The following is a 45926-nucleotide window of genomic DNA, read 5'->3' as shown; positions in this document are numbered from 1 at the left end:
CCACTAGTTCGCGGAACCTGGCTTCCGTAACCACATTTGGTGCTTCGATGTCCCAGTTCATGGCCCGGCTCACGCTTTCTCCAATGGCGCGACCCTAGGCATTCCCACTTGAAGCCCAGAGTTACGATAGTATACTATCAACCGCAAGATGTAATATCGTGCTTTAGCTGTAGTTTGGTTACGCAAACACTAGTCACGGCTAGTGTCCGCGATCAAGGAGATAGCAGGTTTGAGAAACCCAAGGTTGAAAGACCTGCCCCCATTGCAAGCTATAGTCCTTCTAATCTGCGTTCCCGAGCCGGTTTTGGCGGCATCCTGCTTAGCGCCATCACGTCCTTTCTTACCAAACGATTCGCAGGCCGCGCGGCACTATGCGGATATCATCCGCGGCGACTTCGAGGATTACATTCAGGATATCCAGAGCTACTTCCGGTGCCTCGACAGTGAACGCGCCCGCGCGTTTGAGGAAGCGCGGGAGGTCAGCGAGGACTATGGCCGATTTCTGCAATTGGTAAGGGATTGATGAGCAGCTTCGGCAGAATCAGAATTGCAGCCCATGGAAACCAGACGCCGATAACACCCTCATATATCTACTTTTTAGATAACAGATTACATCCGCTAGCGACGTCACAAAAGGTATGTGACGCGTGGCAAAAACAATCAGAAGCAAGGGGCAGGTGGCACTTTGCCAGGCATTGGTCGACGCCCGCATCAAGGCGGGCCTCGGTCAAGAGGACTTGGCGGTCAAGCTCAAGTGCCATCAATCACTTGTGGCGCGCATTGAAAGCGGCCAGCGCCGGGTCGACGTCGTCGAGCTGGTCGTCCTTGCGCGCGCCATCGGCTTTGACCCCTTCGAGGTTTTGGCGATCGTCGAAGCCGCCACGGAGCCCGACCACAGAATTTGAAGTAAGTGAATTTACGGTGACGTTCAATTTCGGACGTATCCAGATGAAGTGTACTCTCTCAAAGAATAACAGCTAACCCATTTTGATGAAGTGTGGCGTGCGATCATTACGAACGCTTGGAGAGGCAAAGCAGAACGCGCATCGCCATAGTGCAGGAAGTTATAAAACCGTGAACGAAGAAAAAGGCGAAGGCGTCGCGATCGCAAATCTGATCGGGACGGATGGATGCAGCATTGTTGGTTGGGTGTATCGCTGGAAGACAGGCGCGCACGCGGTGATGTGGGACGTTAAAGGTCCACAGCGGGTGTCAAAGTGTCAACCTGACCTAAGTGATGCGCAGAAGCGAGAAGTTGACTTCGAGCGTTGGTCGAAACTCTGACCTTGTAGAAGCGGTTAAGGATCGCAATCCCGCGATGCTTGTCACTGTGTAGTCCGCATAGTCGGTATTGACCGCCGAGGAGTGTGCTCCCGATCTTGAGACAGGTTTGCGCTGTACAATGCTCAATTGCTGAGGCTCAGTAGTTCACCTGCTCGAACCCGTAATTGCCTTCGTAGTCGCGCCAATCGACGAATACGGACCGGTGGTTGATGCTCGGGCAATGTTGCCCCCAGCGTTCAAGGCCTACATGGGCCGACGGAAGGGCGGCTGTGGAAGATCTTTGCCAGGAGAAGTCACCTTGGCTGCCGTAAGTTCCGAGGACGACTACTGCACTTCGGTTGCAGTCGTCATCTCTTCCGGACTCGTGTTGCCGCGCATAGCGAACGTCAAAGACGCGGATGGATCGCACGAAATTGAACTCCGGGCCGCTGATATCGATGTCTGCGCGATCCTCAACGAGCCGGAAGGCGGGGTTGGCGGGAACGAGGTGCACACTAACATCTGGGGAGCGCCAAGTAGTCTCGATTGGCTCAGTAATGTCTGCGGCGCCGATCGCTGGAAAGGATTGTCGCGGTCTCGCGCGGTTGGTTTGCAAGAACGCTTCGAAGACTCTGGCTGCACTGTTTGATGGTGGATGGGTCTCATAGGATGCGCCCATGGGACAGCGCCAGATTTGTAGCGGCGGTTCGACCGGCCAAGGTGTAATTCGTCGTATGAATTCGGCGCGGGCCCGGGCGCAAGGGACGGAAGCAGGCCAGCCGCCAGACAGGCACAAGAGGATCGCGCAATCGATCTGGTATGTCTGTGCGCGGGCAGGCATCGGCAGCGAAAAACCTGTCACGGTCAAAGCGATTGCGACTGAGGGGAGTAGCTTTTTGAGTAAATGGAGCATGCTGCGGAACCTTCGTGACAGGAGTCCAGCATACATACGATAATATAATATCGCAACACTAAGTGTAAGATCGCATAACGAAGATTATGTTAAATATTTGTCTGCCGTTTGAACTGCCATCAGAATTTTCCCCTGATCCGCTGACCGAGGTAATCCACGCCTGAGCCAAGGAGCTGCTGCGCACGGCGGTTAAAGCCGAGGTTTCTGCGTTCATCGCTGAGCACGCGGATCTTCTGGACGAAGAAGGTCGCCAGCGTCTAGTGCGCCACGGTTTTCTTCCAGAGCGCGAGATGATGACTGGTATTGGAACGGTCCCCGTTCAAGTGCTGCGCGTTCGTGATCGTGTGGCCATTTCAGATGGCAGCAAGATCAGGTTCCGCTCATCGCTGGTCCCGCCCATCTGGGCAAGGCCAAGTCGGTCGAAGAACTTCTGCCGTGGTTGTACCTAAAGTGCATCTCGACGGGTAACTTCAGCGAGGCGTTGGCGGCACTTCTGAGGCCGGATGCTGAGGGGCTTTCATCCTCGATTATCATTCGCCTGAAGGCAATGTGGTGGGAGGAGTATGAGGCTTGGCGCAAGCTTGACTTGAAGGGCAAGCGCTATGTCTATATCCGGGCTGACAGGGTCTACTTCACGCCCCGCCTAGATGGTGATCGCCAATGTATGTTGGTCATTATCGGCACTGACGAATACGGTGAGAAGGATGTTCTGGCGATCCCGGACGAGTTCCGCAAAACGCAGACAGCGAGACTGTGCGTAATTTTGTGCGTGACGCGTTTTCTTACGTCATTGGAAAGCGTTCTTCGAACATGATGGCGAGCTGGCTTCTGACAGTGTGCCATTCGCGCACCGAACGCTTCCACTCGGTCGATGTAGCATTGAGTGCCAGATAGATCAATTTCGCCGCTGCGTCGTCGCTGGGGAAGTGGCCCAGGGTGCGGACGGCGCGCCGGATCTTCGAGTTCAAGGCCTCGATGGCATTCGTGGTGTAGATCAGCCTGCGTACCTCGGGTGGGTAGTCGAGGAACGGGATGATCTCGTTCCAGGCCCGGCGCCAGCTGGGCGCGATCGCCGGATACCGCCTAGCCAGGTCGCTATCCTCGAACTCTGCCAGGGCCAGTTCTGCCGCCTCGGCATCAACGGCCGTGTAGATCGCCTTGAGGGCGGCCGCGACAGCTTTGCGGTCTTTGTAGCTGGCGAAGTTCATGGAATGGCGCAGCAGGTGGACGATGCAGGTTTGGATCCGGGTCTGCGGAAAGGCGGCCTCGATGGCCTGCGGAAAGCCCTTCAGCCCGTCCACGACGGCGATGAGGATGTCCTGGACGCCCCGGTTACGCAGATCGCTGAGAACCTTGGCCCAGAACTTGGCGCCCTCATTGGCCTGAAATCACAGGCCCAGAACGTCCCGCGTGCCATCCGGCAGCACCGCGAGGACCACGAAGACCGCCTTGTTCGAGACCGCCCCATCGCTGCGGATATTGACCCGGATCGCGTCCATGAAGACAATCAACAAGCAGGGTTCCAGAGGGCGGTTCTGCCAGGCGGTGACCTCCTCCATGACCGCGTCGGTGATTGCAGAAATCAGGCTGGGCGAGGCTTCGACCCCATAGATTTCCTCGATATGACCCTGGATCTCGCGGGTCGTCATGCCCCGGGCATACATGCTGATGATCTTGCGATCGAACTCAGGAAAGCGCCGCTGATACTTGGCGATCAGCATCGGGTCGAACGTGCCGTTCCGGTCACGGGGGATGTCCAGAACCACCTTGCCGCTGTCTGTGGTCACCGTCTTCTGGCTGCTGCCATTGCGCCGATTGAGGGGCTGGTTGCGGCCCTCAGGTGCCTCCTCGGCGCGCTCTTCATAGAGATGGACGTCCATCTCTGTGCTCAGCGCACGTTCCGCCAGTGCCTTGGTCAGTTCTGCCAAGATGCCGGTCTTGCCAAATAAATCACCAGGCGAACGGCCTTCCATCAGGCGGTCCAAAATATCTTTATCGATGCTCATACGTGGGTCTCCTCTGTGAGCAGTTACCACGTCAGCGCACAAAAATCAGGATAGTCCCCAGACAGCTGGCGCGATCTACTGAAGCGGCTGCAGAAGCATGGCCTGTTCGTGCCCCCGGAACTGGCCATGCTGTCAGCTGCTTGGCATAAGGGTCAAGCTTGCTGGAACGATCTGGTGTCTGGAACGCAGGCTCAACGATCCCCTGACGTAGATACTGCTTGATCGTGTTGCGCGATATGCCAGTGCGCCGCGCGATCTCACGAATGGGCATCTTATCTCGCAGCGCCCACTTCCTGATAACCTTAAAAATGCCATGTCTATCATTCCAGATGCTCCCAACTGCTTCAAGTCGGGGAAAGGTTGCACACGGGGAAAGGTTGCACATGGGTCATTTCTCCGTGACAATTTTAGCGGTTGCCGGGTCAATTCTCAGTGACAATTAACACTGGAGGTTTTGAATCTCTGCATTGTTGCAATGGAGGCATGCGGTGGCGTGTATCACTGTGGGCGGAGAGACGGGTTTACGACCTGTTCCCAAGCATGAAATCTGCTTGTTTTCTGATAAACTAATATCTTTCGAACATCACATATATCGTTTGAAGTCCCGTTTTCTCCTACGACAATTTGCAGGGTGTGCGCTCCTACAATTAAATTGGTTCAGCAGTCGTACTGTCAGGGCTGATAATAAGTTTCTCGGAAACAAAACGTTGGTGTAGCGATCAAAAAAGATATTTATCGCATCCTTGAGAACGCCAATGATATACTAGGGTGATATTAATGATTATTGGGTTCATCGCGTTCGCAACCGCCGTTGGTATGGTGTGTGTGACCGTCAGTGTTTTTATGGGCTTTAGTCTAGCGTTTACTTTTCTAAGTTACGTACTTGGCGGAAGCATAGGGTTTTGCTTGAGTGTAGTGTATTTCTACATTTGCTCGTCTATGAAACAGGCATTAGTTGACAAAATGACACGACTGAAAGAGTCGAGCTCGCGACCCTAATCAGCTATGCCCAAAAAGTGTTTTGGCTGTCTGCTTCACATTCGGACGGCCTCATCGCTTCAGACCTGTTCCGAATAATCATTTTCGCCCGCCAGCTTCGAGATTTTGGCGTGGCTTCTTTGACTTCGACCTCGTTATGCTCAGCCTTCCTGGCATTGTTAGAAAAGACGCAAGTCAAGCCGTCAATCGCCTACGGTTTCCATGTCGTTAGCTGCGTTGGATGGATTTCGTGCTTCGCACAATCTCTTGCGCCGTCTTGTCGCCACGCAACGCCGTAAGCGCTACCGTGGTCCTCGACTTATCCGAAAAAATGCGTCTCATCGTCATTTCTGTATCCTTTCGTCATTATTGGCTGCATCTTAGCACGCTGTTCAGTTTTGCCGGACCACTTCACTGTTCGTCGTCTGGTTCATTATGCTTCATTCAGCTTATAAGTTGGAGATTCCGGCAAAATCGGTGTGGTTTATTTCAGCAATATGATCGTCAACTTATTAAATGGCACCCTGCAAAATAGGATTCAAAAATATACGAACGATATAAATTAATATCCTTTGAATAAGGTGGCAATCCTGCCCACCACTGGCGTCTCGGGGTCACGACGCATAAGTCTAACGTTGAAGCTAAAAAAACCGGTTCACCTTAGTCGGACTTTTGCTTGACGTAGTATGGCAGCTTTTTGCGAGGTAGGGATTGGTTATGAGTGAAACTTAAATATCCATCATAAGGATTGGTGGTGATACTTTGAATCTGATCAGTATGGTGTAAGTCACAAAAGACTAAATGAAAGATTAGATAGTAAATTTCTCAGCAGAAAACCTTGGCAAAAAACCTTACGCTGAGTTTTAAGTTGAGACAGCTAGTGAACCGGCCAGAGGCGATCTGTGATAGGCGTAATGTTTTGTTTGCCAGCCAGAGATGCGTTTGCGCCATTTGTGCAGCACTCAAGCTAAAAACGCTCTGAAATCTTTTGCGCAATCAGCGCAGAAGAGCAGCTGGAATAGATCTTAAGAAATGTTAAAAAGAGGCCCTGTATGACCCAGCAGAAATCAGTGACTGACGAACGAAGTGAATTGCGTAGCTACTGCAAGCCTGTTGATAATCGGGTAAACCGCTTGGTCACCTCTCCCCGATATAATGCGCTTGGTGTTGCTTGCCTAACACTCATTTTAGCTGCCTGTGGTGACAAACCATCCCAAATGGTATTGATGTCGGAGACGATCGCGACAACGCTTGCAGACTCATCAGCAGAGCTCGAGCAGTCAGACATGCGTCAGGCGATTGATACTGCCTCTGATTTTGCCGGAGCCCTACGGCAAGCGGTCCAAGCGAATGAGGGGTACCGCTCATCACTCTCCATCGAGCAGATGATGATCGCTCGAATTGGTATCGCTGAAAGTGCAAGGTTTCCTCAAGTCACAGGCAACTCAACTGTGGGTGGAATTCGAGAACGAAGTGACACGCAGTCAGATGAAACAACAACTGGTGTTGCAGTTGGGATCAACATTTCGCAACTAGTATATGACGGTGGAGAGAGCGTGGCCAATGTCAACCGCGCTACGGCAGAGGCTCTAGGTGCGCGGGCAGAACGAGTTTTGCAGGGTAATGGTCTGGCGCTGGAGGCTGCTCGGGCATGGATCGATGTATGGCAGTATGAGGCACGGCTAAGACTTTTCCATAAGCGGACTTCTGACATGGATATGGTAGTGTCACAGGTTGAGCGGATGGCCGTGAATGGAATGAGTGATCGGTTGGCGCTCGAAAGTGTGCTGAGACAGATTGTCGATATTGACCTTGAGGAGACCCGCCTGCAGGCGAACCTTGAGCAAGCAAGAGTCCGGTTTGCACGGTTCTTCAATCAGGAGCCAAAAAATGTGCCGCGTCCTGCGGAGCTTGTTAGCTTAGCTGAGGCAAGACAGCTGGCTGCTGAATGGCGGCAAGCACCAGCTTTGCAACGTGCCGCAGCGGAGTTGGTCTTGGCGCGGAGTGCAGTTGTCAGCGCACAGGCCGCCTTTAAGCCCAGAGTCCTAGTCCAGGCGGGTGTGACCTCACCAATGCAGGAGGGAGAAAGCACCGATACGAGTTTGGGCTTTGTTCTTGAATATAAATTTGCGGATGGAGGGCGGCGTCAGTCACAGCTCGAGTCAGCTGAGGCGCGTGCGCAGGCTATTGAAGTGGGGCTTTCAGAAGCGCAGCGCACATTTAAGATGGAAATGGAAGCGTCGATACAGCAGCTTGCAACACTCGAGCGCTCTATGCCGTTGGTCCAGCAACAAATCGATCTCAGCAATGCCGAAGCGACTACCTTGCAGTCCCAGCTTGCTACAGGTCAATCAGACCTGCGCCAACTCATTGGAACGAAAATTGAAAACTATCGGGCTGAAGACCGTCAAATCAGTATGCGTGCTGAACAGCTTGCACTGCAGTTTGCAATATCCTCTCAGACTGGTGCACTTGGGCAGTTGATTGGATTGAAACACAATTTAGGCGACTGACTGCTATCAAGTGTACTAATAAAAGGGACCTTCCCGCATGGAAGAAAAAGAAAGAGAACAAGGGGTTAGCCTATCAAAGGTAGCCGATGACGATAAGCACAAGATTACCCGTGGGACTGAGGCGACGGGGCCAGTATTTCAAGATTCTACTGATGCTTATGCATCAGGGAAAATCGTTGATCTTGGTTTACAAAATGACCCACGCGCTCCAAAGGATGGGCAAGGTGGAGTCGATCACGCTGTCGATGTTGAGATGCCACTGATCTTAGCTGTTCAGCACATTCTATCATTGTCAGGAATGGCTTTTTCCCCCGGTGCGGTACGTGACCTACCAGAACTTACAAGCACAGTTTTTGATCCAAAGGCTGCCGTGTCTGCATTACGTCATGTTGGTTTTGAGGCCACATATGGCGAAATGAAACTCAAAAAGCTACGCGCGTCACATTGTCCTACCATCGGCTTTCTCAAAGGTGGTGAGGCTGTTGTGATTAACGCGATTACCGAGGGCAATATTGTTCATTTGCGCCGCTTTGACGGGGAAGCGTCATTTGTTGAAGAGCAATTTTCACTAAGTGTGTTGGGCGTTCATTTAGAGCCATATATCATCCTTGCGCGACGTGTACATGCCGCCGCGAAGGCCAAACGGAAGAACGATTGGTTTTGGGGCTCTTTGCTTGAAGGTAAGTGGCTTTATGGGCAAGTGCTAATTGCCGCGGCTATCACGAACTTTCTGGGGCTTTCAACATCGCTTTTTATCATGGTGGTCTATGACCGCGTTGTTCCTAATGGGGCGATTGAGTCCTTGATCGCCCTGACGATTGGTGTGTTAATCGCACTAGGGTTTGATTTTACAATCAAGACCCTTCGTGCTCAGTTCGTGGATAAGGCGGGCAAGCGGGCCGATGCGCGTATGTCTCGGCTGATTTTCGACAAGATATTAACTATCAAACTTGACAACAGGCGTCAAAAGTCTGGCGCGATGGCTAGTATCGTTCGTGAGTTTGACACACTGCGCGAGTTTTTCACCTCAGCGACGCTTGTCGCTGTTGTTGACCTGCCTTTCATTTTTCTCTTCATTTGGGTTATCTCGCTGATTTCAGGGCCGCTAGCGCTCGTACCACTGATCGCAGTGCCGTTGGTCATTCTATCTGGTCTTGTTATCCAGCCGTTTTTGGCGCGGATTGCTGAGAGCTCGATGGAGACCAATATGTCGAAGCAAAGCATCTTGGTAGAAACACTCAACGGGTTGGAGACGGTACAAGCCACCGGCTCTGGACGATTAATGAGGCGGCGGTTCGAGGAAGCCTCTGATGCGCAATCTGATCTTGGGTTGAAGAACAGGATGTTGTCGAACTTTGCTATCAACTCTGCTGCGTCTGTTCAGCAATTGGCGCAAATTGCGACAATTTTTTATGGTGTATTCCTGATTCAGGATGGCATGATTACCATGGGAGCAATGATTGCTGCTGTCATTTTAGGTGGTCGAACGCTAGCTCCGCTTTCGCAATTGGCGTCGGCTATGTCACGTGCAAACGGGGCACGACAGGCCTATCGTTCACTGTCGGTAGTAATGAATGATGAAGCCGCGCAACAGGACAGAACACGGTCTCGGCTAAGCCGCCCACATCTGGCCGGTACTATCGAATTCAAAAACGTGAGCTATACTTTTCCCGGTGCCAGCAGTGCGATTATTCGCGACTTGTCACTCAAGATTCCAGCAGGTCAGAAAGTTGCGATCGTGGGCCGCATGGGATCTGGAAAGTCTACCATGTCACGTCTGATTTCGGGACTAATAGAGCCAAGTGAAGGGGCCGTTCTAATTGATGGTGTCGATATGCGCCAAATAGATAAATCAGACTTACGTCGTAATGTCGGTGTGATGCTGCAAGATACTTGGCTTTTCTCAGGAACGGTGAAGGAAAATCTGCAGATGGGATTTTATGAATACGACGACGCACATGTTTTGAACATTGCAAAGATTTCAGGCGTTGATGCTTTTGTCGCGAGTCACCCGCAAGGCTATGACATGGAATTACGAGAACGCGGTGAGGGGCTGTCGGGTGGCCAGCGTCAGTCCATCAACCTTGCGCGAGCGCTACTGCATGATCCGAATCTACTCGTTTTAGACGAGCCAACCAGTTCGATGGACACGGCTACCGAAAAATCCGTGATTGGACGTTTGAAAGCGTGGGTAGGTGGGCGAACGCTAGTGATGGTTACCCATCGTAATACGCTCCTGGAGCTCGCGGATCGGGTTCTTGTCATGGATCAGGGAGCTGTTGTTACTGACACAACGCCTGAGACACTCAAAGCGCAAGCAAGATAGGGCGACATTATGTCAGATATCGATTTTAAGTCTATGTCGCGCGAAATGGCAGGCCGTGAGGGTCTTGGTGGTTCAACAATTATGTTCACTATAATTGCGCTGGTTGGACTCGTTCTCGTTTGGGCCAACTGGGCCCAATTGGATAGTGTTACACGCGGCGAGGGCCGCATTGTATCTTCAGTGCAAAACCAGATGGTGCAAGCGTCTGAGGGCGGTGTGATACTACGCCGTTATGTGTCTGAGAACACAACCGTCGAGGAAGGTGAGGTGCTGTTCGAGATCGATCCTGTGGATGCAAGCAGCGAGTTTAACCGTCTTGCACAACGCTTGGCGGGTCTAGATATCAAAGAACTCCGCCTGCGCGCAGAAATTAACGACTCTGAATTTTCGGTGCCACCAGACCTTAATGCAAGGTCGCCCATGGTTGCATTAACTGAGCAAAGCTTGTTCGCTGCGCGTCGCGCTGAACTGGCTGGACAGCTCGCGGTACTGGAGCAACGTCTTCACCAACGTCAGCAAGATTTACGTGCAGCTGAAAACAGTGTTGGAACTGCTGAGCGTACGGCTGAATTTTTGGAAGAAGAAATTGCTGTCATTAGGCCATTGGTACGCGATAATATTGCGCCAGCAACGCGTCTTTTGGAATTGCTGCGTCAATTGGAGCAAACACGCGGTGAGCGCGATCGTGCTGGTGTTGGAATTGAACAGGCCCGCTCGAGTATGGTGGAGCTTGAGACTGAAATTGACAATGCAAGGGCGAACTACACTCTTCGCGCTATGGATGAACTCAATTCAGTCGTCGCAGAACAAAGTGAACTTGCGGAATCTATACCGCGCTTAGAAGAGCGGATCAGCCGAACAGTAATTCGTGCTCCTATGGAAGGGATCGTAAGCCGGCTGAATTTCCGGACACCAGGCGGCTTTGTAAATACTGGCGATGTTATGTTGGAATTGGTTCCAACTGGAGAGGCGCTGATTGTCGAGGCGAAAGTCATGCCGCAGGATATCTCGCGCATCCGCGTCGAGGACGATGCCCGTATCAGACTATCGGCTTATGATTCAGCCAAATACGGTTCAGTCGATGGTCGCGTGATCCGTATCAGTCCAGACGCTGTTGTAGATGAACGGAATCAAGGCGCAAGTTATTATCTGGTAGATGTTGCAATTGAAGGCGAACTTCTGCTCGAGGAAACCGGCGAAGCCGTTACGTTTATTCCAGGCATGACCGCCACGGTCGATGTGCTTTCGGGCAAACGCACAGTCTTGGAATATATTTGGCAGCCAATGTCCAAGGTTCAAGAACTAGCATTGCGGGATTGACTTGAGAGGACTTGAAGAAGGTAGCGGATCCGTTGTGCAAAGTGGACCGATGGAGTCTGTAGGAGTTCACACTTCCGATGGAAAGTGTTTTCTTGGCGCGCGAATAGGACGCAATGGATCATTGGAAATCGTTTATGATAAGGTCAATGTACGTCGATGCGTTTGGAAGGTGATTACCGGAAGTGTCGGATTGGTAGGGTTGCAAGAAGCTTGTGAGCGAGCCGTTAACGCTGACGATTGTATGGCCGCAATCTATCAGGCCTTGGCCAATGGTGGCATCAGAATTGAGTGTATTGAGGAACGCTTTGCTAGCGATGTAAAATAGGCGTAAGCGCTACACTGGTCCCCTCCTGCCATTTCCGACCTGAAGCAAGCATTCTCCTCGCACTCACGCAGCGGAAGATCAACCTGAATGCGTGAACCATCGGTGGGTGGGCCATCCCCCCCACCGGAATTTCCTCAGTGATCGAACATGCTGCCGTGCACCCCTAGATCTACATGCCTATCCAAGATGGGGATTGGAATTATGCACGGTACATCGCGACTAAGAGGTGATCCTGGATATTCGACCACTTTGCAGCCTAGCTAAGGTGGATCAGGGTTTCATGTCAGGCTGCTAATCTCATGGGTTCTGTTTTTCTGGCGTAGGCCTCATCGGGGGTCAAGATGCCGTGTGTCGAGTGTGGTCGCTCGGCGTTGTAGTATTCCAGCCATTTGCGGATACTAGCCTTTGCCTCTGAACCTCTTTCAAAAGCGTGAAGGTAGACGCATAGTAAGACCGCATGTCTTTTTTAGCGGCACGCGTCTGAGTGATCAGCCTGTATTCTGATCGCATTACGGCGAATGCCGTTTATCAGCGATGGAGGAAGGCATGACGACAGAACAACCAACGATTTATGTCGGGATCGATGTATCGAAAGACAAGCTGGCAGTTGCGCTTGCTGGTGGTGGGCTACGTGACGAAGTTGTCAGCTTGGGCACCTTTGCAACCGCCCCTGCCAGGGTCGACCGCTTACTCAAGAAGCTTTCTGCGCGAGGGGCATCCGTCTCGGTATGCTATGAGGCAGGCCCCACAGGATATGGCCTTTATCGGCAGGTGCGAGCGTTCGGTTTCGAATGCTGTGTGGTCGCGCCTTCGTTAATTCCGGTGCGTGCTGGAGAGCGGGTGAAGACAGACCGGCTGGATGCCATTCGACTGGCCCGCCTTTTTCGCGCCGGGGAACTGACGCCCATTTGGGTTCCGGATGAAACGCATGAGGCAATGCGCGACTTAGTTCGCGCTCGGGAAAGCGCGGCAGAGGATCAACGGCACAAACGGCAGCTCGTGTCGGCCTTTATGTTGCGTCACGGGCGGGTCTATCACCGGACCAAGCCATGGACGATGCGATATCGTCCATGGCTGCAAAGCCAAAGCTTCGCTCATCCGGCGCATCAGCTCGCTCTTCAGGAGATGCTGCAAGCTGAGCGGAATGCCACTGAACGTCATGACCGGCTCACTGGACATATTGAAGCTCTGTTGCCGTAATGGGATCTTGCTCCGGCTGTGAATGCGCTTCAAGCCTTACGAGGTGTGGCAATGATAAGTGCTGTGACATTCATGGCTGAGATTGGGGACGTGCGCCGTTTTGAGACGCCGGTGAAATTGATGGCTTATCTGGGGCTTGTGCCAAGCGAGTACTCAACAGGAAAAACGACCAAGCGCGGTGGGATTACTCGCGCAGGTAACTCCCGCGTTCGTCACAAGCTGATTGAAGGTGCTTGGACCTATCGATTGCCAGCACGGCCGGGAGCGAGGAAGCTCTACATCCTTCAGGACCAACCTGCCGAGGTTCAGGACATTGCCTGGAAAACACAATCTCGGCTGACTGCGCGGTATCGCAAACTCAGCCAACGTGGCAAGAAGTCGACTGTTGTCACCACTGCCATTGCTAGGGAAATGGCTGCCTTCATGTGGTGAGAACGGCAGTGCAAAAGTTGGCCACGGAAGTGGCGTGATAATCTCGCTGCGGGCAGCGTAAAATATTGCCACTTTGGCCCTTTCTGTTTGCAGGGAGGGCGGGAGATTTTAGTCGTGGATTTATATTTGAAGGTCCGCCTTGCGCGTCGGGGCGGTATGAGCGAACGGGAGGCCGCCGTCCATTTCGGGATTTCGCGTGCGAGCGTGAAGAAGATGATGATGTTTTCGGTCCCGCCCGGTTATCAGCGAACGGCGCAGATCAAGCGGCCCAAGCTGGACGGGTTCACCGGCTTCATCGACGAATGGATGCAAGACGATCTGAACCGTCCCCGCAAACAGCGCCACACCGCCAAGCGCATTTTTGAACGGCTTTGCGACGAGCACCAGTTTCAAGGCGGCTATACGACGGTCAAGAACTATGTCCGGGAACAAGGGCGGCGCAGCCGAGAGATGTTTGTCCCGCTGGCACATGCCCCCGGCCATGCCCAAGCGGATTTTGGCGAAGCGATGGTCGTGATTGGCGGGGTCGAGCAGAAGGCATACGTCTTTGCACTGGATCTGCCCTACAGCGATGCCTGCTTTGTGCGTGCTTATCCTGCGGCGGTCTCCGAGGCTTGGGTTGATGGCCATGTTCATGCTTTTGCATTCTTCGGTCGGGTTCCGCAGTCGGTTCTTTATGACAACGATCGATGCCTGGTCGCGAAGATCCTGCCGGACGGCTCGCGCAAGCGGACCAAGCTGTTCAGTGGGTTCCTGTCGCATTACTTCATCCACGATCGTTATGGCCGACCGGGTAAGGGCAACGATAAAGGCGCTGTTGAGGGTCTGGTCGGATATGCCCGGCGCAACTTCATGGTGCCCATCCCACATTTTGCGACATGGGAGGCGTTCAATACCTGGCTGGAAGAACAATGCCGCAAGCGCCAGAGCGATGTCTTGCGCGGGCATGGCGACAGCATCGGGCAACGACTGGTCCGCGATCTTGATGCGATGATGGATTTGCCGGCGTCACCGTTTGATGCCTGTGACCAGGCCAATGGTCAGGTGAACTCGCAATCCTTGGTGCGCTACAAAACCAATGATTATTTGGTGCCGGTTGCCTATGGCCACCGTAACGTTTGGATCCGGGGCTATGACGATCAGGTTGTCATTGGCTGTGGTGGAGATGTGATTGCCCGCCACAGCCGGTGCTGGGACCGGGAGGATATGGTCTTTGATCCCGTTCACTATCTGCCGCTGCTGGAGCAAAAGACCGGCGCGCTGGATCAGGCGGCCCCATTGGTGGAATGGGAGCTGCCAGAGGAATTTATGACCCTGCGCCGCTTGATGGAAGCCCGCATGATCAAGGCGGGGCGGCGTGAGTATGTGCAGGTCTTGCGGCTCTTGGAGACATTCGAGATGGCAGACCTGCAGGTTGCCGTCAAAAACGCACTTCGCATGGGGGCCATTGGGTTTGACGCCGTCAAACACCTCGTGCTGTGCCAGGTCGAGAAGCGGCCGCCCAAGCTGGATCTGGATGTCTATCCGTATCTGCCAAAGGCCAATGTCGGCACGACGTCAGCGGCCAGTTATATGTCCCTGATGAAGCGGGGGCAGGCAGCATGAGCGACGCTCCCCAAATTCTTCTGGACCACCGCCTCAAATCGCTGCGGCTGCCGACCGTTCTGCGGGAATATGGCAAACTAGCCCGCCAATGCGCCACAGAGGGACATGACCATGTCCAGTTCCTGGCCCGCTTGGTCGAATTGGAAATGATCGACCGTGAGCGACGGATGATCGAACGACGGATCAAGGCTGCCAGATTCCCAGCCGTCAAAAGCCTCGACAGTTTTGACTTCAAGGCGATCCCCGCCCTGAACAAGATGCAGGTCTTGGAGTTGGCGCGTTGCGAATGGATTGAACGGCGCGAGAATGTCATCGCACTCGGCCCATCAGGCACCGGCAAAACCCACATTGCTCTCGGCCTCGGGTTGTCGGCATGCCAGAAAGGCCTGTCTGTCGGTTTTGTCACCGCCGCAGCGCTTGTTCATGAACTGATGGAGGCCAGAGACGAACGCAGGCTCCTGCGGCTTCAAAAACAGATGGTTGGTTACAAGCTGCTGATCATTGACGAGCTGGGCTTTGTTCCGCTGAGCAAAACAGGGGCCGAGCTTCTGTTTGAGTTGATCTCCCAACGCTACGAGCGCGGCTCCACGCTGATCACAAGCAACCTGCCATTCGACGAATGGACCGAAACCTTTGGGTCAGAACGCCTGACAGGTGCACTCCTCGACCGCCTAACCCACCACGTCAACATCCTGGAGATGAATGGCGAAAGCTACCGCCTTGGCCAGAGCAAGGCGCGTCAGGCAACACCCAAAACCTGAACCACAATCAGCACAGATTGGCCCTGACGGGCCAAAGCATCCGGGCAACCGCCAGCTATATAACAAGCGCGGCTGCCCGGATGCTGGCGCTCGTCTTCACGCTGATTATCCCAAACCCAAAGTGGCAACATTTTGCGCTGCCCTTTGGCTCACTTTTACTCTGCCGTTGACACGCCCACCAGCCCCGGAAATCATCATCCCGATGGAATTCAGGCCAATCATGCACTAAAGCGCCCCGCCCGAAACCTGAATCGCGGGGGATTCCCACACGCATGATTTTGTGGTTCATCCTGTTTGGGAGGATGGATCATGTCAGCACCTTTACCAGACGCGCTTCGGGCGCGGTTTCAGCGATATATTGAGGAAGGGTCAAGCGGTCGTGCGGCGGCATTTCTCCTGAAGCTTTCGCCCGCGACGGGAGCGCGATGGGCTCTTGCGATACGGCGGACGGGCCGGGCGGAAGCCGCGCCGCAGGGCCGACCAAAAGGCCGGGGCAAACTGGACCCGCATCGAGACTTCTTTGCTGAAATCATCGCGCAGGATGGCGACATCACAATGCCCGAGCTGAGTGCAGCCCTGTTTGCCGCGACGCAGGTTCGGGCGCACCCCAACGCCATTGGCAAGTTCCTTCGCAAACTGGGCTACACATATAAAAAAGTCACTGGTCGCCACCGAACGCCGCCGTGCCAAGGTAAGGCGACAGCGCGAAGACTGGTTCAAGTACCGCATTCCAGCCGTGTCGAAGCACCCAGACCGCGTTGTCTTTATTGATGAAACATCAGTGAAGACCAATCTGACGAGGCAGAGGGGATGGGCCCCTTGCGGAAACCGCCTGATCATGGACGCGCCCTTCGGATCATGGGGCACCCAGACCTTTATAGCCGGGCTGAGTGCCGATGCGATGATCGCCCCCTGGGTGATCAAAGGGGCCATGGATGGCGCGGCTTTCGCCGCTTACGTCAAAAAGGTGTTGGTGCCAGAACTCTCACCCGGAACCGTCGCCATTCTGGACAACCTCGCCACCCACAAGAATGCCGAGGCAGAAAAAGCATTGCGCAGAGCCGGATGCTGGTTCTTGTTCTTGCCGCCATATAGTCCCGATCTCAACCCGATCGAAATGGCGTTCTCCAAGCTCAAAGCGCACCTGCGCCGGATAGGAGCACGCACATTCACCGACATGTTCAACGCAATCGCCGAGATCTGCGACCTCTATTCACCAGAAGAGTGCTAGAACTACTTTACGGCTGCCGGACATGTCGCAGGTTAAGGGCGGGATGCTTTAACATTCAAACTGGACCACCTAGATGGGGCTGATCACCCAAACAATAATAGCACTGTGACGCCGAAATGCTTCATCATCCACGCTTTTCTGGCATCTGTGCTGAATTGAGGCGCGCTTATTCACAAATATGTTTCATGCCATCGCTGAAATCTGAGCTACGGTCCACAGAAGAATTCTGGAAAAGTTCTTGGCTTCTAGATATGAAGCAGATTAATGAAGGCATCTTCCCGACAAAACACCAGACCTTTTCTGATCAACCGGTCCATCTCTTAGTGCCGGTTACTATACTTTCTAAGCTGAAGTAATGATGCTTGGCAAATTTTGCGTTTTATTTTGTCTTGCTGCTAATAAAGCACTTTTAACTCGGCGTTTTGAAATAGGACTACGTAGTGTTGCATCACAGATAAGCTGTCTATAGGTCCCAAAATCGTCGCTGAGGACAAACGACGAAATCATGATTACGACGGTGTTTGGCCATTTTTTTCGAAAAGAAATTAGTTCGTCCACAGCATCCTCAAGCTCACCGATTACATCAACATTTACGAGCAGATATGTCGTTCCAATCTCTGCTGGTGTGACCTCCGATAAGCATAGCGCACTAGAACAAAAATGGGCTGGCGTGATACTATTTGGCTTCAAGGCCTGTAATGCTGTGCTGGTGTCATCGGCTCCCAAGCCAAGTAAGAACACTGTCTCTTGCGCTGGCGCGCGATCAACTACACCTGATAAAAAACGATCGCCAAAAAACCACCCATTCTTTTCGGGATCTATTACGGAAGTTTCTCGTCTTAAACCCAGCCTCACCAAATGATCAAGCGCACGAAGAGCTGGGCCACCGTTTATTTTCTGCTCATACATTGTACTATAACCCTAGCCAGCGATAAAATTAGCTGTTCATGGCGATGATGATATACGACGACATTGTTCATATGTTTGTATCTTGGGTAGTATTTCATTATCTATAGTTGCTGGCACGCAGCGATCAGCCAGATTGGGTAACGGGGGTTGTCGCAGGAGTTATGACTGAAGTAGGTCTTTGGGTGGCTTGAAGGTAAACCAATTAAACTTGGTGCCGCACTCCTGTTCGAATACCTGGCGCCACTTCAGTAGAGGCTTTGGTTCTTCGGTAAAATGGCGGATTGCGCAGGATATGTAGGGGGATTTAGCCTTTGGCAAAAACGGTGGGGTACACTTGCAAAGCAAAGTTTGTTGTTTCACAGCTGAAGCTATGCGAGATACTGCCGTTCAACTAGATCCGGTGTTCACTTTTGATTAGAATCGCGTCTTTTGCGCCTTAATTGCAGCGAAAGACCATATGCTTGCGGGGGTCTAAAAGAGTTAACCTCTTATAGCGTATAGCGCTTAGGCTGCGTTCAACTAGAGGTCGCGCAGATGACTAAACACGATAGCATAGATTTTAACGTTGATGCAGAGGGCATCTCAGAACATTTGGTTCAGGCATTGAGGCTATGTAAATGCAGCGTCCAACTCAAATTACCTGTACAAGACATTTCTGATGCTCAGATTGATGTGAGTTGTGATGTTATTGTACTCTTAAGCCGCTCAGCTTACGAGTTGGAGAGTCATGTTGTGTCGATGGCTTCTCGCCAAACTGAGATTCCTGTGATACTCTACCTTTCTGACTACGATGAAGTTGCTGAACTGATCGGACTGCGGACGGGCGCACATGATGTCCTTAGTGTGATAATGTCTCCGAATGTAATTGCAGAACGCATTATGGCCGTACACAAACGGTATATTTTAGAATCTAAAAAGTGGGTAGATGATAAAAGTAATCCTAAGGTTGCTGCCACTGGGTGCTGCGTTGATTTACATAAAAATGTTCTGTGGTGTGAAAATGAGAGTGTTGAATTCACAAAGACAGAAATAAAGCTTCTTGAAGTGTTGCTAGCGAATTGCGCTAATATTGTAACGCGAAACGAACTCGCTGCAGTTGTGGGATCGAATGCAAATGCCCGTACCGTCGACAGTCATATCAAGCGAATCCGGCAAAAGATCAGTAAATCTGGTAAGAAAGTTGGCATGATCAAGTCAGTCTACGGCGTAGGTTACAGATTTATACCACCTGACCAGCACGCGGAAGAATTCTAGGTCTTCAGCTCTAACGGTCTGATGTTTGTTACTTTGAAGGTGACCTACCTCGGTATTCTTCGTTATCTCGATCTCCTAATCGATAAGATGAACCAGAAATCGTCCCTTGTTCAAATCCTCAGATATGTCCCACAGGTGCTGACGTCAGACAGTTGCAGCGGGTGCTGTTCCAGCGGGTCGGGCGTCCATCCCGTGATCTGACAGAACCTGACTGGCCTAAGATGCTGGCCGAGATGAAGCACAAGGATGTGACGTTGCTGCTGCTCTGGGAGGAGTACCGGGCAGCGCACCCTGACGGCTATGGCTACACTTGGTTCTGCACGCGTTATCAGGAGTTTGAGACCTGGATCAGCCCTCGGTATCGCAATCGTCATGATGCGGGTGCGGTGATGCATACTGATTATGCCGGTCATACCATCCCGGTGATTGACCCAGCGACAGGCGATGCGCATCGCGCCCAGATCTTCGTCGCGGTTCTGGGCGCATCCAATTACACTTTTGCGTGGGCCAGCCTGAGCCAGAAGCTGCCCGACTGGATCGATGCGCAGGTTCGTGCACTTCAGTTCTTCGGCGGTGTGCCTAAAGCGATCGTCTGCGATAACCTGAAGGCCGCCGTTGCCAAGCCACTCTGGTTTGAGCCGTCGGTGACCAAGACCTTCTCCGACATGGCCACGCATTACGACACGACCGTGTTGCCCACACGGCCGCGCAAGCCACGCGACAAGGGCAAAGTTGAAGGGGCCGTATTGATCTTGGAACGCTGGATCCTGGCCCGGCTGCGCAACCGGCAGTTCTTTTCCATCGCGGCGCCGAACGTAGCCATTGCCGAGTTGCTCGCGGATCTCAACGCGCGAACCATGCGGCGGGTGGGCCGCTCCCGGCAGGAACTCTTTGCAGAGATCGAGCATGCTGCCCTGCGCCCCTTGCCCGATACGCCTTTTGAGTATGCGGAATGGAAGCAGGCCAAGGTGCATCCCGACTATCATATCGAGGTGCTGCACAGCTTCTATTTCGTGCCACATCGTCTGATCGGTCAACAGGTCGATGTCCGGCTAACCCACCGTATGATTGAGATATTCCACAATCATGAACGCGTGGCGGTTCACCACCGCCGTGGGACGCGCGGTGGCCATACGACCATCAAGGAACACATGCCCAAGGCGCACCAGCGCTATGGTGGCATGACGCCGGAAAGCCTCATCACCCGCGCAGCCCGGACAGGCTATCACACGGCCGCGCTTATCGAGCGCCTGATGCGCGACAGGCCGCATCCCGAACAGGGCTATCGATCCGCCCTCGGCGTGCTCAGCCTCCAGCGCCAGTTTGGGGCCGAGAGGTTGGAAGCAGCCTCTGATCGCGCCCTGACAGTCGGGACCGTCTCATGTGCCTTAGTGCGTTCCATCCTCGTCACAGGGCTGGACCGGGCTCCGGAACCGCCGCAACCGATCACCGCCACCCCGGCCCACGGCAACATCCGCGGCGCTGGCTACTACCAGTAACCCTCAGCACAAAAAGGATCATCACATGCTGACACATCCCACCCTCGATCAGATGGCCGTACTTGGCCTCACAGGCATGGCAGAGGCATGGAAGGCGCTTGCCGAACAGGACCCGGGTCAAGCCCTTGAGCGTAACGAATGGCTTGGTCTCATGCTCGACCGTGAAGCTTCAGCACGGGCCGACAAACGCTTCAGCAACAGGCTGCGGAATGCAAAAATGCGCTTCCCCAATGCCTGCATCGAAGACGTCAACTTCGCCGCCAGCCGGGGGCTCGACCGCCGTCAGGTCCTCGCGCTGGCGCAGGGCGAATGGATCAAGGCAAAGGAACAGATCATCCTCACCGGCCAGACCGGCACCGGCAAAACCTGGCTGGCCTGCGCCTTTGGGCAGCAAGCTGCGCGCCTGGATCACACCGTGCTTTATGTCCGCATGCCCCGCCTGTTTGAGGACATGGCCATGGCCCGCCTCGATGGACGCTTCCCGAAGCTGGTCGATAAGCTGGCACGCGTCCAACTGCTCATTCTCGACGACTGGGGGACCCACGGGCTCACAGACCAGCAGCGTCTCGATCTACTCGAACTCTTCGAGGAACGTTACCAGAGGCGTTCTACAATCATAACCGCCCAACTGCCCGTCTCAGGTTGGCACGACATGATCGGCGAACCCACAATCGCAGATGCCATCATGGACCGAATTGTTCACAATGCCCATCGTATCGAACTCAAGGGAGACAGTATGCTTAGAAAGGATCAAAACGAGAACTTGACCCACATGGAAAACCGCGAAACGATGCCATCAGAAACATAACTGCAGGCAGACCATCAGCCGCGCCCGAACTGTCCGGTAATTACTGAAATGGCTGTCCGGGATTTAGCAAAATCGCTGTCCGGTAATTCTGAAATCCGCATCAGGTGGTACGGGCGTGAGATGTAAGCACACGCGTGTTCGCTTAGCTCGATATTGCGAATGCGCGCAAGACAATGTATGTTCTCGTAATACCAGACCTTGAGGGAGCAGTCATGACGACAAGCCCATACACCATCCGCATCGACGAAACGCTCAAGAAAGCCCTAGAATATGAGGCCGCACTTGATGAGCGCCCACCCGCTCAGCTCGCCGTTCGCGCCATCCGTGCACTGGTAGAGGCACGGCAGGCCAAACGCGACGCCATCACGGCGGCTCTACAGGAAGCAGAAAAGGGGCGTTTCATTTCGAGCGAGGCGATGTTCGCCTGGATAGATAGCTGGGATAGTGACAACGAGGGACCTGAGCCCTCGGCAGATATCGAGCGTCCCCTTACCCAATGAAAGTCGTGTTCCTGGAAAGTACAGTGCAGGATCTCAAGTGGTTCCGGCACTATTACAGGGCGGTATTTTCCGAAGGGGCGGACAAGGCAGGCGTCCATTTCAAAGCCGCCATCGCGACCCTCGAAGCAAATCCCTTTGCAGGAAGACGTGGTGAGCCACAGACGGAGATTCGTGAACTGTCGATCCCGCGCACGCCGTTCACGATTGTTTACCGGGTCACGCCGCTTCAGATCGAAGTTTTACGCCTGTGGGACACGCGCCAAGGCGGGGATTATTGAATACATCATCCGAGGTGGTCTATCTGTCCCCCATCAGTTTTTTGAGATCGGCAGCCGAAATTATGCAGGTACCGCTGGTCTCGAAAGACAGCGCACTCCACGAACGCCACTCAGCCCATGTAATATGGTAAGACGACACTTATGACCAATCCTTTGCAACTCCGTCAATTCGACCCCGATTTTCTCGCCAATTTCCAGAAGGGGCTGGCCGATCTCTTGGGCCTGGACGGCACCGATGCCCTGCCCCCGATCTTCAAACTGCCCGTGGCAGTGGCGCTGACCGACGATGCGGCGGAGCAGCTCTGCCAGCGTCACGGCATCGCGGACCACGATGAGCGCGCGAAGCATGTGGCAGCGGCCATCGATCGCTACAAGCGCCGCGTGCAGTACCACTACGCCATGCTGAAGGGCGAGGCGAAATACGACCTTGACATGCAACGCGCCGGTGAAATCACGAACCGCGAGCGCGACGACTGGCAGCGGCGCTTCGATCACCTCAAGCGACAGCAGAAGATCGGCAACCGCAAGGCCCAGATGACTGCCGTCCAGCGGCAGTTCTCGCGGGTGTGAAAGCCCTGAACCGCGCGCTACGAGGGCCTGCGTCTTGACGCAAGTCGTTCAATGGGCTACCTTAGATCATGGAATTCGAGTGGGATGCAGCCAATAGCGACGAGTGCTTTGCCGCGCGCGGGTTTGATTTCGCTTATGCGATCCGGGTTTTTCTCGATCCGCAACGTATGATCCGCCAAGATGAGCGGAAAAGCTACGGAGAGGAACGATACCAGCTCTTCGGCCGCATAGACGAGCGGCTTTTCGTGGTCGTGTTCACGTATCGTAGCACTGCCATTCGAATTATTTCGGCTCGCAAGGCCAACGCACGGGAGGTAAGGGCATATGAAGACGCATCGGGTAACAATTGATCTCTCTGAGCCCAAATCTTTGCCTCAGGGCAGGTTTGACGCTGGTCGCGTGGATGCAACGACAGAAGCCGATATTACACATCACATCGCTGAAGATGAGGCCGAGGCAGCTCAGGATGCAGCACGTTACACGCGCAAGGTGCGGAAGCGTTTAGGGCTGACGCAGCAGGAACTCGCGGAACGGATCAATGTGTCACTGGACACGATCCGCAACTGGGAGCAAGGTAAACGAGCTCCCACAGGGGCCGCTAAGGCGCTGTTCAGAATATTGGACCGCTCACCGGAAACTGCGCTGGCAGCGCTGCAGTAATTGTCAAATGTTATCACATAACATCATCCTCAATTCAGCCTGACCTGCGCTCCCTGCCCCGCCGCGGCTTTCGCTGACCCGAGCCACTCTGGAAACACGCGCAGATCCCATCCAGCCCTGGCATAGCTGTTGCGGAAAATGTCGAGGACGGTGCGCAGATGCGGGTCGGCGAGCGGGATCTGAGCTTTGCATGCGGCCTCGCCGGTGAGGGTTACAGCAAGACCTGCTGGCTGTTTGCTCATCTGGATCATGGTGCAGAGCCAGCGCGGGGTTTCGAGATCGGCCTGCACTGGTTCTGCCGGTGGTTCAGCCTTGCGGGCTTGCCGCACACGCTCCTGTGTCATCGATTGCACGACATCTGCCGGCACACCCTTTGGCGTCTTTTCCTCAAGGTGCTTTGCCACAATCGGAATGATCTGATCCATCAGCCGGCGCGTCAGATAGATCGCCTGCTTGGCGCCCGTCGCATCCACAGCGTTCAGGAAGATCCGGTCTTCAGCCGGATCATAGCGCGCGGTGAATGTCTGAACGGCGAAAGGGCGCTCCTCTGAGGGAGCGCCGCTTGGCAGGTCTTGGGTCCCATCATTCATGGGCAATTGCCCTTATTTGGACGCTGGCGCCGGATCAGCAACTTTTGCGTTCGATTTCTCCAACTCGGACTTCAGCCCGGCAATATAGCTGGCCTTGGCGGTGTTGTAGACGGCGATCTCGTCCTTAATCTTGCGCATCTGAAATTCCAGAAACTGCAAGCTAGCCAGCTGCGCCTTGCCATTGTCGCTCAGGTCTTCGGTGTTGTAGTCGATGCCATCAACAGTGAACTTGGGCATGGGTCTTTACTCCTCGTCAAACAGCGTCGAGAGATCAACGCCGGTTTTGTTTTTAATGATTTCTGCCTTGAGGTCCGCGATATAGGCATTTTTTGCCTTGGTCAGCAGCGCCATAATATTGCTTTTTTCCTCAAACTGGCGCTCGAGATGCTGCAACCGCTCTACGAGTGCCTTGGCCTCCTCCGAGGCTTTGGAGAGGTCGTAGTCCTCCCCGTCTAGGCGCAGGATCGGCGGTGTACCAGTCATCAGCTTTCCTTATCTTTCAGCTCAGCCTTCAGGCCCTTCACATAAGCGAAATGGGCCGTCTGGCAAACCGCCAGCTCGTTCTGTAGCGCCATGATCTTAGCTTCCGCAAATTGCAAACTTGCGACGGCTCCCTTCGCAGCATCGCTCAGGTGCGTGGCATCATACTCGACGCCGTCAATCACGATCTTTGGGCTTTTAGGCGCATCAGGCGGTGCGGCGCTATCTGCCACCACATCGCCGATAGCGTCGCTGACGATCTCTGTAATTTCATTATCCTGAGCGGGCTTCGCTGTCTTCTTTCGTCTAGCCATGTCTTTATCCTTTTCTTTGATGATGATTTGAAAGCGCCTCAACCCAAGCCAGCTGCTTGGGCAGACAAACGGTGTTGAGGTCATAACCTGTGACGGCGGCACCCCTTGCAGCAGCCCCAAGCCGCTCTCGTTTGTTGGGATCGTCTAATAGTCCACAGATCGACTGAACAACACCCCCCACCGAAAAGAAATCAACCAGAAGACCGTTTTCGTCATGCTGGATTACCTCGCGCAAGGGTGCGGTATCACTGGCTACGATGGCCGCGCCCGCACTCATTGCCTCAATCAAGCTCCAGCTCAGTACGAAGGGATAGGTCCAATAAACATGGACGGTAGAGAGCTGGAGGAGCGATAGGAAATTGGCATAGGGCACCTGCCCCACGAAATGCACCCGCGCCCAATCCGCGTCCGGGATCTGGCCCCGTACCTCGTTGATGAACACATCCTTCCACGATGCTGCGCCGTTCTTTTCAACGGTGGGCTTTGCGCCATAGCTAACCCCGTCGCCGCCGACGATGATTACTTGGGCCCTTGGGCGCTGTTTCAGCAATTCGGGCAGCGCGCGCAGGAAGATGTGACAGCCACGCATGGGTTCGAGGTTACGGTTGACGAAGGTGATCACCTCATCGTCTCGCGACAGCGTCAGTGGCTTGTCCGAGCCGGTTTGGCGCAGCTTGAGGCTGACATTGGGGTTTGGCTGGATCGCCTGCGTGTCGATCCCGTCATGCACCACGGTGATCTTTGAGCGGAACGGCTCCGGGAAGGTGCTGGCCTGCCAAACCGTCGGCGCGATGGCAGCATCAGCGACATCGAAATGCATGTAATTGTTGAGGTTCTTGAGCCTGAGGCGGCAATTGTTGCCCGCCACATCCTCAACCGGAAACTCAGGGTCGAACCCGGTATCCGCGCCCTCAGCCAGATAGAAGAACTCGCAGAAGATGCCGAGCCTGGCCTGCGGCCAGACCTCCTTCAGAAACAGGCTTTCGCCCCAGCCGGGATGGGCGATGATGGCATCGGGTTCAAACCCCTGCTCCTTGAGTTTGAGACAGGCCCGAAACGCGCCTTCGGCCCGGATGATCTTGGTTTCAAAATCCACCACCCACGGATGTGTGCCGGGTGTGGAGCCTTGGGTCACGCTATATGGCACCAACTCTACGCCCTGCCAGCGGGTTTCCTTGACCTTTTGCATAGTCAAAGCAACCACGCGGTGCCCGCCTTTGGCCAGCGCAGGTGCCAGATGCTTGAACTGACCGGGGAAGTTTTGGTGGATGAAGAGGATGTTCATGGGTGGTTTCTTTGACTTTTCTGTGGGTGCAGGCGTGGCAGATCGAGACTTGGCAGCGGTTTGGAACAGACGATTGGCCGCGAACCCACGTTCGGTTAACCGCTTCTGTGCCACCGGGTCGCGATGCATGGCCTTGCTGCGGTAACGTTGTAGCGCCTTCAGCCCCTCATGCCGACCCGCAGCGGATGCGTTTGGCAAGGATATGGCAAGCGGTGCCAGATCATAGGCTGCGCGTTCTCTGACTTCTTCCGGCATGGCGGTTTTGGTCAGATAAGCCTCTGCTGGCTTGAATGCCCGGTTCAGGTTGAGGCCCATCATATAGCCACCCGGGTCGCGCAGCTCAAAGCTGCCGACCTGCGTTTCAATCAGCAGAGGGAAAAACGGCGCAATTTCGGGATAGACATGGTTGGGCCAGGCCGTGACCGACCAATAGCTTTCTGCAATCTTTGCGAAATGGCTGTAATCCTTGATTGCAACAAGGCCAGAGGCCTCGAACGGCAGGATCTCGACTTTGGGCTTGCTGGGTACGACCGTATCATTGGCAACATCGACATAAAGCGTGCCGATCTGAAACGCGTTCTGGAAATAAGATCCGCGCAGATCCCCCCAGACGCGGCGCATCTCGCCACCGGCCGCCAGGAACCCTCGTAGCGCCAGACACCCGATCAAGACCGGCCCTGACAACTGATTGGCATCAACGGTCCCCACCAGCTTTTGAACGGCCTTCGAAATCTCAAGGCATTGGCTGAGCGGATAAGATTTCCCATATTTTTGTGGCGATGTGGCTGTCAGTTCAAAGTCAACCTGCCGGCGCAGGTCCAACAAGAAGGCCTCAAGCGCGGGCAGCACGGGCTGCAGAAACTTCTGTGTCAGCCGGGCAGAGAGCGCCGGGTTTTTAACCCCTGGCTCGGCCGGGAGCCATATCTTGTTACCCTTTGATACCTGCGCAAGGGTCATGCGGGTTTTGCGGCATTTGGTTTGGCTGAATGATCTGGTTTCATGGCGGTGCCATCGACAAAGCGCAAAACCCCAAGCTTCAATAGCCAGCCGAGGCCCCGGAAAACATGCGCCCGCCGTTCTGCGGCGATGTCGCGTACCAGATGAATCGCAGGCGCCGAGCCTTCAACCGAACGGGTAAGGACCATCCTGACCTCCTCTATTGAGGGCAAAACAAGTTTCGCGAAATTGACCATTGCAAGGGCCCGCATCGCCTCAACCTGCTCGCAGAGCACATTGGCATCTGGGACAGCGGCTTCCAACTGGGTTGTTTTTGTCAGGATATGCGTAGGATAGGCTTCAAAAGCGGCAAATGGGTCCGGCCTGGCAGGCCAGCTTGCCCTGATGGCCGCACTGCCCGCCATCCGCGTACGTTCGGCGTTCAGTTCCGTCCAGAGATTTTCATACTGCGGGATGATACGCGCCCAATCATAGACCTCGCATGCTCGCGCTTGCCCGGCCGCTCCCATCTTGCGCCTGAGGCTTTCACTCTCAAACAAAGCCGTGAGGGCTGCGGTGGTCGCCTCAACATCGACAGCGGTCAAGCTGCCAACATGACCGATGTACATATCATAGGAATCATTCTCAAGCGCATGACGCAAAGCGAGATCGCCGCCCAAGCCGGCACCTGGCATAATGGTGGGAATACGAAACCCATCTACACCATGCCGCACCGTATCCTTGCAACCGTCCCAATCGGAGACAACGACCGGCAGGCCCGCGGCCATGGCTTCGATCGGAGAAATCCCAAAGGTTTCCTGAATATTGTCAGATAAGGAACAGAATACATCGGCCGAGGCCCAGGCCTTGGCGCGCTCGTCAGCGTTGCGACCATCTAGGGTAAGGACACGGACGTTGGGGCAGAGCTTGGCTGCTGCGGCATTGAAGGCCTTCTTAATGGATTCGTTTCCATGCCAGCCGCATTCAATGAGCGTGACATTCTGACCTGATCGCCGCGCTGCCTCCTCTAACGCCAGATACATCGGAAGCGGATGCGCCTTGGCGTGAAAGCTCAGGCGCCCCATGAACATCACCACAAGAGTATCATCAGCAATAAACAAGGCTCGCCGGACTTCTGCACGCGCCGCCCGGCCGAAAACGAAGTCAGCTGTATGAATTCCAAGCGGAATAACCGGTAACTTAGGTAACACTGTCCGCGAGGCACCCAAACGATCACGAAGGTTGTCGGCTTCACGTTCTAGCAGGAACTCGACGTTATTCTTGACCGCGGAACTCGTGCAAATCAGTGCGTCCCATGGCTGAACAGGCGCCGTAACAAGCTGGGTGATGCTGTCCATCGCACGTGCACTGCTCGTGGTATGCGTGATACCGCATAGGCTCCATGCGCCATGCCCCCAAAAGCAGCGTTGCCGTGCATGCTCTGCAATGCCAGGACCGGGATGATAGACGACACCATGATGACGCAAGTTGCCAAGGTTAGACTTTTCGACAACAGCCACCGGCTCTTTACGATTTAGGCTCTGAGCAGCATCTGCAAAGCTTTGCGCATGGGCGCGTTCCATAACCTGAACAGCAAACTGCTCTGCACGGCTATGCTGCAACAAACCGCGTAGGAAACTTTCGCCGGCAGCGTTGCGGCCCATCAGCTTGGGGCCGGTCGTTGTATACGCTTCTGGGTGGTAGAAGATTGCAGCGTTCATAGCCTCCCCCCAATATGACCCGACGAAGCTGACAGCAAGAACGGGGAAATTATACTATAAATTTTGGCCGCGCGATTTTCAAAACTATGATCTCTACGCACCAAAGAAGACACTTCCAAAAGTCTTCTTCGATCAACATCATCAAAATCTTCAATTCGTTTAAACGCCGATTTAAGCTCATTAGCATTACGCGCGAGAAAAACACAACTCTCATAATGAGCACCTAAATGCCCTATCATGTCCGAAATAACAGGAACACCGCATGCGAGTGCATCAAAAATACGATTATTCAAGAATCCGTGTTTACGCATAACATCTAAATGATCATTCAGGACTACACGCGCACTCCGGTAATATCTACCGAGATCTTTATTTTTTACACGATGCCCCCTTATAATTCCATCGGGCAACCCCTCCCAATTAGGTCCATACACAGTAATAGGTAAGGCAGAAGCAACCGCTTGTCTGACTAAGCCGCCATAGCGACGCTCCGGATGCTGCACTCCGACAAAAAGAAGCTCAGAGCTAACCTCAGGTTCACATGCTCCCGGATGAAAAATATTTGTATCAGTACAATGTAAAAGAACACTTGTGCGCTCACCAAAACCGGAGGACGCAACGTTTTTAGAAAACTGTGTAGAAGCGACAAAAATATGCGTCGCTGCACTCAACTCACGCTTGGACAGATTTGGCCAAGAAAAAAGAATCCAAAAGACGCAGGTATTGCCTTCTGAGGCAGAATAAGGTTTAGGGCCTCGCAAAACAAGTTCAATCTCACCTGGCACGCGCCTAGTATACCACTGATCCACGCAATCAATTCGAACACGAAGGCCTAGCTTCTCAAATGCAGCCTTTAACGAAACGCCAAAATGGTATTCGCCCCAGTTCTCCTTTACAGCTTCTGTGGCAGCCGGTATCTTTATAGCAAGGTGATACTGACCTTTATTTTCGAGATTGGGCAGATCAAAATTTACCGCTAATTTATCATTGGATGGTGCATCCTCATCTGAAACACTCCAGCCCACACTCGATTCAATGGAAAGCTGTCTAAAAACAGCTGCTTCTCCATAATCGTCCAGCGAAACATTGACCCACTCTTTTACGATAGCATTATATTTCTCAGACAGAACACCACTAAACGGATCCAGTCGCTCTATTACGGCAAGACCAGTCATAGCGCAGTCAAGTACCGTTATTTTCAAATCTGGCCGGTGTTCTCTTAGAATTGGTACAATCTTCCAAACGTCTCCCGTCCAATCGCCAGTTCTCCTGCGATCCCAAACCCTCTCTGCAGCAGCATAACCTATCGGAACTATATCATGAATTACTATCACACCGCCAGGCGCCATAAGCTTCTCTACGTTGATAAAATCTCTGAGCAGCGCCTCAACTAAGTGCAAACCATCCAGGAAAGATAGGTTAATCTTTCCCGCTAGCGCCTTCAAAAAATCCGACCTGAAAAACTCATCACTAGTATCCTGAAATAGCAACAAAGATGGTTTCTTTGCAACAATATCACCACGAACTTGGAAATTAGGATCCACACAAATCGTGTTACAGTCGGCCAACAAGGCGCTCTCGCCCTTCTCTGTTCCTATCTCTAGGTACCAATTAGGCCTTAGATCTCTATGTAAATCCGTCAGAACATCCCTATAATTCTTCCCAGTCAGTCTCTTATAGCCCACATCAAACTCCCCTTCGAAGGCTTCTACGCGCACCGGATGAAAAACCTATCAATCACTACTTTTGAAGCTATGGATTTTTGAGGGGTCGGAAATCAAATCAAACGCAGCCTCACTCTTCCCATAAGTAATATTCCTTTTTTTCAAAACGCACTCCAAACCACTAAAAAGAACGCCGTGATCAAAAACAAAGTTTGGAAAATTTAAAAAAATAATATTACATCCATTCAAGGATAGACCATGAATAAGCTTAAAAAATTGAAGTGCCAATAAAGATTCTTGATACTTAAAATCACCAGTCTTCCAAAGCGAGCCAGGATGCGAAAGAGGATTTTTTCCAGCAGCTTGAGCTTCAGAAAAAACTCGCCGCCTTGCTTCGGCTGCATCAAAAAGATTGCGAACAGGAACAATAGCTAACTCAATAGGAAAGTCTGGATACATCTCTAAATCATCAGAAATCCAAGGCGACTTAATAAATTCTGGCAAAAAAGTATCACTCAGGCGTCGCTCTAAGCCAGCATGACTTATGGTATCGGGTGACCCCAGCGCATAATCAATATCATAGCCTGTATCGAGACCTAAAGCAGTGAAATACTGCATTAGGAAAGTGGTGCCACAGCGCCCAGTCCCACTTATTAGGGTGTGTTTCTTGCAGATTGAGCTATTATCACTCACAGTTCAACTCCTCCCAATGCAGCGCCACCCGCAAGAACGAGCGGTTTTCGCAAAAATGACCCTTTTGGAGCTTTAAACAGCGGCATTCGGTTCTCCTATGCCGCCACGAAGTTCAGATACTTGCGTGCTTCTAGTTTAAGATCATCCCCAGCCACACTCCGCTTCATTGCAAAGGCCCAGAGGTCAAACTTCTCGGGTCGCCGGATCGTGGCAACCGCGCCAAACCCTGCAGCACGCAATGTTCCTGCCAATACCGTTTGCGTAAAGCCAACATGGTGGGCCATGTAAAGGTTGCCGCGCTGCATTGAACCTCGATGGCCGAAGACAATATCGAGCGGAGTGATTGGGCCAGCGGGCGACACATAAGCCGGATCAAGAAGCTTATCTTCCGCGATCAACGCGGCGACGGATTGGAGATCCGGACAGGTTATTATCGCAAAGCCATCAGAGTTCAGCACCCTGTGAAACTTTCCAAAGGCGACCGGCACCTCATGCGGATAAAGGTGCTCCACGTTGTGGGAAGAAAACAGCGCATCCATCGAACCTGTTTGAACAGCCGACATATCGGTCATGGTCCCAATGATGTCAGGCTCTACACCTTCATCGATATCAAAACGCACCTCCTGCCATTCATCTGACTGAAAGGCAGGAAGAGTTTGATCCTTTCGCTTTGGACCGCAGCCTATGTGGAGTAGCTTCATACGAAGGGGTGATCCGTTAGCTTGTTCACGTGAAGATAAAACTGGTTTGGTCTAAAACATCAGTGGACTCATAGCTTATGAGGGCAAGGTACTGAAAATCAGCGGCGCCCCCACTGCCCGCAGTTGAATCATCGATCCCTTCGTTCCTATACAATGCGAGCCATGATTGAGTTGTCGAGGCATCATTATCCAAGTCATCGGCCTCAATGAGCACGATCAGGCTTTCCTGATCCAACAAAGATGTAAGGTCAAACGCATAATCAAGAGGTGGAGCAAGAGAACCCGCCAAAGTTGGATCAATGTTATCCATACCGAGGGCTGTTCCAGTTGCCTTCAATATTGCTGCTGATGAAGAGATCGCCGAGCCTTCCACTGTGGATCCACCAGCCGCGCCCCAAGAAGAATCTGTATTTACAACACTTATAGAAGCCAATGTACCATCAAAACTTCTGCCTGCGCTTAATGAAAGATTTGAAATTTCAATTCTATCGCCGGCAGACGTATCAAAATTAGTAATATTTTGGTAACCTGAACGCGTTCCAAACGCCGGTGAACCAGTAACAATCTGATCTCCTGAAGTGTTGTCTACAGTGAAAGTACTTATTATGTTTGTTGTTGGAGCAGTTCCTAGATCCAAGTTATTAGTTGGATCTATATCAGCCAATGAGACACTTGAAACCAAGCCAATCTGCGTAATCGTCATGTCATTGGGATCTGCTCCGTCGAAAACTTGATAGATTTTCACACCATCAGTTCCAGAGGTTTCGCCAACGGCCAGGACAAAGTCCAATGGTGAAGGCGTTCCTTCAGCTGCGAATTCTTGGCCTGATCCAAATAGGCTCGCCTCCGAAATATCGGCTGTGCTGACGTCGGCAACACTTAAGTATACAAAGCGACCGTTAACTGATGCGAGCGTGATTTCTCCACTGCTACCCTCTGCAACGGCTGTACCGGAATTATATACGTCATGCTGGTCAGTAATCGAACTAAAATCCAGCACATCGCCATCAGCAGCGACGAAATCAGTTATGGTATCCAAGCCATTCCCAGACGACGAGAAACGAAACACATCGGAACCCGCTCCGCCTGCCAGCCTGTCGTCACCAAGACCACCATCAATCACATCATTCCCGGCACCACCGCTAATGGTGTCATTGCCCGTACCTCCCGTCAGAGCGTCATCGCCAGATCCACCAGTGATTGATGTTGCGAATCCACTGCCTGAAGCTGCAGTGACTGATAATGCGCCAGTCAATGTACTCGCATTTACATCACCTTGTAAGTTGACGACGTTAAATGAGCCGACTGCATCTGCATTAAATTTAGTCAGGGTTAGAATATTCCCATCAGCCATCTGAGCGGCGTCTACAGTGACCATGCCCAACGCACTGTCATCATACCGGATGGTTGTCGATCCAGTGCCTGTAATAAATTTTGGGACACCAATGCTTACGAATGTCTCACCAAGATTTATGTTGCTGGCACCAGTTAATTCGACTTCCTCTACACTTGAAACGTTGGAGAATACGGCGTGAAAATTGCCATCGCCACCCAAGGTCGGGATAGTATTTAATGCTGACGTAAATTTAATACGGTCGGTTCCATCCCCACCTTGCACTGAAGATTTAGAGGCTACACCTATGGCGTCATCATCCACGAAAATGAACACATCATTACCGATACCTCCAACGAGCATATCTACGCCGCCATTACCATCAATAACGTCATTTCCCGAGCCACCGAAAATATAGTCATTTCCGGTACTACCCGTCACAGTGTCATCACCACCCTGCGCATAAACAATGGCATAATTAAGGGTGGTTAGTCCGCCAGAGATATCAGCAACGATGGTATCATTTGTATCAGTCGCTCCACCGATGTAAACGTGGGCGTCTAGATATGTATTCACACCAGTGTTGGTTTCTTGGATCGCCACATGTCCGACACGGACTGTTGAATCTGCCGCATCAATATCCGCAAGTGCAAATGTATAATTGGTGCTCGCGCCCACGTTGGTCGATTGCGTGTAGTATGTGGTGCTATCATTTCTGATTGGTGCTGTGTCCCCTTGGGTGAAATACGCACGGTGCGGCCCATCACCTTGCGTTGTGATCCCGGTGCTTGAAACCGAAATCAACGAAATCGCCAGAGCTGGCGCTGCGGTTGCAGTCGCGGTTACAGACCCACTTCCGTTATTCGTGAGTGTCAGGCCCCCGGTCACGCCAGTGTCTTTGACATAGACGTAATTGGTCACACCCCCGGATGTCCAAGAGATCACATAGCTATCGGTGTCAGTGGGATCGACGGTCGCTGTCAGTCCTGACACGGCGCCAAGCGATGATAAATCGAAGCTATCTTCAGTGATGTTGAATCCTTCGATCACATCCATCTGACTGATTGTGTTGGTTGTCGTCGTGTCACCCGTGTCCGTATATTTAAATACGTCAGCCCCAGCACCGCCGGTGATGGTATCTGCACCGTTCGTACCGATGATGGTATCGTTGCCGTCTAGACCGTTGATGACCGCGCCGGTGATGTCGTTGCCATCCACGGTTATACCAGACAGGTTGATGATGTTGTTTGAGGCCGTTCCGTTTACCGTCAGGCTTTCCCCGCCATTGTCGCCAGTTCCGACGATCTGCATGGTCTGCCCGCTGAGTGTTTGCGCGTCAAACGTCGTTGCGACACCATCTGCCAACAGAATGGTTTCAATATTGGTGATGCTTTGAACGCCGGAAAAGTTCGTTGTAGCCGTTACTGACAGCACGTCGCCGTTGTCATTGCCGCCGTCATAGATTTCCCCAGCGGCAATATCCGCTGTGCCATTCACGACCAGCGTGTCATCGCCATCACCGCCAAGCAGGGTATCCTTGCCCCCACCGCCGGTCAGCGTGTCATTGCCAACACCACCGGCCAGTTGGTTAAACCCGTTATTTCCGATCAAAACATTGGGGCCACTATTTCCGGTCAAGTCGATATTGTTGGACGAGGCCGTCAGATTATCGATCCAAAGAATGGACGAGATATCTGTGGTTGACCCTGTGGTCAAAGTGACGTCATCACCTAGAACAAATGTTTGCCCATAAATATTCATCAAGGCCAGATCAGTCGGGTCAATGGTCACCAGATCATCACTGTCATCCAGTGTGACAGAGTTTCCACCGATTTGTGTCGTCGTCCAAAGGCTCCAATCTGTCGCGGTGCCATAAACACCCGTCAGAATAATATCCTCGGTTGGGGCGAACTTGATACCTTGCGCGCTTAAAGCAGAGAATTGGTCCGTGTTGATCGTTATCGTGTTATCCACGCTATCATTCAGCACCATAGCCGCGCCACCGAGCGCAGTGGTGCTGTAATTGGCGGGGGTGGCAAAGACACTGGCCAAAACTGCCTCGGTGGCGGCGATGGTGATCGTGTCATTGCTGGCAAACTTTGCGCCGCCTGTGCGCATATTGTCTGCATCCGTGACATCAATGGTCACGCTATTGTCGCTATCATCCAGAATGATCGTGGCATTGCCCTGCGCCAAGGCCGTGTAGTCGAGGCTGTTATCAAAGACACCTTTGACGGTGACAACATCCTGCGCGATTGCCGAAATATCGCTGAGGGCGATGCGTTGGCTGATCGACATGGTCACGCTTTGCGCGCCGGTATCGGTGCCAAGATCCATCTTTTCAAACGCGGTGATTGAATCATTGGAGAGGTCGACATTTCCGGTGCCCGTCACGCGGATTGTGTCGCCATTCACATGATCGCCGCCCTCATAGGTTTCAAAAGCGGCATCGGTCGCGGCTGAGATGACCACTATATCGTCACCACCACCCAGCGTGATGGAATCCGCCATGGAAGACCCTTCGACGATGTCATCGCCAGTTCCGCCCGTGACTGTCCTGTTGCCTGCCACCATGGTGAAGGTGTTGGTGCCATCGGCCAAAACATAGGCTTCAACCCCGCCAAAGCCGGTCGCGATGCCTGCATTCGACAGGGTCACGATATTGAAGCCGCCTGCGCTGGTGATCAGCGCGTTTTGCGCCACGGTCATTGTGGCATTGATGTTTTCGTCAATGGTGATGGTGTAGTCGGCATCCTGATTGCCATTTACACCCGTGATAACAGCAGTGCTCAGGTCAACTTCCGACCCCAGATTGATGGACAAGCTTGTCGCAGCGGTGCCGTTTATGACCGCATCCATTGTCGGTTGAACTTGAGTTGTGTATTGCAGGATTGGATCAGGATGATGCGACGCTTGTTTCTGATCAAGGACGAATTGCAGCGCATCAGCCGCAGTAGAGAACTCTGGTGACGTTACATTGCGTTGCCAACCCAGTCCGTTGTCAAAATAGTCATATGTGGCAACAAAGGCTGTCAACGTGGGGCCAGTGTCGATCACAACGTGACCTGACCCAGTCGTTACATCTTGACTCGCGAAGGCCAGCGTAAATCGCTGATCACCCCCTGCAAGAACATAAGCTTCGATAGAGCTGATGCCATTCGTGTCCGCCGCATCGGAAAGAGTAACGATGTTTGACCCGGCCGCGCTGGTGATCAGCGCGTGTTGCGCGATGGTCATTGTGGTCGTGCGGGCCAGATCAAGGTCATAGCCCACCGTTCCCCCCGTTGCGGTGAAGGTAGCGGCGCTGATATTGGCGCCATCGGTCACCACGACCGTGTTTGTTCCGCCCATCAGGTCAGATGATGATGACACACCTGTGATCACCTTGACGGTGTCATTGCCCGCGCTGCCAGTCACGGCTTGACCGGTCGCCGACAGTTGCACCAATCCGGCTGCGCCCGACACGATCTGCGTCATGCTGGTGTCCGGCGTGACATAGGCCGTGGAGCCGCCCATAAGCTCCAGCCGCTCCACACTGGTGATCGGCGCTTGGGTCCCCAAATTGACCGCCGTGGTGATTTGGGATGCGATCCTGATCGTGTCTGTACCGCTATCGCCACGAACGGTTAAATCCCCCAACACATCCGAAACGGTTGCGAACAGCAGCAGATCGTTGCCGTTGCCGCCACTCAAACTGTCAGCACCAGCGCCGCCTGTCAGAGTATCATCGCCATCGTCGCCCCTGATCGTATCGTTCAGGCCACCGCCGACGATGACGTCATTTCCTGATGTGCCAAGCAGGTCATATTGCACGCGGCCTGTGCCGAGTGTTGCGTGATATTGATCAAAGGTGACAACGACATCACCTGATCCGAGCGTGCCATTGGCATCCAGATCGACGGTCAAAGTTGTGCCGCTGAAGGCTGCAGCAGTTTGGCCCGATGTGGTCGACGCCCCGCCAAGGGTTGTATTGACGGCATGATTAAAGTTGGCCACGCCGGTTTTGACCACGCGCAGAATGTCCAGATCAAACTCGAAGTTGTAGACGTAATCTTGGCCGGTCAGATGGCCATAGGCATTCGCCCCGGCAAGCTGCGAGGTGCCCGCACCCACGATAACGATGTCTTGCGCGTCATCGCCCGTGCTCCAGGTTGCCAAAGTATAGCCCAGATCAATCAGGTTTTCGCCAGTGCCGCTGACGACGGTATCAGCGCCCGTACCAGCGAACAGAAAGTCACCAGCGCCACCAGTCAGATAATCGTTTCCATCAAGGGCGTAGATATAGTCGATATCAGCTGTCGTGGTTAACGCTCCGTTGTTTCCAACAGTCCCGTATATGTAATTGTAAGACCCGCTATTATCCAACGCAGTATTGCCATATTGCAGCTTAGCATTTGCTGTTCGCGGTGAAACTGTACTCCAACCCGACCGTTCGAGTAACTGATTGGCCACGACAATGCCCTCAACATCGCCAACAGTGGCTGCAGGATCATCATCATAGATAATCAGCGTATATTCCGTTCGGGTTGAAGTCCCAAAATCTGGCGATCTCTCAACAGTGAAGATACCCGTCCGGACGTCGTATGATCCGTTGAACACTTCGAATTGTTCACGGTGCACCGCGTCGTCACCAAAACTTCCGAAGGTGCTGGGAATCGGCAGCTGCGTATATCCAGGTTCAAAGTAGGTAATAAAGTTTGCGCCAGCAAAACGATCATTTATCTCAACACGTTTTGACGAAGCTCGACCAGATGTCGTGATAAACTCATCACCGCTCAATGCGAAATTTGCAATTGTCCCACCGACATTGGCATTATCCCAACGGAGGTTCTGTACACCAGCAGATGTTACAAAAGGACTACCGGCTGCGACCGCTGAACGAACCGGAGTCTCAAACTTTTCATCAATAAGCATCGGCGATACTGGATTCGAAGCAGCGAGATAATTATTTCCGCCAACAGTCATACCCGTTGCCGTGGCTGCGGCATTGCCCTGCAAGAATTTCAGCTGCTGTGCGCCTTGGTCAGCCCAAGATTCAACAATCACCTGCTGATCCATGCCGTCTATGGCAGACAGGTCGTCATTCACAACTACAATTTCATGGCTGGAGGCGCCAACAAAGGTGATTGACGTTGCAGCATTCAGCTGACTTTCGGTCAGCGTGATTTTTGAATGTGCAACAATTGAGTAACTCCCTTGAATGTTCAAGCCAGAGAGATCAAGCGTACCGAAGGTATAAAGGACATCGGTTATTCCCGATGTCGTATCGAATGCGATCGCATCAGAAGGATCAACATCGCTCACGTAGCCAGTACCGACGTCAGGATAGTTATATCCCATCAAAGCATCGAGAGTGGCGTTTACATCTGCCAGTTTTGTTGCATCTGCGGTCGACAGATCACCGACCATAATCACGGTATCAATGGCACCATTGTTCGCAGAAATGGTGTCAGCTCCTTGCCCCCCCCAGAGGACATTGGAACCATCTTCACCAATCAGATTATCGTTTCCGATGCCCCCAAGAATGGTATCGCTACCACCACCACCGTAAATGGTGTCATTCCCTGCCCCACCATCGATGCTGTCTGCGCCTGTCTGCCCCGTTGCCGGATCTACGAAGTCATCCCCGTCCCCACCGACAATCGTCGTATTGCCCGTACCAGACCAGTAGATCGTGTCGGCCCCATCGCCGCCAGACACACTCCCACCACCACTGCCGGCATCGAGCGTGTCATTTGCAGAGCCGCCGACCAGCGTATCGGCATTGTTCGTTCCGGTTGCGTTGATAGATACGGTTGATGCGCTGCCCTGAAGGTTTAGGCTTGCCGCCGTTGCATTCGTCGTGATCGTGATGCCAGAGGCGAATGCTTCATTCGTCTGCGCACCCAGCGTGACGGTCTGCGCGGCGGTTCCTGTCAGATCGAGATTCTCGACCTGGATGACATCTGCAAAGTCAGCATCGGCAAGTGTGAGAGCGGTAGACCCCGTATCCATACGGATCGTATCCGTCTCAGACCCGCCGATCACGGTGAAATCGGCTGCAAGCTCTGCCGCTGAAGCGAACACAAAAACGTCGTTTCCGGCCCCGCCATCAAGACTGTCAAGGCCACCGCGCCCTGTGATGACATCGTTGCCAGTTCCGCCCGAAATCGTGTCATTAACGGAACCGCCGGTGATCGTATCCGCCGCGTCGCCACCCGTGATGTTGAACGTGGCATTGGTTTCGGCCGAGCCGTCCCACGTCAGCGTGCCAGTGGTCAACGCAGTACCGTTTACTGTGAGAGACGTGCCGGCAATCAGCATTGCATTCACGGTCGTCACAACAACGTCGGTTGTGGTGTTGCCCAGTATGATCGTCTCGATCCCGGTGACATTGTTCAAATCATCCGCCGCCCCGTTGGCATCGGTGAACGTCAACGTGTCGCTGTGGCCCTCGCCGGAGATCGTATCTGCGGACGTCAGATGAACGCCCAAGACAAAGGTGTCATTCCCAGCGCCACCTAGCAGGCTGTCGTTACCCGCTCCCGCAGTGATGCTGTCGGCCCCGACACCACCGTCAATGGTGTCATTGCCCGCGCTGCCGATGATCGTATCCGCAGCACCACCACCCGTGATGCTGAACTTGCCGTTGGTTTCTGCAGCACCGTTCCAGGTCATCGTCCCCGTGGTCAGGGATGATCCGTTCACCGTCAGCGTTGCACCACTGGCGACCAAAGCATCCACTGTTGTCACCACGACATTGGTGGTCGTGTTGCCCAGCGTGATCGTTTCGATCCCGGTGACATTGTTCAACTCATCTGCTGCGCCGTTAGCATCGGTAAATGTCAGCGTGTCGGTATTGGTGCCATCGTCGCCACCAGTGATCGTGTCAGCAGATGTGAGATTATCGGCTAAAACAAAGGTGTCAGCATCGTTGCCGCCTGAGAGATTATCGCTCCCGGCGCCTCCGGTAATTGTGTCGTTGCCGGCGCCACCAATCAACGTGTCATTGGCGGACCCTCCGGTGATCGTATCGGCATTGTTGGTACCGGTCACATGGGCTGTGCGGGTCCAGCTTGCATTGGACGCATCAAAGTTCAGGCTGGTTGCGGTCGCAGCCGTGGTCACAGTGATCCCATTTGCAAAGGCTGTGTTGGCGTTGGCTTCAAGTGTCACGGCTTGGGTTCCTGTGCCATTCAGCACAAGGTTTTCAAAGCGGATGACCTTTGCGAATTCGACGTCGGAAATCGCGACGGGCGCTGAGAACATCAGCGTGCTGCCATCATAGCGGTCAGTGTCAAAGCGGAGGGTATCAACCCCGTCCCCACCATCCACCGTCACATCAGCTGCCAGATTCTGGGCGGCTGAAGAAAGGATCGTGTCGGTCGTGGTATTCGTTTCAACCTCGCCGACAAGGGTCGTGACCACCTGATAAGAGGTCGAATAGACAACCACGTCCGCACTAATGCCCGTAATAATCGAGTCTGCGCCGCCTACGCCGAAAATGGTATCATTGCCCGAAGAGCCTACGATGGTGTCGCCCGCGTCACCGCTGAACACCTCAAAACCTTCGGATTGGTTGGCCAGGCTTAGATTGATGGGCGTTGGCGTTTGGACACCGTCCACGATGGTGACTGCGCCAGCCAAGACAATCGTCTCCATCCCGATGAGACGGACTTCACTGATATTGTTCAGGAAGGTGCTGGTCTCGGTGACCAACAAGATGTCGGAACCACCACCCCCATCAATAATCGCGTTCCCACCGCTGACCTTGATGTCACGCACGGATACGCGTGTGGGGATGCCCGTTTCGCCATCCACCAACTCAACAGTATATCTCACATAGGCATCAGCCAATACGAAGGTATCGTTTGTTCCGGTCTTGGTTGTGTTCTCGACTGTTGTGCCAAGCGCTCGACTATCGGTGAACGTGAAATTCGTCCCAACCAGATTGAGCGTAACCTGCGGTGCCGACACCGGGGTGTCACCATCATAAATCTTGGTAGGCCCATCATAAACACGGAAATAAGAACCTGCTGCCAAATCACCCGATACATTGCCCGAAATCAGTATCGGATTTATGACGTCCGCCAGAACACCATCGTCCAACGCAGTGTCGGCTGTTGGCGTGGCACTGTCCCTGACATTTGTAACCGTTGGGGTACGAATAACGACAGTTGGAGCTATGCCGTAGTTATAAACGTCTTGCTCACCATTATATATCCCGAAATCAGCAGCACGCAGGCGACCATCAACCTCAGCAACAAAGATAGCCTCAGAATTCTCAACCATATTGTCGCTTGAAGCGACAAGGTAAACAAATGTTTCGTCATCCGAATGCAGCGCAAAATAACCGTATATCCCACCCGAATTCGCCGTAAATTCTACCACCGGCAAATAGCCATCGCCTGCGTCTGCATTCTGGAAAAAATCCAAGAAACGCACACCAGTATCATTGACGCCAACAGTCGTGTTTAAGGTCACACCATTTCCGGCGTAACTGTCAGTCAAAACGTTCAAATAGGCGTTTACTACCCCATCATAGGTTGCATTTCGGTGCTCCCGCGTCGGAGACGGATCAAAACCCAAACCTTCGATTGGGATCGAGGCCGCAATCATCGCACCGCCAATAATCGGCCCGACAAACGGGATCGCAAACATCCCACGACCGGCGATCGCCATGCCCAAGCCAATGAATGAACTGGTACCGTCTGCGCCAGTTCCACCTTCCCAATATGCGCCACCGTCTGCCGCATCATGGGTTGCGTTATTGCTCGCATAGGAACCAGAGTAAAACGAGTTATAAAGGTAGTTAATACCACCAGATTTTGCCTGCGCAGCTGTATAGTTTGCGTCGACATCCAGCTTCAAAGCTGACCGTCCTGCTCCCCCTGAATAGAACGCGTCAATGATCTTCTTGTTGAGCATAACAAGATCACGATCTTCGGCTGAGCCAGTCGACCGTGTAAATCCAGAAACATAATGCTTGCTGCGGCTACCATCAAACTGATCGACGTAAACGCGATCGTTACCGCCCTGACCAATGGAATAGTAGTTGGTGCTCGCGTTACCATAGAGCCAATCATTGCCAGCACTGCCAATAAGTGTGTCGACACCGCCTAAACCACGGGCGACAATCTTACCCTCATTGTTGACGCGACCGCCACTTATGTCGATACGCTCAGCCTCATTTCCAATTGTATCGACGACATAAGCGCCACCAGCGCCATTGGCACTTCCAAGACCTTCGATGACTGCTGTGCCGTTCGCCAGCACACGCAAATAATCGACGCCTGCAGTCCAATCCGTAATCCGGTCGGTACCGACACGTGTCACAAGATCTGGGCTATCAGAGGTGTCCAGCCGCGAAATTTTACCAGTATCGCTTGAAGAAGAAGGCGCGGTTCCAGAAAGCCGTCCCGCGAAAGAGGTCGTCATGATGACGTCCCCTTTGGCGCCACTCACGACATTGCCCACGCCAAAATGGTCGGAACCGACACCCCCAGTTACCTGGTTGCCCAAATTATTTGTGATGACAATCGTGCTGTAGGTGCTTGTGCCTCCAAACAGGTAGTCATTTCCAGCGCCAGCCTGCAACGTATCGTTACCATCAAATCCATATAGGGCTGTATGGCTTATCTGCTCTGCTGTTCCGTTCCGACTGGTGGTCGAACCTGTGTTTGCGTTGACATCGTTTGCGTTGGTCCCGAGATAGACCTCGTTAAACCGATTATATGTCCGCGATGTTTCATCCCGGACATAAAGGCGTAGGTGTCCATCAATTTCATCAGTTTGCTGAGCAACAAGCAGATCGTGATTATGATCCACCGCAAGAATGGATGTTGTCGAGAACCGATAAGCCGCACTTTGTTGCTCGGCTGTTTCCTCAGTCCCATTCCACTCTTCAATAACTGCAGCGCCAGTAAATACGTTCCGGGAAGAGAAGTTAATCGATCCGAAGGAAGCGTGCAAAAATGTGTCCGGCGAGGAGGTCATATCATACGTGCTGAGATCGATGTTCTCGAATCCTGCGCGATTGTACGACGACCCAATGTCCCCCTTGCCAAGATATAGGTCGACGTCATCCCCGGTACGAAACTCCGAATATGTCAGACGCTCAACTTCACCGTAATTAGTACCAGGGTTGGTGGCCCAACGAGAGGCGTCGCCACCCTCTATTTCAACAACGTTCCCCGTCGACAAAGCATAGGCCTTAACCGAATTGTCAAGTTCACGACGGATGGTCCAATAGGTGACGATACCCACATCAGGATCATCAGTTACAATTACGCGGTCAAATCCATCGCCGAGAATAAGGGAGGAGTCACGCGCAGCAGTCTCGAAGGTAACGAGATGGTTGCCAATATCGGCTTCAATAACCCTAATTGACCCATCAGTTGTAAAGCCGAAGTGATCCAATTGATAAAAGTCAACGAGGTTCGAAGCATAGGCTGAAACGTACTCCACGTTGCGCAACGCCATGACGTGGTCACCAGACTGACCAAAAACCACATGGTCCTGATTTTTCGGGAGCGCGGACGTTGCATTATCGAACAGGTCAACCATAGCCGCGCCAGTCCGAAACATGGTCGGCGGTGTGTTAATGATGACCAAGTCATTTGCAGCGGATTGTCCGCTGAACAGTCGCTCCCAAGGGAAGATGACATCTCCGAACCCATTAAATATCCACCACAGATATTCGTCAATGTCGGAACGAAATACTGCCATCTTTTTCTACCTTTTTTATTTTAGAATACAGATAGTTGGGCGGACCCAAGTTATGCACTTAGGTCCGCCAGGTATTTTGATCACGCGATAAAGTTGTTACCGGTGAGCGCATCCGACTGCACGCTATTCAAAACGGCTACGAGTTCGATGGAGTCTGCATCATAGCTGAAGTTTCCGGTCGACGGCTCATTCGACTCGAAGTCAAGCCCATCACCTTGATCAACAGTGATATTGTAGATGTACGCGTCCGAAATCAGGCCAGTGCCGTCATCATCATACATAACGAGCGAGTAGTTGCCATCAGCGAGCTGAAGGAGCGAATTACCTGCGCCATTGTTACTCAACAGACCAGCCACTGACTCGAGATTGGTATAATCACTCAACTGGAACGTGGCACTGCTGACCTCGATTACCGATCCACTAGTTGCACCGGACAGGATGGTAGAGTTCAGAGTCACATTGTTGAAGAACGCACCTCCAGACATATTCACGACGGTGCCGCCAGACGTCACCCAATCAAGATTGAGCCTGTCAAAACCCGAACCTGCACCCGCCGTGAAACCCTCGATCGTCACGAAAGACTTACCAGGTTCCACAAGACCATCAGAGCCTGCGGTTCTCCACTCTGAGTTCGTGTCTGTGTTCGTTCCAGTGAACCGAAGATCACCTGAAATCGTGGCGTCATTGTCGCTTACCGTTACAGTCGTATCGTCTCCCGAAACGGACTCACTATCAGTCAATGGCGTAGTGGTGGTTATATTCTGCGCCTTATAGGAGGCGAAGAAACCATCCAGAACCGTTCCACCAAGTTGGTCGACCGACGACGACCCAGTCTCGGTATCAACAAGATCGTTCACGATGACAGAGCCGCCGTTCATCACACGCACGGTGTCGGCACCACCAGATCTGAGGTCGATAGTGAGGCTGTCCCGAGCTGCATCGTCTGGGGAAGTTGTGATCGTGTCACTACCAGTACCGCCAACCACGGAAACAATCCCGTTTCCGCCGTTATAGGCCTCAAGATCCAAGGTCACGTTGTTCGTACCATTGGCCAGAACCAAAGTTTCGAACTCAATCACATTGGTAAAGTCAGCGTCGACAATCGTACCGGCCGTGGTGAACTCCAGAGTATCAGCAGTGGTCTCGCTATCGCCGGTAAGCACGTCTGCACTGGTCAGATCGTCGATATCGATCTTCAAGCGGTCGTTACCTGCTCCGAGGTCAACAGTATCGTTTCCGACCCCAAGGAAGACGGTGTCATTTGCAGCGCCGCCAAGGACACTTAAGCTTTCACCATTGTTGACCGCAGAAGCGTTCAAGTTGAGTGTCTCGGCACCTTCCACAATGTGGTTATCGAAGCTGGATGCGTCGATGAACAGGTTCACACCATTGTCGAAAGTCGACGCCAGCGTGATGGAGACATCAAACCCATCTGCATCTTGATCAGCCAGCTCCAGTGTCTCGACATTCGTGAAATCGGCATCGAGGGTGAAGGAGATCGGCGCCGTTACATCAACACGCACCTTGTCCGCATTACCACCACCATCGACCGTATCATCAGCAGTGAGAGTATTCGTCCCATTAAACACGATAAGGTCATTGTCGGCGCCCGCATCGATGTTGTCATTACCAGTGCCAGCGTAGACTGTGTCGTTCGAACTGCCTGCATTTACCACGTTGCTACCTGCGGTCAAAGTCAGGGTGTCGGTGCCATGACCAGAAATAATCGTATCATTACCGGCACCACCTGTGATCACATCAACCCCATTACCACTAGTGATCGAGAAATTACCATCAAGCTCAGCAGAACCATTCCAGTTCAAGGTACTCCCAACGAGCGCGGCGCCATTTACAGTTAGCGTAGCACCCGCTGCGACCAGGCTATCAAGTGTCACGACCTCTGTGTTGGCATTGCCCAAGGTGATCGTCTCAACAAGAGTTACATGGTCCAGATCGTCGGTCCCACCACCATTGTCTTGGAACGTCAGAGTGTCATTGCCATCTCCGCCCGTGATCGTGTCGTCAGCGGTCAGATTTGTGGACATGACGATCGTGTCATCCGCTGCACCCGTCGAGATGTTGTCATTGCCAGAGCCCGCAGTGACCGTGTCATCACCAGCATCCGTCGTGACAGTGATGCCCGCGGTGGTG

At 53.0% G+C, this 45926-nt stretch carries 28 protein-coding genes and 6 pseudogenes; 18 read left to right on the top strand and 16 right to left on the bottom strand.

Annotated elements, in window-relative coordinates; genetic code table 11:
• Window positions 1–271: 271 nt before the first annotated feature.
• Together C7964_RS20370 and C7964_RS16820 are read left to right on the top strand one after the other, a co-directional pair.
• Window positions 272–523 (top strand): hypothetical protein, encoded by a 252-nt coding sequence (locus C7964_RS20370; protein WP_110280815.1) that lies wholly within the window; start codon window positions 272–274, stop codon window positions 521–523.
• A gap of 124 nt (window positions 524–647) precedes the next feature.
• Complete coding sequence (locus C7964_RS16820; RefSeq protein ID WP_110280808.1) at window positions 648–905, top strand: helix-turn-helix domain-containing protein; 258 nt, start codon at window positions 648–650, stop codon at window positions 903–905.
• Window positions 906–1420: 515 nt separating this feature from the next.
• On the opposite strand, the gene C7964_RS16810 is transcribed toward C7964_RS16820, so the two are convergent.
• Window positions 1421–2176: a hypothetical protein gene (locus C7964_RS16810; protein ID WP_181417229.1), complete on the bottom strand. Its 756-nt coding sequence runs from the start codon at window positions 2174–2176 to the stop codon at window positions 1421–1423.
• Between the two features lie 86 nt (window positions 2177–2262).
• On the opposite strand from C7964_RS16810, the pseudogene C7964_RS20410 reads away from it, so the two are divergent.
• Window positions 2263–2912: pseudogene (locus C7964_RS20410) on the top strand (transposase); the annotation flags it as partial.
• A 46-nt stretch (window positions 2913–2958) separates the two neighbouring features.
• Here the strand turns inward: C7964_RS20410 and C7964_RS16800 are convergent.
• A pseudogene (locus C7964_RS16800) lies at window positions 2959–4182 on the bottom strand (IS256 family transposase).
• A 124-nt stretch (window positions 4183–4306) separates the two neighbouring features.
• Window positions 4307–4506 (bottom strand): annotated as a pseudogene (locus C7964_RS16795) (helix-turn-helix domain-containing protein); the annotation flags it as partial.
• Between the two features lie 1706 nt (window positions 4507–6212).
• On the opposite strand from C7964_RS16795, the gene C7964_RS16790 reads away from it, so the two are divergent.
• From C7964_RS16790 to C7964_RS16780, 3 genes are read left to right on the top strand one after another with little or no spacing between them, the layout of a single operon-like run.
• On the top strand, window positions 6213–7673 hold the full coding sequence (locus C7964_RS16790) for a TolC family protein (RefSeq protein WP_110280806.1): 1461 nt from the start codon (window positions 6213–6215) through the stop codon (window positions 7671–7673).
• Between the two features lie 37 nt (window positions 7674–7710).
• A complete protein-coding gene (locus C7964_RS16785; RefSeq protein WP_286164017.1) occupies window positions 7711–9999 on the top strand; it encodes a type I secretion system permease/ATPase in 2289 nt (762 codons plus the stop codon).
• A gap of 9 nt (window positions 10000–10008) precedes the next feature.
• A complete protein-coding gene (locus C7964_RS16780) occupies window positions 10009–11319 on the top strand; it encodes an HlyD family type I secretion periplasmic adaptor subunit (protein ID WP_110280805.1) in 1311 nt (436 codons plus the stop codon).
• A gap of 608 nt (window positions 11320–11927) precedes the next feature.
• Here the strand turns inward: C7964_RS16780 and C7964_RS20250 are convergent.
• Window positions 11928–12077, bottom strand: a pseudogene (locus tag C7964_RS20250) (integrase core domain-containing protein); the annotation flags it as partial.
• Window positions 12078–12190: 113 nt separating this feature from the next.
• On the opposite strand from C7964_RS20250, the pseudogene C7964_RS16770 reads away from it, so the two are divergent.
• From C7964_RS16770 to C7964_RS16755, 4 genes and pseudogenes are all read left to right on the top strand, one after another.
• Window positions 12191–13276 (top strand): annotated as a pseudogene (locus C7964_RS16770) (IS110 family RNA-guided transposase).
• Window positions 13277–13390: 114 nt separating this feature from the next.
• The gene (istA, locus tag C7964_RS16765; protein ID WP_181417228.1) at window positions 13391–14881 is read left to right on the top strand and encodes an IS21 family transposase; all 1491 of its coding nucleotides are present in this window, start codon (window positions 13391–13393) and stop codon (window positions 14879–14881) included.
• Window positions 14878–15642, top strand: coding sequence for an IS21-like element helper ATPase IstB (istB, locus tag C7964_RS16760; protein WP_110280804.1), 765 nt, complete (start codon window positions 14878–14880; stop codon window positions 15640–15642). The genes istA (C7964_RS16765) and istB (C7964_RS16760) overlap by 4 nt, the downstream gene beginning before the upstream one ends.
• A gap of 309 nt (window positions 15643–15951) precedes the next feature.
• A protein-coding gene (locus C7964_RS16755; protein WP_220000192.1) for an IS630 family transposase occupies window positions 15952–16873 on the top strand; the annotation gives its coding sequence in 2 pieces (ribosomal slippage) (window positions 15952–16293 and window positions 16295–16873; 921 coding nt in all).
• Between the two features lie 342 nt (window positions 16874–17215).
• Here the strand turns inward: C7964_RS16755 and C7964_RS19790 are convergent.
• Window positions 17216–17782: a hypothetical protein gene (locus C7964_RS19790; protein ID WP_146214889.1), complete on the bottom strand. Its 567-nt coding sequence runs from the start codon at window positions 17780–17782 to the stop codon at window positions 17216–17218.
• Between the two features lie 534 nt (window positions 17783–18316).
• Here C7964_RS19790 and C7964_RS16750 point away from each other — a divergent pair.
• The 8 genes and pseudogenes from C7964_RS16750 (at window position 18317) to C7964_RS16715 (ending at window position 23351) form a co-directional block, all read left to right on the top strand.
• Entirely contained in the window at window positions 18317–19036 is a 720-nt protein-coding gene (locus C7964_RS16750) for a winged helix-turn-helix transcriptional regulator (RefSeq protein WP_110280803.1), read from the top strand.
• A 128-nt stretch (window positions 19037–19164) separates the two neighbouring features.
• A pseudogene (istA, locus tag C7964_RS16745) lies at window positions 19165–20535 on the top strand (IS21 family transposase); the annotation flags it as partial.
• Between the two features lie 25 nt (window positions 20536–20560).
• Complete coding sequence (istB, locus tag C7964_RS16740) at window positions 20561–21343, top strand: IS21-like element helper ATPase IstB (protein WP_110280801.1); 783 nt, start codon at window positions 20561–20563, stop codon at window positions 21341–21343.
• 212 nt (window positions 21344–21555) lie between these two features.
• Window positions 21556–21843 (top strand): CopG family ribbon-helix-helix protein, encoded by a 288-nt coding sequence (locus C7964_RS16735; protein ID WP_146214888.1) that lies wholly within the window; start codon window positions 21556–21558, stop codon window positions 21841–21843.
• Window positions 21840–22121, top strand: coding sequence for a type II toxin-antitoxin system RelE/ParE family toxin (locus C7964_RS16730; protein WP_110280799.1), 282 nt, complete (start codon window positions 21840–21842; stop codon window positions 22119–22121). The genes C7964_RS16735 and C7964_RS16730 overlap by 4 nt, the downstream gene beginning before the upstream one ends.
• Before the next feature lie 141 nt (window positions 22122–22262).
• Complete coding sequence (locus tag C7964_RS16725; protein ID WP_110280798.1) at window positions 22263–22691, top strand: ProQ/FINO family protein; 429 nt, start codon at window positions 22263–22265, stop codon at window positions 22689–22691.
• Window positions 22692–22759: 68 nt separating this feature from the next.
• A complete protein-coding gene (locus C7964_RS16720) occupies window positions 22760–23041 on the top strand; it encodes a BrnT family toxin (protein WP_110280797.1) in 282 nt (93 codons plus the stop codon).
• Window positions 23016–23351, top strand: coding sequence for a helix-turn-helix domain-containing protein (locus tag C7964_RS16715; protein ID WP_110280796.1), 336 nt, complete (start codon window positions 23016–23018; stop codon window positions 23349–23351). The genes C7964_RS16720 and C7964_RS16715 overlap by 26 nt, the downstream gene beginning before the upstream one ends.
• 29 nt (window positions 23352–23380) lie before the next feature.
• Here the strand turns inward: C7964_RS16715 and C7964_RS16710 are convergent, their stop codons facing one another.
• From C7964_RS16710 to C7964_RS20040, 11 genes are all read right to left on the bottom strand, one after another.
• On the bottom strand, window positions 23381–23941 hold the full coding sequence (locus C7964_RS16710; protein WP_110280795.1) for a hypothetical protein: 561 nt from the start codon (window positions 23939–23941) through the stop codon (window positions 23381–23383).
• A gap of 12 nt (window positions 23942–23953) precedes the next feature.
• A complete protein-coding gene (locus C7964_RS16705) occupies window positions 23954–24178 on the bottom strand; it encodes a DUF6447 family protein (protein ID WP_110280794.1) in 225 nt (74 codons plus the stop codon).
• 6 nt (window positions 24179–24184) lie between these two features.
• A complete protein-coding gene (locus tag C7964_RS16700) occupies window positions 24185–24424 on the bottom strand; it encodes a DUF6447 family protein (protein WP_110280793.1) in 240 nt (79 codons plus the stop codon).
• Window positions 24424–24735 carry a DUF6447 family protein gene (locus tag C7964_RS16695; protein ID WP_220000191.1) on the bottom strand — a complete coding sequence of 104 codons (312 nt, stop codon included), beginning with the start codon at window positions 24733–24735 and terminating at the stop codon, window positions 24424–24426. The genes C7964_RS16700 and C7964_RS16695 overlap by 1 nt, the downstream gene beginning before the upstream one ends.
• 4 nt (window positions 24736–24739) lie before the next feature.
• Window positions 24740–26845, bottom strand: a complete 2106-nt coding sequence (locus C7964_RS20365) for a glycosyltransferase (RefSeq protein WP_353652426.1) — start codon at window positions 26843–26845, stop codon at window positions 24740–24742.
• A 128-nt stretch (window positions 26846–26973) separates the two neighbouring features.
• Entirely contained in the window at window positions 26974–28677 is a 1704-nt protein-coding gene (locus C7964_RS16685) for a glycosyltransferase family 4 protein (RefSeq protein WP_110280792.1), read from the bottom strand.
• Window positions 28674–30362: a glycosyltransferase family protein gene (locus C7964_RS16680; protein WP_181417226.1), complete on the bottom strand. Its 1689-nt coding sequence runs from the start codon at window positions 30360–30362 to the stop codon at window positions 28674–28676. Before C7964_RS16680 ends, C7964_RS16685 begins: the two co-directional genes overlap by 4 nt.
• A 48-nt stretch (window positions 30363–30410) precedes the next feature.
• On the bottom strand, window positions 30411–31034 hold the full coding sequence (locus C7964_RS19785; protein ID WP_146214887.1) for a hypothetical protein: 624 nt from the start codon (window positions 31032–31034) through the stop codon (window positions 30411–30413).
• Window positions 31035–31129: 95 nt separating this feature from the next.
• Window positions 31130–31606, bottom strand: coding sequence for a class I SAM-dependent methyltransferase (locus C7964_RS16670; RefSeq protein ID WP_286164019.1), 477 nt, complete (start codon window positions 31604–31606; stop codon window positions 31130–31132).
• Between the two features lie 154 nt (window positions 31607–31760).
• The gene (locus tag C7964_RS16665; protein WP_110280788.1) at window positions 31761–43775 is read right to left on the bottom strand and encodes a beta strand repeat-containing protein; all 12015 of its coding nucleotides are present in this window, start codon (window positions 43773–43775) and stop codon (window positions 31761–31763) included.
• A gap of 80 nt (window positions 43776–43855) precedes the next feature.
• Window positions 43856–45926 (bottom strand): beta strand repeat-containing protein (locus C7964_RS20040; protein ID WP_181417225.1); only part of this gene is annotated, 2071 nt, incomplete at its 5' end.

This window comes from Loktanella sp. PT4BL, from assembly GCF_003201935.1.
GTDB lineage: Bacteria > Pseudomonadota > Alphaproteobacteria > Rhodobacterales > Rhodobacteraceae > Yoonia.
Note: the sequence above shows the minus strand (reverse complement) of the source record. Positions and strands in the feature narration are given on the sequence as shown.

Excerpts from the sequence above, each read along its gene's own strand:
- C7964_RS16735 (WP_146214888.1), top strand. The coding sequence starts at position 21,556 with ATGACGACAAGCCCATACACCATCCGCATCGACGAAACGCTCAAGAAA.
- C7964_RS16665 (WP_110280788.1), bottom strand. The coding sequence starts at position 43,775 with ATGGCAGTATTTCGTTCCGACATTGACGAATATCTGTGGTGGATATTT.
- C7964_RS16715 (WP_110280796.1), top strand. The coding sequence starts at position 23,016 with ATGAAGACGCATCGGGTAACAATTGATCTCTCTGAGCCCAAATCTTTG.
- C7964_RS16710 (WP_110280795.1), bottom strand. The coding sequence starts at position 23,941 with ATGAATGATGGGACCCAAGACCTGCCAAGCGGCGCTCCCTCAGAGGAG.
- istB (WP_110280801.1), top strand. The coding sequence starts at position 20,561 with ATGCTGACACATCCCACCCTCGATCAGATGGCCGTACTTGGCCTCACA.
- istB (WP_110280804.1), top strand. The coding sequence starts at position 14,878 with ATGAGCGACGCTCCCCAAATTCTTCTGGACCACCGCCTCAAATCGCTG.
- C7964_RS16725 (WP_110280798.1), top strand. The coding sequence starts at position 22,263 with ATGACCAATCCTTTGCAACTCCGTCAATTCGACCCCGATTTTCTCGCC.
- C7964_RS16785 (WP_286164017.1), top strand. The coding sequence starts at position 7,711 with ATGGAAGAAAAAGAAAGAGAACAAGGGGTTAGCCTATCAAAGGTAGCC.
- C7964_RS16750 (WP_110280803.1), top strand. The coding sequence starts at position 18,317 with ATGACTAAACACGATAGCATAGATTTTAACGTTGATGCAGAGGGCATC.
- C7964_RS16720 (WP_110280797.1), top strand. The coding sequence starts at position 22,760 with ATGGAATTCGAGTGGGATGCAGCCAATAGCGACGAGTGCTTTGCCGCG.
- C7964_RS19790 (WP_146214889.1), bottom strand. The coding sequence starts at position 17,782 with ATGTATGAGCAGAAAATAAACGGTGGCCCAGCTCTTCGTGCGCTTGAT.
- C7964_RS16790 (WP_110280806.1), top strand. The coding sequence starts at position 6,213 with ATGACCCAGCAGAAATCAGTGACTGACGAACGAAGTGAATTGCGTAGC.
- C7964_RS16695 (WP_220000191.1), bottom strand. The coding sequence starts at position 24,735 with ATGGCTAGACGAAAGAAGACAGCGAAGCCCGCTCAGGATAATGAAATT.
- C7964_RS16730 (WP_110280799.1), top strand. The coding sequence starts at position 21,840 with ATGAAAGTCGTGTTCCTGGAAAGTACAGTGCAGGATCTCAAGTGGTTC.
- C7964_RS16670 (WP_286164019.1), bottom strand. The coding sequence starts at position 31,606 with ATGACCGATATGTCGGCTGTTCAAACAGGTTCGATGGATGCGCTGTTT.
- C7964_RS16810 (WP_181417229.1), bottom strand. The coding sequence starts at position 2,176 with ATGCTCCATTTACTCAAAAAGCTACTCCCCTCAGTCGCAATCGCTTTG.
- C7964_RS16705 (WP_110280794.1), bottom strand. The coding sequence starts at position 24,178 with ATGCCCAAGTTCACTGTTGATGGCATCGACTACAACACCGAAGACCTG.
- C7964_RS16685 (WP_110280792.1), bottom strand. The coding sequence starts at position 28,677 with ATGAACGCTGCAATCTTCTACCACCCAGAAGCGTATACAACGACCGGC.
- C7964_RS16700 (WP_110280793.1), bottom strand. The coding sequence starts at position 24,424 with ATGACTGGTACACCGCCGATCCTGCGCCTAGACGGGGAGGACTACGAC.
- C7964_RS16780 (WP_110280805.1), top strand. The coding sequence starts at position 10,009 with ATGTCAGATATCGATTTTAAGTCTATGTCGCGCGAAATGGCAGGCCGT.